General features: G+C 51.5%; 50 protein-coding genes, 1 tRNA gene and 1 pseudogene (2 of these 52 cut by a window edge). 36 read left to right on the forward strand and 16 right to left on the reverse strand.

Features of this window, described 5'->3' with window-relative positions; all coding sequences use genetic code 11:
- Positions 1 to 800, forward strand: the 3' portion of a protein-coding gene (locus tag KB236_10450; protein UIF28934.1) for an ROK family protein. 112 nt of this gene lie to the left of the window's left edge; 800 of the gene's 912 nt are visible here — the last part of the coding sequence; its start codon lies off the left edge, out of view; the stop codon is at positions 798 to 800.
- Between the two features lie 62 nt (positions 801 to 862).
- Here KB236_10450 and KB236_10455 read toward each other — a convergent pair.
- Positions 863 to 1852, reverse strand: a pseudogene (locus KB236_10455) (IS30 family transposase).
- Between the two features lie 142 nt (positions 1853 to 1994).
- Here KB236_10455 and KB236_10460 point away from each other — a divergent pair.
- Positions 1995 to 2999, forward strand: a complete 1005-nt coding sequence (locus KB236_10460) for a zinc-dependent alcohol dehydrogenase family protein (protein ID UIF28935.1) — start codon at positions 1995 to 1997, stop codon at positions 2997 to 2999.
- 15 nt (positions 3000 to 3014) lie between these two features.
- On the forward strand, positions 3015 to 3788 hold the full coding sequence (locus tag KB236_10465) for a fructose permease (GenBank protein ID UIF28936.1): 774 nt from the start codon (positions 3015 to 3017) through the stop codon (positions 3786 to 3788).
- 157 nt (positions 3789 to 3945) lie between these two features.
- On the opposite strand, the gene KB236_10470 is transcribed toward KB236_10465, so the two are convergent.
- The gene (locus tag KB236_10470; protein UIF28937.1) at positions 3946 to 4935 is read right to left on the reverse strand and encodes a LacI family transcriptional regulator; all 990 of its coding nucleotides are present in this window, start codon (positions 4933 to 4935) and stop codon (positions 3946 to 3948) included.
- A gap of 242 nt (positions 4936 to 5177) precedes the next feature.
- Here KB236_10470 and KB236_10475 point away from each other — a divergent pair.
- Positions 5178 to 5249: transfer RNA gene (locus KB236_10475), tRNA-Gln, on the forward strand.
- A gap of 166 nt (positions 5250 to 5415) precedes the next feature.
- Positions 5416 to 6348: a pyrimidine-specific ribonucleoside hydrolase RihA gene (gene rihA / locus KB236_10480; GenBank protein ID UIF28938.1), complete on the forward strand. Its 933-nt coding sequence runs from the start codon at positions 5416 to 5418 to the stop codon at positions 6346 to 6348.
- A gap of 143 nt (positions 6349 to 6491) precedes the next feature.
- Here the strand turns inward: rihA and KB236_10485 are convergent, their stop codons facing one another.
- Positions 6492 to 7688, reverse strand: coding sequence for an ISL3 family transposase (locus KB236_10485; protein ID UIF28939.1), 1197 nt, complete (start codon positions 7686 to 7688; stop codon positions 6492 to 6494).
- 332 nt (positions 7689 to 8020) lie between these two features.
- Between KB236_10485 and KB236_10490 the strand changes: the two genes are divergently transcribed.
- Positions 8021 to 8638, forward strand: a complete 618-nt coding sequence (locus tag KB236_10490; GenBank protein ID UIF30352.1) for a DUF1275 domain-containing protein — start codon at positions 8021 to 8023, stop codon at positions 8636 to 8638.
- A gap of 43 nt (positions 8639 to 8681) precedes the next feature.
- On the opposite strand, the gene KB236_10495 is transcribed toward KB236_10490, so the two are convergent.
- Entirely contained in the window at positions 8682 to 10382 is a 1701-nt protein-coding gene (locus KB236_10495) for an aryl-sulfate sulfotransferase (GenBank protein UIF30353.1), read from the reverse strand.
- A 985-nt stretch (positions 10383 to 11367) separates the two neighbouring features.
- Between KB236_10495 and KB236_10500 the strand changes: the two genes are divergently transcribed.
- From KB236_10500 to KB236_10515, 4 genes are all read left to right on the forward strand, one after another.
- Positions 11368 to 12543, forward strand: a complete 1176-nt coding sequence (locus KB236_10500; GenBank protein ID UIF30354.1) for an acyltransferase — start codon at positions 11368 to 11370, stop codon at positions 12541 to 12543.
- Positions 12479 to 13996 carry an AMP-binding protein gene (locus KB236_10505; protein ID UIF28940.1) on the forward strand — a complete coding sequence of 506 codons (1518 nt, stop codon included), beginning with the start codon at positions 12479 to 12481 and terminating at the stop codon, positions 13994 to 13996. The genes KB236_10500 and KB236_10505 overlap by 65 nt, the downstream gene beginning before the upstream one ends.
- Positions 13993 to 14976, forward strand: a complete 984-nt coding sequence (locus KB236_10510; protein ID UIF28941.1) for an aliphatic sulfonate ABC transporter substrate-binding protein — start codon at positions 13993 to 13995, stop codon at positions 14974 to 14976. The genes KB236_10505 and KB236_10510 overlap by 4 nt, the downstream gene beginning before the upstream one ends.
- A gap of 239 nt (positions 14977 to 15215) precedes the next feature.
- Positions 15216 to 15947 (forward strand): MerR family transcriptional regulator, encoded by a 732-nt coding sequence (locus KB236_10515; protein ID UIF28942.1) that lies wholly within the window; start codon positions 15216 to 15218, stop codon positions 15945 to 15947.
- Positions 15948 to 16645: 698 nt separating this feature from the next.
- Here the strand turns inward: KB236_10515 and KB236_10520 are convergent.
- The 6 genes from KB236_10520 to KB236_10545 form a co-directional block, all read right to left on the reverse strand.
- The gene (locus tag KB236_10520; protein UIF28943.1) at positions 16646 to 17368 is read right to left on the reverse strand and encodes an ABC transporter ATP-binding protein; all 723 of its coding nucleotides are present in this window, start codon (positions 17366 to 17368) and stop codon (positions 16646 to 16648) included.
- The gene (locus tag KB236_10525) at positions 17361 to 18188 is read right to left on the reverse strand and encodes an ABC transporter permease subunit (protein UIF28944.1); all 828 of its coding nucleotides are present in this window, start codon (positions 18186 to 18188) and stop codon (positions 17361 to 17363) included. Before KB236_10525 ends, KB236_10520 begins: the two co-directional genes overlap by 8 nt.
- 321 nt (positions 18189 to 18509) lie before the next feature.
- Entirely contained in the window at positions 18510 to 19547 is a 1038-nt protein-coding gene (locus KB236_10530) for a C40 family peptidase (protein ID UIF28945.1), read from the reverse strand.
- A 73-nt stretch (positions 19548 to 19620) separates the two neighbouring features.
- On the reverse strand, positions 19621 to 20586 hold the full coding sequence (locus KB236_10535) for a C39 family peptidase (protein UIF30355.1): 966 nt from the start codon (positions 20584 to 20586) through the stop codon (positions 19621 to 19623).
- A gap of 120 nt (positions 20587 to 20706) precedes the next feature.
- Positions 20707 to 21210, reverse strand: a complete 504-nt coding sequence (locus KB236_10540; protein UIF28946.1) for a helix-turn-helix domain-containing protein — start codon at positions 21208 to 21210, stop codon at positions 20707 to 20709.
- A gap of 173 nt (positions 21211 to 21383) precedes the next feature.
- On the reverse strand, positions 21384 to 21941 hold the full coding sequence (locus tag KB236_10545) for a cysteine hydrolase (GenBank protein ID UIF28947.1): 558 nt from the start codon (positions 21939 to 21941) through the stop codon (positions 21384 to 21386).
- Between the two features lie 260 nt (positions 21942 to 22201).
- On the opposite strand from KB236_10545, the gene KB236_10550 reads away from it, so the two are divergent.
- The 4 genes from KB236_10550 to KB236_10565 all read left to right on the forward strand — a co-directional run bounded on the left by KB236_10550 (position 22202) and on the right by KB236_10565 (position 25243).
- The gene (locus KB236_10550; protein UIF28948.1) at positions 22202 to 22519 is read left to right on the forward strand and encodes a PadR family transcriptional regulator; all 318 of its coding nucleotides are present in this window, start codon (positions 22202 to 22204) and stop codon (positions 22517 to 22519) included.
- The gene (locus KB236_10555) at positions 22512 to 23147 is read left to right on the forward strand and encodes a DUF1700 domain-containing protein (GenBank protein ID UIF28949.1); all 636 of its coding nucleotides are present in this window, start codon (positions 22512 to 22514) and stop codon (positions 23145 to 23147) included. The genes KB236_10550 and KB236_10555 overlap by 8 nt, the downstream gene beginning before the upstream one ends.
- Positions 23144 to 24112 (forward strand): DUF4097 domain-containing protein, encoded by a 969-nt coding sequence (locus KB236_10560; protein UIF28950.1) that lies wholly within the window; start codon positions 23144 to 23146, stop codon positions 24110 to 24112. The genes KB236_10555 and KB236_10560 overlap by 4 nt, the downstream gene beginning before the upstream one ends.
- Before the next feature lie 132 nt (positions 24113 to 24244).
- Positions 24245 to 25243 carry a tRNA-dihydrouridine synthase family protein gene (locus KB236_10565; GenBank protein ID UIF28951.1) on the forward strand — a complete coding sequence of 333 codons (999 nt, stop codon included), beginning with the start codon at positions 24245 to 24247 and terminating at the stop codon, positions 25241 to 25243.
- 87 nt (positions 25244 to 25330) lie between these two features.
- On the opposite strand, the gene KB236_10570 is transcribed toward KB236_10565, so the two are convergent.
- Together KB236_10570 and KB236_10575 are read right to left on the reverse strand one after the other, a co-directional pair.
- On the reverse strand, positions 25331 to 25609 hold the full coding sequence (locus KB236_10570; protein ID UIF28952.1) for a hypothetical protein: 279 nt from the start codon (positions 25607 to 25609) through the stop codon (positions 25331 to 25333).
- A 202-nt stretch (positions 25610 to 25811) separates the two neighbouring features.
- Positions 25812 to 26048 (reverse strand): hypothetical protein, encoded by a 237-nt coding sequence (locus KB236_10575; protein UIF30356.1) that lies wholly within the window; start codon positions 26046 to 26048, stop codon positions 25812 to 25814.
- A 194-nt stretch (positions 26049 to 26242) separates the two neighbouring features.
- Here KB236_10575 and fabV point away from each other — a divergent pair, with 194 nt between their 5' ends.
- The 8 genes from fabV to KB236_10615 all read left to right on the forward strand — a co-directional run bounded on the left by fabV (position 26243) and on the right by KB236_10615 (position 36087).
- Positions 26243 to 27433 (forward strand): enoyl-[acyl-carrier-protein] reductase FabV, encoded by a 1191-nt coding sequence (fabV, locus tag KB236_10580; GenBank protein ID UIF28953.1) that lies wholly within the window; start codon positions 26243 to 26245, stop codon positions 27431 to 27433.
- Between the two features lie 319 nt (positions 27434 to 27752).
- Positions 27753 to 28196, forward strand: a complete 444-nt coding sequence (locus KB236_10585) for a flavodoxin domain-containing protein (GenBank protein ID UIF28954.1) — start codon at positions 27753 to 27755, stop codon at positions 28194 to 28196.
- A 28-nt stretch (positions 28197 to 28224) separates the two neighbouring features.
- Positions 28225 to 28743 (forward strand): GNAT family N-acetyltransferase, encoded by a 519-nt coding sequence (locus KB236_10590; protein ID UIF28955.1) that lies wholly within the window; start codon positions 28225 to 28227, stop codon positions 28741 to 28743.
- A gap of 352 nt (positions 28744 to 29095) precedes the next feature.
- Entirely contained in the window at positions 29096 to 30466 is a 1371-nt protein-coding gene (locus tag KB236_10595) for an amino acid permease (GenBank protein UIF28956.1), read from the forward strand.
- Between the two features lie 813 nt (positions 30467 to 31279).
- Complete coding sequence (locus tag KB236_10600) at positions 31280 to 31942, forward strand: hypothetical protein (protein UIF28957.1); 663 nt, start codon at positions 31280 to 31282, stop codon at positions 31940 to 31942.
- Between the two features lie 251 nt (positions 31943 to 32193).
- Positions 32194 to 32829, forward strand: coding sequence for a WxL domain-containing protein (locus KB236_10605; protein ID UIF28958.1), 636 nt, complete (start codon positions 32194 to 32196; stop codon positions 32827 to 32829).
- A gap of 51 nt (positions 32830 to 32880) precedes the next feature.
- The gene (locus KB236_10610) at positions 32881 to 33918 is read left to right on the forward strand and encodes a DUF916 and DUF3324 domain-containing protein (protein ID UIF28959.1); all 1038 of its coding nucleotides are present in this window, start codon (positions 32881 to 32883) and stop codon (positions 33916 to 33918) included.
- Between the two features lie 63 nt (positions 33919 to 33981).
- Positions 33982 to 36087 (forward strand): hypothetical protein, encoded by a 2106-nt coding sequence (locus tag KB236_10615; protein ID UIF30357.1) that lies wholly within the window; start codon positions 33982 to 33984, stop codon positions 36085 to 36087.
- 956 nt (positions 36088 to 37043) lie between these two features.
- On the opposite strand, the gene KB236_10620 is transcribed toward KB236_10615, so the two are convergent.
- Positions 37044 to 38279, reverse strand: coding sequence for an ArgE/DapE family deacylase (locus KB236_10620; protein ID UIF28960.1), 1236 nt, complete (start codon positions 38277 to 38279; stop codon positions 37044 to 37046).
- Between the two features lie 132 nt (positions 38280 to 38411).
- Complete coding sequence (locus KB236_10625) at positions 38412 to 39221, reverse strand: MerR family transcriptional regulator (GenBank protein ID UIF28961.1); 810 nt, start codon at positions 39219 to 39221, stop codon at positions 38412 to 38414.
- Positions 39222 to 39318: 97 nt separating this feature from the next.
- Between KB236_10625 and KB236_10630 the strand changes: the two genes are divergently transcribed.
- On the forward strand, positions 39319 to 40263 hold the full coding sequence (locus tag KB236_10630) for a zinc-binding dehydrogenase (protein ID UIF28962.1): 945 nt from the start codon (positions 39319 to 39321) through the stop codon (positions 40261 to 40263).
- 238 nt (positions 40264 to 40501) lie between these two features.
- Here KB236_10630 and KB236_10635 read toward each other — a convergent pair whose 3' ends face one another.
- Complete coding sequence (locus KB236_10635) at positions 40502 to 40921, reverse strand: Lrp/AsnC family transcriptional regulator (protein ID UIF28963.1); 420 nt, start codon at positions 40919 to 40921, stop codon at positions 40502 to 40504.
- 214 nt (positions 40922 to 41135) lie between these two features.
- Between KB236_10635 and KB236_10640 the strand changes: the two genes are divergently transcribed.
- From KB236_10640 to KB236_10655, 4 genes are all read left to right on the forward strand, one after another.
- A complete protein-coding gene (locus tag KB236_10640) occupies positions 41136 to 42068 on the forward strand; it encodes an ABC transporter ATP-binding protein (GenBank protein ID UIF28964.1) in 933 nt (310 codons plus the stop codon).
- 1 nt (position 42069) lies between these two features.
- Positions 42070 to 43590, forward strand: coding sequence for an ABC transporter permease/substrate-binding protein (locus KB236_10645; GenBank protein ID UIF28965.1), 1521 nt, complete (start codon positions 42070 to 42072; stop codon positions 43588 to 43590).
- Between the two features lie 383 nt (positions 43591 to 43973).
- Positions 43974 to 45098: a vitamin B12 independent methionine synthase gene (locus KB236_10650; protein ID UIF28966.1), complete on the forward strand. Its 1125-nt coding sequence runs from the start codon at positions 43974 to 43976 to the stop codon at positions 45096 to 45098.
- 355 nt (positions 45099 to 45453) lie between these two features.
- Entirely contained in the window at positions 45454 to 46140 is a 687-nt protein-coding gene (locus KB236_10655; GenBank protein UIF28967.1) for a glycerophosphodiester phosphodiesterase, read from the forward strand.
- Positions 46141 to 46247: 107 nt separating this feature from the next.
- Here the strand turns inward: KB236_10655 and KB236_10660 are convergent, their stop codons facing one another.
- Positions 46248 to 46802 carry an NAD(P)H-dependent oxidoreductase gene (locus KB236_10660; protein UIF28968.1) on the reverse strand — a complete coding sequence of 185 codons (555 nt, stop codon included), beginning with the start codon at positions 46800 to 46802 and terminating at the stop codon, positions 46248 to 46250.
- Positions 46803 to 46879: 77 nt separating this feature from the next.
- Between KB236_10660 and KB236_10665 the strand changes: the two genes are divergently transcribed.
- The 9 genes from KB236_10665 to KB236_10705 all read left to right on the forward strand — a co-directional run.
- The gene (locus tag KB236_10665; GenBank protein ID UIF28969.1) at positions 46880 to 47326 is read left to right on the forward strand and encodes a MarR family transcriptional regulator; all 447 of its coding nucleotides are present in this window, start codon (positions 46880 to 46882) and stop codon (positions 47324 to 47326) included.
- Positions 47327 to 47484: 158 nt separating this feature from the next.
- Positions 47485 to 48078, forward strand: a complete 594-nt coding sequence (locus KB236_10670; protein UIF28970.1) for a PepSY domain-containing protein — start codon at positions 47485 to 47487, stop codon at positions 48076 to 48078.
- Positions 48079 to 48491: 413 nt separating this feature from the next.
- Complete coding sequence (locus KB236_10675) at positions 48492 to 49340, forward strand: aldo/keto reductase (GenBank protein UIF28971.1); 849 nt, start codon at positions 48492 to 48494, stop codon at positions 49338 to 49340.
- 374 nt (positions 49341 to 49714) lie between these two features.
- Positions 49715 to 50617, forward strand: a complete 903-nt coding sequence (locus tag KB236_10680) for a phosphate/phosphite/phosphonate ABC transporter substrate-binding protein (protein ID UIF30358.1) — start codon at positions 49715 to 49717, stop codon at positions 50615 to 50617.
- A gap of 89 nt (positions 50618 to 50706) precedes the next feature.
- On the forward strand, positions 50707 to 51459 hold the full coding sequence (gene phnC, locus KB236_10685) for a phosphonate ABC transporter ATP-binding protein (protein UIF28972.1): 753 nt from the start codon (positions 50707 to 50709) through the stop codon (positions 51457 to 51459).
- A gap of 11 nt (positions 51460 to 51470) precedes the next feature.
- Positions 51471 to 52262, forward strand: coding sequence for a phosphonate ABC transporter, permease protein PhnE (gene phnE / locus KB236_10690; protein ID UIF28973.1), 792 nt, complete (start codon positions 51471 to 51473; stop codon positions 52260 to 52262).
- Between the two features lies 1 nt (position 52263).
- Entirely contained in the window at positions 52264 to 53076 is an 813-nt protein-coding gene (phnE, locus tag KB236_10695) for a phosphonate ABC transporter, permease protein PhnE (GenBank protein ID UIF28974.1), read from the forward strand.
- Positions 53076 to 54635: a bifunctional metallophosphatase/5'-nucleotidase gene (locus tag KB236_10700; protein ID UIF28975.1), complete on the forward strand. Its 1560-nt coding sequence runs from the start codon at positions 53076 to 53078 to the stop codon at positions 54633 to 54635. Before phnE (KB236_10695) ends, KB236_10700 begins: the two co-directional genes overlap by 1 nt.
- 293 nt (positions 54636 to 54928) lie before the next feature.
- Positions 54929 to 57671, forward strand: the 5' portion of a protein-coding gene (locus tag KB236_10705; GenBank protein UIF28976.1) for an HAD-IC family P-type ATPase. It continues 8 nt past the right edge of the window; only the first 2743 of its 2751 coding nucleotides appear in the window; the start codon lies at positions 54929 to 54931; its stop codon lies beyond the right edge, outside the window.

A 57671-nucleotide genomic window follows, 5' to 3' on the forward strand; every position in this document is an offset into this window, starting at 1 on the left:
CGTTAAGTAAAACCATCGCTTATTTCAAGAAATTTCCAGACGTGAAAGCCATCGCGATTTCGTCGTTTGGCCCGATTGAATTGCGGCACAATTCACCCAAGTACGGGTACATCACGGATACGCCTAAGAAAGGATGGGCCAACACGGACTTCGTGGGTCGGCTCAAACAAGATTTGGACGTGCCGATGTTTTGGACCACCGACGTGAATGGCTCGGCGTACGGCGAATACGTGATGTCGACACTGTTCAACGAAAAGATCAATTCGCTGGTCTACTTTACCATTGGGACCGGCGTCGGGGCTGGGGCCATCATCAATGGCGACTTTCTCGGTAGCCTGGGCCATCCCGAGATGGGCCACGTCCGATTAAAGCGCCATCCCGATGATCTGGACTTTCCGGGAATCTGCCCGTTTCACGGGGATTGCCTGGAAGGGCTGGTCAGTGGCCCGACGTTCGAGGCGCGTGTCGGCAAGCCCGGCAAAGACGTGCCGCTAACGGATCACGTCTGGGATATCATGGCTTACTACGTTGCGCAGGCTGCTCTCCAGGAAACGTTGATGCTCCGTCCGGACAAGATTGTCTTCGGTGGCGGCGTGGTCAGCGAAGGCTTCCTGGTGAAAGTCCGAGCCGAGTTTGCGAAGCTGCTCAATCACTACGTTGACGTTGGAAAGCTCACGGATTATATCGTGATGCCGGCCGTGAAGAATAACGGTTCGGCCACGCTGGGGGACTTTGCCCTCGCCTTAAACGAATACAAAAAATACCCCAATTGTCAAATCAAGTGCAACACAGGACAGTAAGGCGTAAGCATAACCGGATGCATGTTCTTGAAGACCTGTGTTTTGAAGACCTGGGCGGCGCTAGCATAGCCCAGGGATTTACGTAAGCGATGGTTAAGTGCGTTTTGAATGGCTTGGATCGTTGGTAGATCAAAGTTCTTGAGAGAGATGCCCTTCGGAATGTACTCACGGATGAGACCGTTGAGATTCTCATTAGACCCTCGTTCAGAGGGCGTATAAGGATGAGCGAAGTAAACTTTGGTTCCTTGGACCTGATCTAGCTCGGCAAATTCACTGCCATTGTCAAATGTGATTGACTGGAAGTTCTTAGGACCATAGGCCGTAATGACCCCTTGAAGTGCCTGGCGGCAAGTGTCAGCGTGGTAGTCAGGAATCTTAACGATGATTTCAAAACGACTGACACGCTCGGTTAATGTCATCAGTGCGGGCTCGCTAGCAACCCGCTTGCCCTTAACTAGGTCTCCTTCCCAGTCACCCACCAAGATGCGTTGGTCGACGATAGCTGGTCGCTCATCGATTGAGCTACCCAATATCTTCTTATTCTTTCGGGAGCGAGTTCGACGAGTGCTCTTTACTCGGCGACGAAGCTTGACTGGTAAATCAGCGTTACAGAGGTCGAGATAACCTAAATCAATGTACCGATAAACCGTGGGGGTCGATGGACACGGCTTGTCCGGATAAAGTTGATGGAATCGGTGGACGAAGCTATCGACACTATCGACTCTAATCTTGGTTTTGAGTGCTTGGACTAACAGCTTGAAGAAGAGCCAGCAACGCTTTAGTAAACCCTTAGAATGGCATTTAAGGCGGTCTTTTTCATAGACAGCCTGTCCTGCTTCAGCAAAATATTGATAGTATGGCAGATAGTCGGAGTTAAGCTGGCGAACCGTGCCACGCTTGATTTCGCGTGAGATAGTACTGGGATTTCGATGAAGATTACGAGCAATTTGGCGAACAGATTGGTGGTCCTTCAAGAACGCTTCAATTTGGCCACGCTCTTCGGCAGAGAGTTGTTGGTAAGTAATGGTAGTGGTATGATTTGACTGGGTCATGGAGATACCTCTTTCTTTTTGGTTTGGTCGCTTAAAAGTATAGGTCTCCATGGCCTATTTGTTTACCCTTAATGTCTTAAGGGGTGTTGCACTTCAATTTTAAATCGGGCAATACAAAAAATAGAAAGGGTGCGTTCGATTTATGAAAGCTTTAGTCTTAACTGGAACCAAACAGATGGAAATTCAGGATGTTGCGAAGCCAGAAGTTAAGCCGAATGAGGTCTTAGTGAATACGGCCTACGCGGGAATTTGCGGGACTGACCGAGCCTTGTATGCCGGGTTACCGGGTTCTGCAAATGCCGTGCCACCCATTGTCTTGGGCCATGAAAATTCGGGAATCGTCGCCGCGGTCGGTCGCGAGGTGACCAACGTAAAGGTGGGCGATCGCGTCACGGTCGATCCCAACATCTACTGTGGGCAATGCAAGTACTGCCGGACGGATCGGCCAGAACTCTGTGACAACCTGTCTGCCGTGGGGGTCACCCGTGACGGTGGCTTGGAGGAAGCCTTTACCGCCCCAGCTTCCGTTGTGTACCCGATTCCTGAAAGCGTTTCCTTAAAGGACGCGGCCACCACGGAACCTATCTCCTGCGCGGTTCACGGCATGAGCCTGATTGACGTCAAGCCTTATCAAAAGGCACTGGTCATCGGGGATGGCTTCATGGGTCAACTATTTGTTCAATTACTCCGGGCCTATGGCGTTCATCAAGTCGATTTCGCCGGGATTATTGACGAAAGATTAGCCTTTAACCAGGAAAAGTTTGGTGTTACCAACACCTACAATACGCAGCGTGATCAGATTCCGGCCGATTACGACGTGGTCATTGAAGCCGTGGGATTACCTGAAACACAGGAAGAAGCCGTTGAGGCCACGAAGAAGGGTGCTCAAGTCCTGATGTTTGGGGTCGGCAAGCCTAACCAGACCTTCTCAATGAACACGTACGAGGTCTACCAGAAGCAATTGAAGATTCAAGGCGCCTTCATCAATCCGTACGCCTTTGAAGATGCCATTGCCTTACTGGCCAGCGGCGAACTGGACGTAGATTCGCTGATCAGTCATGAAGTCAGTTTGGAACAAGTTGAAGACGTCTTAAATGGTAAGGTTAAGGGCGTCAGCAAGGCGGTTGTCAAAGTCGGCAATCAGTAAAGGTGAGGGATAAACATGAGAGCTGAAGCAGTCAGTCATTTTAACGGCAACGCACATACCACGGATTTAGACAATACGGGACGGACCCTGTCGATGGCCCAGTCCATCGGGTTCTTTGCCTTATCAATTGTCGTCAATTCGGCTGGCAACGTCTTAACGTTGGTCACCAGTGCGAAGATTCACCCATCCTTTCTGGGGGCGGCGTACTGGTCGGCGGCGGAGGCTAATTTCGGTACGGCCTTTCATTGGAACCTGTTCTGGGCCTTCCTGATTCTGGGGTTCTTGACGGCGGCGTTGAATGCCGCTCTGATCCATCACTGGGATTGGAAACGGATTGCCGGTAACATGGCGTTCATGGTGCCATTCTCTGCGTTGATTCAAGTGTTTGCGGATTTCTTTAATGGCAAATACGCGCTGTTCGCTGGTCTCCCCGAAGCGCACGGCGCTGGCATGGTGACGCTCTACGTGGCGTTAAACTTTCTGGGAGTGGCCTTGATTGGGACGGCTATCTCAATCTATCAGCGGGTCAATCTGGTCTTACACCCGGCCGATGATCTCATGCAAATCCTGCGTTTTCGCTACTTCAAGGGTAATGCCGCCAAGGCCATGTGGGCATCATATATTCCACCGACAATCATGGCGATTATCGCCCTGCTCATCACCCATTCGTTCGTCAACTTTGGTCTGGGCACGGTCTTCGCTTTTCTCGCGCAAGGCGGGATTACGGGGATTGCTGACAAGATGGTCTTTCCCCACTTACACCATCAGAAGGTGGACGTGGGTCAATGATTGGTCCGGTTTATATCGAAAAGCGCAAACAAAATCCTCGTCGAAAATGGCGAGGATTTTTGGGTGGTTTGAGAGGTCTTAGTATACAGGTTACATCGGCAAAAGCCTAGGAGAGATGGCTGGTAACAGTCATTGGTTAAGGTCATTTAGCACTTGGCTAAGGGGTAGCTGGGCGAGGAATGAGGGTCGCCGCGAGTCGACATTCCTGGGTGGGGAGTTGGTCATCGTCAATGCGGGCTAACAGGCGTTCGACGGCGATTCGTCCGAGGTCGCTAATCGGTTGCTTAGCCGTCACGATGGGTTGCGGGAGAAAGTCAAACCAGTCGTTGTCGTCGAAGGCCCCCAGCTGAAAGGCAGACAGGTCTAACTCGGGGAGCTTACGTAAGACGCCGGTCATGATGGTATTATCAGCGGCAAAGAGGGCATCACACTTTTGATTAACTAATAATTGACGAGCCATCTGTGGAACGTTGCTGCCGTCGGTTCGGGCAGTGGCTTCGATAGCTGTGTCCGGCGTTAGGTGAGCAGCAGCGAGGGCCTGATGATAGCCCCGGAGCCGTTCGGTCGCGGTGGTAGAGACGGCACTATTGATAATACCAATGCGTTGCGCACCGCGATTAATCAGGCAATTGATAATATCTTGGGTTCCCTGAACGTTGTCGACCAGGACACGATCATACCGTGAGACCACGTCGGCAGGGGGCATACGGTCCACGAAAACGGCGGGGGTGGTGCCCAGCATTTTAGGGTAGTCGGTTGAGGCCCCAGCACTGGTGATGATGAGGCCATCGACTTGCTTTTCCAGCATCAGGTTGATGGCCTTGGCTTCTTTTTCAAGGTGTTCATCCGTGTTGACGATCAGAACGTCATAGCCGGCTTGGCTGGCGGCGTCTTCGATGGCCCGGCTGAGTTGGGTGAAGAAACCGTTGAGAATGTCGGGGATGATCATCCCCAATGTGTGGCTCTTTTGAACGCGAATGCTCCGCGCTAAGCCGTTGGGACGGTAGCCGAGGTTACGGGCAATTGTCTGAATTTTTTCGCGCGTGTCACGCTTGACCTGCGGGCTGTCGTTGAGTGCCCGCGAAACGGTGGCTTCCGAGACGCCGGCTTGTTTAGCCACGTCTTTAATGGTGATGTTAGTTGACATGAAGTTCACTTCTTTATTATTAATAATTTAATTATTGATTAAATAAGATACTTATTAGTAGCTGAACGACCAGACAATCTGGGTGAAGACTACTCATAAGGTTATGTTTATCGTAGCGGTTACAATGGGGCCTCGTCAACCATTTCTATCGGACGAGTAAAAAATTATCAAAAAAAGGTTGCATTTACCTAGGGGAAGATGCTAAAATTATTATCTGTTGGGGTCAGTATTGACCAACTTATTGGGCTATAGCCAAGTGGTAAGGCAACGGGTTTTGATCCCGTGATGCGCTGGTTCGAACCCAGCTAGCCCAATTGAAGAGTTTAGATAGCCGTTATAGAAGCCTTGGAGGTGGATGTGGCGGTTTTTTTGTGATTAGGGTTGGTATTAGGTGGAAAAAACCTGGTTAGTTGCTATTGTAAGCGCAGTCATCGTAGCATAAAATAAGTATTAACTAAGACTGAATAGGAGCCCTACCTCATGAAAAAAATAATTATGGACTGTGATCCCGGTCACGATGACGCGCTGGCTATGATGCTGGCGTTGGCCAGTCCGGAGATTGACCTGTTAGCGGTCACTTCTTCTGCCGGGAATCAGACGCCGGAGAAGACCCTCAACAATGCTATGCGGCTACTGACGCTCATGCACCATCAAGAAATTCCCGTCGCTGGTGGGAACCGAACCCCCTTGATGAAGCCATTGGAAACGGCCGGCAACGTACACGGTAAATCCGGATTGGATGGTGCCGATCTTCCTGAGCCCGACTTTGCCGTTCAAGACATGACCGCTATCGAGCTGATTGCGCAGACTTTACGGGCAAGTACCGACCCGGTTACGCTCGTAGTCACTGGGCCAATGACCAACATCGCCCTGTTTTTGCGGGTTTACCCCGAGCTCAAGTCCAAGATTGACCGCATCGTCTTCATGGGTGGGGCCATGGGTCTGGGCAACTGGACGCCTTCCGTTGAATTTAACATCTACGTTGATCCCGAAGCCGCCAAAATTGTTCTCAACGCCGGTATTCCGCTGACCATGGCGCCGCTGAATGTCACCCACAAAGCACAGATCCTTAAGCCGGAGATTGCGGCCATTGGGGATATTAACAATCCCGTGGCCCACGCCTTCGAAGGTCTCCTGAACTTCTTTGAAGTCTACCACGAGAATCCCAAGTGGGGCTTCAAGGGTGCGCCACTCCACGATCCGTGCACGATCGCTTGGCTCCTTCATCCCGAAATGTTTAAGAGTGAACTGATGAACGTCGATGTTGAAACGCAGGGCGAATTAGTTCGCGGCGAGACGGTTTGCGATTACTACGAATTGACCGGGAAACCGAAGAACACCGACGTCCTATTAGACATTGACCGACCAGCATTTATTCAGCTCATCACGGATTCTTTAAAGACTTTTAACTAACTGGGTTAAGCTAGCCACAGCAGCAACGTTTCGCGTTGCCGCTGTGGTTTTTTGTCTGACTTAAACAAAACGCAAGCATTTTACGGCTCTTTGTCAACTGTTGTTGGTAATCGGCTGTCTGAGGTTGCCTAATCGTATTATGATTAGGCAGCCTTTTTAATTCCGAATACTAGATGAATCCTTAATCTAAAGCTACTAAAACAACCGAATCCGTAGCTGACTCGCTTGATTACTTTGATTTTATTATTGATACCTTCCATTGGTCCATTAGAATAATTGTATTTTAGCGCATTGTACACAGATTCTTGGTGTTCTCTCAACGTATTTAACGGTGTTTCAAGCTCTTCGGAGTAATCATTCTTCTTGTCTAGAATGGTTACTAGTTTGGACGTGTGACGATACTTGACGGCTCGCCGAACGGTCTGTAAAAGCTCATACGCTTGGCGTAATTCATCATTGAAGCTGAGAATGTAATCGACCGTACTATTCTCAGTATTAATTCCTGAGAGATGAGTGAAATTATGATAGACGTTGAAGTTCAGCTTTTCGTTAGGTTTTAAGAGTAGTTTCCAGTATCGTTTTAAGATCTTATGTTTGATATTTGAATTGGCATAGGACTTCATTATACGAACTCTCACACGATTGAAACCACGCATTATAGAACTCACGATGTGGAACCTATCGGTTACCACAATCGCGTTTGGAAAAACGGTTTCTGTCAATTGCGGATACGTGTAATTCATATCTGTCACAATGATTTTCACGCCTTCTCGCGCAGCCTTAGTATATCGATTGAAGTATTTTTCGAGATCATACAGGGTTCGTGATTCAAGGATATCGATAAATTCGTTTCGCATACCGTCCATAAAGACAAAGCTCATTGCACCTTTGGCATCTTTGGTAGACTTGACTTCATCCATATTAATAACTGCTGGCAACCAGCTGTAATTTGTCTTAATATCCGGTTGGTAGCTACGCATGATTCGTAAAACACTCGTACTCGAAATGTTTAATTCGTTTGCGATATGCCGCATTGAAACCGTCTCACTGAGCTTTACTAAACACGAGATCCGGCTGACGTTAGAGATGGTGTGGTTTCGCTGAACCAACGACGTTTCTGCCAGAAAGTATTGATGGCATTGCTTACACTTGAAATTACGTTTTTTAAGGTGAAGTTTAACGTCTCGTTCAACGGCTTGTGGGAGTTTAACCGTGGTCCAACGCCAACCGTATTTGATAATGCTCTTCTGGTTCAAAACGCCACATTTAGGACAAGCTTTTGGACGGTAGTCTAAAAGTGCCTGTACCTTGAGTGGTCCCTTTACTTCTAAGGGATTCATTATTTTCAGTTTTTTGATATTAGGGTCTTTTATCCCCAGAATAATTTTAGTATCATTGGACATAGGATATAGTCACTTTCTTTCTCTTGAAATGTGGTAGTGGATGGACATAGATCTGCGACTATATCCCTTTTTTGTACCCATTTTTACTCTATACAGTATACAAAAATATCCGCTGCCAGTAACCAATTAAGTTGATTACCAACAACAGATATTTTAGAACCCATTTTACGCTACACTAGCTGAACGCAGAACGTTCAGAGAGGGGAATTGTATTGAGACAGACAACTTATCCCGCCCATGAGCAGCTGTTCTTTGGGTGCGGTTTAACCATGCTGGCAGGGGCCTTGGACGCCTATTCCTATCTGGAACACGGCGCCGTCTTTGCTGGACTCCAAACGGGTAATCTCATCTTGCTGGGGGTTAGTCTGGGGCATTTTCAACTGAGTACCGTTGGTCGTTATCTAGCGTCGTTACTGGCGTTCGTAGTGGGGACGCTCGTCGTTCGGTGGCTCCAACGCATCTTGGAAAAGTCGCGGGCAAACGCACAACTGATTGTGTTAGGGTACATGCTGGTGTTACTCCTGGCGGTCTTAGGCCTTCACCACCTCCCCAGCTACGTGTTAGTGGCGTTGCTGTCACTGATTGCCGCGGCTGAACTACAAGAATTTCGACAGGTTAAAGGACGGCCGTTTACGCCCCTCATGACGGGGGATAGTCGCCATATTTTCACGGCAGTTGGCGCGGGTCTGCGCGACCGCAGTCGGGAGACCCGTGCGACGGCTAGCGATACCGGCATTCTCACGCTTAGCTTCATTGGCGGGGCACTATTGGTTGCCGCGGGAACGACCGTGATGGCCGACTATGCCATCCTGTTGCCTATTCTACTAGTGGTGACTTTACTGATATGGCTGTACCAGCAGACCCATCGGCGAAAATGGAAACACTAAAAAATGCGATCCCAATACGGGGTCGCATTTTAAATTACCCAAATTACTTCGTCGCATCGAAAACATACGCGGAACTGTAGAACGGTACGCGGTAGGCGCGATAAGCGTAAGCCTTGGATGAGGCGTTCTTCATCGTGGCGTTAAAGACTTGTTGCCCACTCTTTGTGACTTCGATGATGTTACTCTGTTGGCCACCAGCCTTGAAACCAAAGTCGATCAGGACGTTGCCGTTCGATTGCTTTTCGGCGTAACCAATTACACTGGTAAAGTTACCGGCACCCAGGGTCTTGCCATAAGACCAGGTCGAGGTGATGGTCATCTTCTTGGCGTTGACGTGGTATTCGACAGCTTGCGAATACTTGCCGGACGTCTTCTTGTTTCCGTTAGTGACGTCGATATTGTTGTCGTACAACAGGAAGTTTTCACTATTGGCGGCGTTTTGACCACCGTTATTTAGCAGGTAAAGGCCATGTTGACCACCCGTGGTAATCGTGCCCTTGGTTGGCGTCAGCACGTATTTCTGGTAAGCCTTAGGCCAGCTCGACTTCTTCTTGCCACTGTAGAGCCATTTGATATGGTCAGTCTTGTAGTCCAACTTCATAATCAGATCTTGATTCCGACTGGACAAGACGATCGAGTGGTCATTCTGGTCGTAATCCACGGCATTGTTGTGTAGCCAATCAATCTTGCCGTCAGTGCCCTTCTTGTACTTCGCCCACATGGACTTCGGCAGAATCTTCTTGAGGTCGATGACCTTGACGATCTTCCCGGTCTTGTGCGACACCTCAATTAGCGTATCTTCCTTGTACTTCGAGCCGTCCGAAACGGTCGCTAAGAAATTGTGATTAGGCAACTCGACCAGATCGTGGTGAATGACGGTCGTTTCCACGCCACCATCGGTACTGCTGGTTTTGTTGGCAAAGCCGTATTCTTGGTAAACGCGGCCGAGATAATCTGTCTCGATTAAGTCATTGTAAACATCGGAACTCTGATTCTTCTTGGACAGAATCATGATGTGGCCGTTGGACCACTGCTCAATGGTGTGTTGGGAATAGTTGGTGTCGTACCACCGCACGGCACCGTCCGCGTCAATCGCAAAGGGCTGTTTGGTCGTCCGGTTGATGACGGTCAACTTGTTTTTGCCAATGCTCATCTTGGACTTGTCCACGTTTTTCGTCGTGATGGTGGCGTTCTTAATGTACTTTGGTAGCGCGCCCGTCTTCATCTTCAACGTCTTGGTCTGCGTCTCACCGTTCTTGGTCGTCGCGGTAATCTTGACCGTGTTGTTGGTGTCCGCATATAGGCCAACGACGGGCACCTGATGACGCTTGGTATAGCCACCCTTGACCGTATTGGTGATGGACGTCTTATCCGACTTGCCAACCACGGTATACGTGATCTTTTCGGCGGTACTGGATTTAAACGTCACCAGTGCGGAGAGGGGCGATGTGCCGTAGGGATTGACCTTGACGTAAGGATTATCCAGCGTGTATTGACTGCTTTCGGCCGCGGCCTTGTACTTAGCGGTCGCGGACTTTTGTGCATCCTGACGGGTCGTAATGATTTTGGTATCCAGATTTTTCTTAATCTGGGCATCGGTCAACGCGACCTTGTTGTTCTTAATTTTATAGCTGGAACTGCTACTTTTGCTGGTTGAACAGCCGGCCAGACCGACCGTCAGTACGGCCAGGGAGGCGATTGCTAGAACCGCCATCCGGGGGTGTTTAAATTGCAAATGGGACATCTCCTTCATCAATTATGAAAAAAAGGGAGCACTAACCGCCAAGTTAGTTCCCACATATGTAACATCCCTAATATAGCACTGCTATAAAACAATCACGTTACCGGGGCGTGATACTTTTTTGAAAAAAATATGATCATCTTGTGAAGTTGACCGCTTGGTTTAGACGCGAAGCAGGGGGCCGTGACGATCGCCTTTCAACTTTTAGTCAAACATCTAAGGGTTGAAGGTTCGCAAACATGCTCCAATCCCTAGCTGACAAAGTTTATCGCCATTAAACTAGTCATCAATACCACCTGCGGCTGCCAGAGATTCCGACGCTGTGGGGATCGCCTGCGGCCTGAGAAGCGGTCCTCCGGCTCGGTTTGAAGCCTGACAAGAATCGCCAGTCTCCAAACACGTCCCGCGGTGTAAGCTGACTCAGAACGTCAGCTAACACCGCTGTCACGGCTACCTCCATCTCTGGCTGCCTCCGGTTACGATGGCTGACAACCACTAAACGCGCGGTGCCATCGCTGGCGTGGCCACGTTTGGCCAGCTTAATTGGGTATCCCTCACGTAGCCGTGAGTGCGTCAAATTTGGTCTCAGCCGTGGGATTTTCCAAGTGGGTTACTTGGAAAATGGCGTCTTTGAGACGCGGGCTGCCGGCTCAAAGCGAGGGACAAGACCGTCCTTTGGCTTGGCCCGTCCTCCCCACCGCGATCCAGACCAAATTTGGCGAACGGTAAGGCGGCCAGTGCGCGATTAGCCTATTATCATGGATGGTATCCATGTCATACTACAGATTCTAGCCGCTTTCTAGCTTTCAACTTTCAGTCAAACATAAGAAAATCACAAGAAATGTTTAATTTAGCGTAAGGACGTTGCCGCGAGGTGGATGCTATAACTAGACTATGTTGTTTGCAACATCACACGATTTATTGAAAACAGGGAGGTGAGACCGTGGCCGAACGGAAAAAACGGCGGTATTTACACGAGGTCGATCTTATGCGAGTCATCTTTATCGGTGGGGTTTTGCTCAACCACACCACGACCGCATTTGAATCGCGCCTAGTCGATACCTCGCATAGTCAATTGATTTTAGAAGCAACGCATTTAGCCTTACATTTTACGCGGATGGGGTTCATGTTCATGACCGGGCTAGTCTTGGTCCTGAACTACTATCATCGCGATCATCAGTGGCTCAGGTTTTGGCGGAAACGCTACCTAGGTTCTGGGATTCCGTATATTGCCTGGAATGCCATCATCATGGTCGTTGCGACCCTGATTGCCAGTGGGGGGATCGATTCGTCCCAATACTGGCCGCATCTGGGCAACGCGCTACTTTACGGGAATGAATACTACATGTACTACATTGTCGTGACGTTCCAACTGTACCTCTTGTTTCCACTGATCGTTTATCTTTTTAAACGGTTACCAGATAAACATCTGGTCGTCATGGGCATCAGCGCCGTGATTCAGTTCTTCTTGTTGGTTGGGATCAAGTATTGGTTGCCGCATGTGGACACCAGTCACTGGTGGTATTTATTCAAAGCCTATGGCACCAACGTGTTGGTTTATCAATTCTACTTCCTGGCAGGTGGAGCCGTCGCGATTCACTACGACACCTGCGTCGCCTGGGTGGAACGTCACCACCGGTTCATCGGCTGGTCGACGGCCATCTTGGCGCTGGGTACGATCTTCCTCTATTTTGGGGACAAAAATGTACTGAAGCTGAGTCGTAGCGGAATTTTCTCCGTTCATCAGCCGTACATCTTCATCTATGACGTCTGCATGTTGGCCTTTGTCTTCTGGCTAGGACTCCAGTACGCCAAGGCCCGTCAACACGGCCTGCCGCAGTGGATCGACCGTCTCATTCGGGCCTTCTCCACGGTGTCGTTTGGCGTCTACCTGACCCAAAGTCTACCGTTATTCGCCTTGGGAGGGATTCTTAGCCTCCTGAAGTTACCAGCTTGGGCGGTTTTAGCGCTCTTGCCCGTGGGCTACCTATTTGTGTTTGGTGGCGCCCTTGCTATTTCTTGGTTCTGTTACCGCGTGCCACCGTTTGGCGTCCTGATTGGGCGTCCACAGTGGCATCTCTTGAAAGGAGTACATTCCTATGTCAAAAATAACCTTAAAACTCACGCAACAACTGAAACAGGCGTCTCATCAGAACGTCATTAAGGACGAGGCCCGCGATCGGTGGTTTACCGGCGCCGAACTGGCCGCCGATGTCGACCAACTCGAGGATCAACTTCGCGGTCTGAAAGTGGGGCATGGCGATCTCGTTTACGTTTGCCTGCCTAACTCGGCCCTGTATCCCGTCTTGACGCAGGCTATCTGGGCTATCGGTGCGGTCATGCATCCGGTGGCGCCCAAGACGCCAGCCGCCGAAATGCAGGCCGAGCTAGCCGCCCACGCCTACGCGGCCATTATCGTTGGGCCGCAACTATTACCTGCCGCTCAAACCGACCGGAACACCACAGCGGCCACGCTCCAGTTGGCGACTGCCCCGACAGTAACGTTACTGCGAGACGTGGCGGTTACGGGCCATGCGGCCGCCACGCCAACCGAAGAAGATTTGGCAGTGATCCTGAATACCTCGGGCACCACGGGTAAGCCGAAGCGTGTGGGGTTGACGCATAAACTTCTCCGCAACGGCGCCCAACACGATATTGATAGTCACCGGATGACTTCCGCCGATACCACACTGATTGTCATGCCACTCTTCCACATTAACGCGCAGGTTATGTCGCTACTGTCCACGCGTCTCTCCGGTGGTCGGGTGGTGATTACCCCGAAGTTCAGTGCCAGCCATTTCTGGCCGCAAGTGCAGGACAACGCCGTGACGTGGGTATCCGTGGTGCCCACCATCATTAACATCTTGTTGTTAAATGCCCACTCGCGGGCCGCGTACGATCAGAGTCGCAGCCGGCTTCGTTTCGTGCGGTGCTCCTCATTCTCCTTACCGCTGGATAAATTAACCCAATTTCAAGACACGTACCATACCCAGATCATGGAAGGCTATGGCATGACTGAGACGGCCAGCCAGTGCACGCTGAACCCCTACGATGCGCCTAAGGTTGGCTCGGTCGGTAAGCCGGTAGGTACGGAGGTCGCCATTGTGGTCGATGGCCAATTCGTCCCGAACAGTCAGGAGACTGGTGAGATTGCCGTTCGTGGTGACCACGTCATTCACGACTACCTCGATCCCCATCCCGATTCCTTTCAGGATGGCTGGTTTCTGACTGGAGACCTGGGCTACTTTGACGCTGAAGGTTATCTCTTCGTGAGCGGCCGTAAGAAGGATATCATTAGTGTGGGTGGTGAAAAGGTTGCCCCGGCATACGTTGAAAATGAACTGAGTGAATTGCCCTTTATCAAGGAAGTCACGGTAATCGGTACGCCCGATGACCTGTATGGCGAGGCGGTGACGGCCGTTATTATTTCCCAACCCGGTGACCAGCGGGTGCAGCGCCAAGCGGTTCTCGACCAAGCGCAACGGACGCTGGCGCCGTATGAGCAACCGAAGCGAATTCTGTTCGTTCAGGACTATCCGCGAAATGCCACGGGTAAGGTGGTTCGACCGAAACTCCGTCAACAGTTGTTGGCCCAAGGGATTGGTGAGGGCGCATGAGTCAAACCAAACGGCGTTTTCTTAAATGGCTCGTGGGCCTCATCGTGATTCTGTGGGCGGGCGTAGCCTTCTACGGTTATCGGCAGACCGATGCCAGTAGTCAATCCAGCGGGCTCACAACCGTGACGGTAGGCTACCAGAAGGGCGATCCGGTCGATATAGCCCGGCAACGGGGTGAATTGGTGAAGGAGATGAAGGCCAAGGGTTATAAAGTTGTTTATAAACAGTTCCAAGATGGAACCTCGCTCCTCCAAGCCTTAAAGTCCGGCAGTATTGATTACGCCAGAACTGGCGACACCCCACCCGTGACCGCACAGGCAGCCGGGACGAAGTTAACTTACATTGGTGCGGGGTCCGCCAAACCCCAAGGATCCGGCATCGTGGTGAAGAAGGGTAGCGGTATTTCCTCGATTAAGGATCTGAAAGGCAAGAAGGTCGCCTACACCAAGGGGACCAGTTCACAGTATCTTCTGTTGCAAGCGCTAAAGAAGGCCGGTATGTCTTCTTCCGACGTGACGTGGGTCAACATGGACCAGTCCTCGGCCAGCGTCGCATTTGCCAAGGGTAAGGTGGCTGCTTGGGTCACTTGGGACCCGTATACCGCCCAAGCTCAGGTTAACCAGAATGCGAAACTGCTGACGAACGGCGTCGGTTTGAGCAACAACCGGGACTTCCTGATTTCGACACAGAGCTACGCCAAGGCGCATACCACAACGTCGAAGTACCTGGTAAAGTACCTCGGTGAGGACATGCAGTGGGCCAATACCCATAAATCGAAGCTGATTAAGATGATGAGTAAGTCGTTGAAGTTATCCTCAGCCGTCGTCAAGAAGATGGTCATGCGTCGAAGCTACACGTTTGGCAAGATGACCAAGACGATTACGCAAGAACAACAAAAAATTGCGGACGCCTTCTATCAGGCGGGGCTCCTGAAGACGGATGTGACGGTGGATAAGATCGTGACGTACTTGAAAGAATAACCCATTTAGCAAGCTTTCCGAGTCTGGGAGGCTTGCTTTTTTACGCACGGTAATCAGAAATACGCTACAATTGAGAAAATAACCCGGAAAATGAGGCGGTTCATGCTGATGGAGGCGTGTGTCAGGTAACGTCACTGGGAAGTAGGGTAATATTTCCCCGGAAATAATTAGAAAAAGCGGCTAACCGCTTGCTCGTCACGCGACGTCATCGGGTATAACGAAGGTAGGAGGTGACAACCATGTCAAAACTAACGACCGGGGAATTAGCCAAACAGGCAAACGTATCGGTACGCACGCTTCAGTACTATGATCAGCGGGGGCTTTTACGGCCGACCGAACTGAGTACGGGTGGCCGACGACTGTACACAACGACAGACTTGAAGCGATTGAAATTAATCCTGCTACTCAAGGGGATGGGGCTTTCGCTGACCGCTATTCAGGAAGTATTGGACAGCGACCAGTCGAACCACGTTCTCGCCTTGCTCCTGGACCAACAGAAACAGAAACTTCAGGATGAGCAGGCTGCGACCACCGAAAAATTACGAACGGTAAGGCAGGTGCGTGCCGGTTTGGCCGACTTTGCGATGGTCCCGATCCAATCAATCGAAGACATGGCGCGCATTATGGAAAATAAAAAAGGATTACGCAGGGTTCATTTGAACCTCGTGGGGTGGGGGCTCTTAATGGATGCAATTGAACTGGCTGCCCTGATTTACAGCATCGTCGTGGGCAACTGGTGGGTCTTCGCAGTAGCCATGGTGGTGGCCGTGATCTTTGCGACCGTGGCGGTTCGTCGTTATTTCAACGCGGTAGACTTCATCTGTCCGGCCTGTGGTAGCCAGTTTCGTCCTCGCTTCAAGCAGGCATTCTGGTCGGGACACACGCCGAAGACGCGGAAGCTAACCTGCCCGGTCTGTGGACAGACCAATTTCTGTGTGGAAGTATTGCGGCGCTCGGCAGCTAAGCGGTAGGAAATCGAGCAAAACATCGGCTAAATGGTCTGATCGTGCCCCGTCATTTATTACTAATGTAAAAAATGGCGATTTGGTTGCACAAATGGCCGAAATAATTGTCAAATTCGTTTTAATCATCTAATAGTTTGATGTGTTTATCGAAAGGCCCTGAAGAGAAATGCGTGTCGCTTGGCGTTTTTGGCTTGTAGGATCGAGCCATGACGGAGTGTGACGAGTGTTTCGACCTATGAATAATTTTGTATCTAAAGGTTGAAAATTCGTGGACACGCGGTGACACCGCTGGCGTGGCCACGTTCAGTCAGTTTAATTGGACACCCTTCATGTAGCTGTGAGTGAGTCAAATTTGGTCTCAGCCGTGGGATTTTCCAAGGGTTCTGCTTGGAAAATGGCGTCTTTGAGACGTGGGCTGACGGCTCAAAGCGAGGGAAAAGACCGTTCTTTGGCTTTTCCCGATCCTTCCCACAGCGATCCAGACCAAATTTGGCGAACGGTAAGGCGATTAGCGCGCGACTATCATAATTATGATGGATGTTATCCTTGTCACACTGCGGATCCTAGCTAATTTCTAGCTTTCAACCTTCATTTTTGTAGCCAATACCATGCAAAAGGCCCTAGTCGGCGGGGAAACCGACTAGAGCCTTTTGACGTTTAGAGGAGGAGTGGTGCTTTCAAAATAGTGAGGGGAGAGTTGGAGGCTAAGCTGTTTGCGGTTGGTCGTGGAGGATGGCGTCGAGGACGTCTTCGGCCACGGCCCCAACTTGCCGACCGTCTTGATGATCGGTGGGGCCCGCCATTTCAGCGTGATTAGTCGCGTGTTTCATCACGACGATTCGATCGGCCATCCGTGCGGCCTCGGTGACATCGTGAGTGACCAGAATCGTGGTGAGTTGTTGCTGGGCGCAGACCTTGAGGATGAGGTCCTGCATTTTCCGCCGGGTTAGGGCGTCTAAGGCTCCCAGCGGTTCATCGAGGAGTAGGACTTGGGGATGGGACATCAGTGCCCGCGCCAAGGCCACCCGTTGTTTTTGCCCACCGGACAGCTGATTGGGATAGTGGTTGGCGTAATCACCGAGTTCGACCAAGCCGAGGAGTTGCTTGGCGTCCGCTTGGGTCTGGGCGTCACGACTGTTAAACGAGAGATTTTCCAAGACGGTCATCCAGGGGAGGAGGCGATCTTCTTGGAACATGATGCGAATGACGGTGTGGTCACGGTCGTGCTGGTCAAAACGAACATCGCCGCCAGTCGGAGCTTCCAGACCAGCAATGAGGCGTAGCAGGGTACTTTTACCACCCCCGCTCATACCGACGAGCGCTAGAAACTCGCCACTACGAACGGTGAGATTGACATCGTGTAGTGCGGTGAGGGAGCCGTACTGCTTTTCTAGGGAACGAATTGAGATTTCCGGTGCATCAGTCATTGACAGCACTCCTTCCAGTCGTTTGCCAGTCTAAGAGTAGACTTTCCAGCCCCTTGGCCACGAGATCGGAGACCTTGCCGAGCAGAGCGTAGATGACGATACACAAGATCACGGTCTGCATATCGACAAAGTCCTCGGCATTAGTAGCCATGTAGCCAATCCCCGAACTGGCGGAGATGGTCTCGGCCACGATGAGTGTGGTCCACATGACCCCTAAGGCGTAGCGAATCCCCACGAGGATCTGGGGTAGCGCGGCGGGAAAGATAATCTTTCGAAAAAGCTGGCTATTCGATAGATTGTAGGACCGGCCCATTTCAATCAAATCGGGATCAACGGAACGAATGCCGTTGTAGGTGTTGATGTAGACCGGAAAGAGCGTCCCAATGGCGACCAGTGAGATTTTTGCGGATTCGCCAATCCCCAGCCAGAGAATGATGAGGGGAATCAAGGCCAGGTGAGGAATATTCCGAAACATCTGAATGGATGAATCGAAGAGTAGCCGGCAGGTCTTGGACATTCCGTTGGTAAAGCCGAGAATAAATCCTAGACCGCCCCCAATCAGTAAGCCCATCGTCGCGCGATAGAGGCTGATACTGAGATTCTTGGGCAACTCGCCGGATTGGGTTAGCGTAATCCCGTCTTGGAAGACCGCCCACGGTGAGGGGAGCACCGAGCTGGGTAGCCAACCGGCACTACTACTGAATTGCCAGCCGATAACCAGCACTACCGGAATGACGAAGGGAAGGAGTTGCCTGACGGGGGGTGACCACCGTAAGTTTCGCGGTGGCGTGGTCGGCGTGAGGGCAATAGATTTTTGCATGGCTTCAACCTCCTTGGGTAAAGGGTAAGTGGCGATTGATGCCAAACTAAGGGGAGCAATCAATCGGTGTCCAATGGCGGAGCGTCTATGTAAGCGATAAGGTACAGATGCCCACGGCCATTCAACAAGCCCTAGTTTACAAGTGATTGTGAGGAAAAACTATCGGGTTACGGTAAGTGTTTGGTAAGAAATTCTTAGAAAAAAGGGGGCCTGAGCGCGTTTCGACTAGCGAAAATTAGGGAACAGCGCCCAAGTCAGGCAATTGGCCAGCAAAAAAGCACTACTCAACGGTCTTGAGCAGTGCTTTCATCATCACAATATCTAATTAAATACCCGTGCAATTCCGGCAACATTAGACCGCTGACCGTTCTTGATGGGTTGAACCATAATCCGTGGTGGCCAGCTTTCGATGACCTTACCTTTGCCTAAGTAGATGGCCACGTGCCAGATGGTGTGTGTCCCTGGTTGGTAGTAGAAGACCAGGTCACCACGTTGCTTGTGGCTGTAAGCGACGTGTTTGAATTTCTTGCTGGCCCATAAGTTACGTGAGTTCCATTCGTTACCAGGGTAAGCGTGGTGAATAGCGCTGATTGGCTTAGGGTTAATCCCACCAGCGTAGAGTGCCTGCATCACCAGTCCGGAGCAGTCCGTACCATAACTTGGCTTAGATGAAGATCCTACGAGGTAAGGATTGCCCTTGTACTTGTAAGCTTGCTTAATCATGGCTTCGATGTGTGCAGAACGACCATTCCAAGCGTGGGCACCCAGTGGCGCTACGTAAGAATCGATGCTAGTCCAGCTAGACTTAGAGAAGCCCAACTTGACCCAGGTCTTTTCGTTCACGTTCCCCGTCACCTTTAAGTGGTGTTTACTTTGAAAACGCCGAACCGCGTAATAGGTGGCCGAATTGTACTTGTTATAGCCGTTGGCCGTTCCCAACCGCTTCATGATTTTCCAAGTCTTGATGCCTTCGTAACCCCGTTTAACCGTGTAGCCAACCTTACCGTAAGGCTTGATTTGCTTGTAGTTAACTTGGTAGTACTTCTTAGGGTTCTGGTAGCCCTTGGTCTTAGCGACAAAGGCTTTGTTAGCCGTGACGTACTTCCCCGTATTGGTCTTCAGTACAGGTGCATGTCCCTTGACGGTCACAACCTTGGAGATCTTTGCGTAGTGATTCTTATGAACCGTGGCAGCATGTTTAGTCTTAGCGGCATCTTTATAGTAAGCCACCGTCTTCTTGACCCGAATGATGCCCGGATTTGACGTGTAGTAACTGCTCTTAGCTTGGGCCGTGGTGGTTAATCCCACGCTAGCAAGGCCAGTCATAACCAATAAACCAATTAACCAATGTTTTTTCAAGATGTTCTCCCCTTTTCAAAATAATTAGATATCGAGTAGGCCGGTCATTGGTTAACTGGTCTGCTCTCAGTGGTTAATAACTTAATGCGCGATAGGCATCGTGCTTGCGGTGATTGTGCAGATTGGCCAGTGTCATACTGGTCTTTTTCTTGGTCCAAGGGTCGTTGTAGTAGGCCCGAGTGTTGCTGTAACCGGAAAGCGTAATGGCATGGTTGACGAAGCCATCAACGCCGGCAACCCAGATCACCACGGGGTGCCCCTTGTTGATTTGCTTCTTCATTTTTTTGAAAGAAGCACCGGTCATATTTTTAGCCGATCCCACGTGCTTTTTGACAATTGGCATGAGTCCTTTGGGATAGATCCACCAACCGGATTTAGAATAAGGACTGCCCACAAACCCCTTGTTGGGATTGGAACTGCGGGGCATTTCCTTGGCCAGTGACATCTTGCTAACCTTCGCCCCCGCGAACTTCAGCATCATGGTCGTTGCGGTCACCTCACAACCAGTTGGTAACTGTGGTCGTTGGGCAATGAGTGGGACACTCAGCCAGCGATAACTTTTGACCGTTCCGTTCCGATGAATCCAGCCCGTTTGGGTGTGGTTATACGTGAACTTGAGCCAAGTGCCGTCCGCCATCTTTTCTTCACGGGTGATGTGGACCTTCTTTTTGGCAAAATGCCGCCCGGTTGAGATAGCCTTCATATTGGCCGCAGAAGATTTGGCACCACCGGATTGATACACCTTGTAATTATGTTTTTTGTTGGCATTAATCTTGGTGTAATAGCTCACCTTTTTCAGACTCATGACCTGCCGATAGACCACTGGCTTGGGCTTCGGCTTAGAAACTGAGCTAGAGCTAGTGTTGGAGGATGAAGAGGATGAGCTTTCTGAATCAGTCGCTGTTGTCGTTGATTCTGAAGTCGTTGTGGAAGACGTGGTCGTTGCCGAGGACGTTGCCGCGTGAACGTTTGCTGGTTGGCCAACGCCCAGCAGAAGGCCGCAGCAAAGCGCGAAGAGCGCTCCAGAGAGTTGTTTCATCATTGAATTGCCACCTTAACTATGTATTCGTGTAGATAATCCGCCTAAATAAGGGATGAATCACACATTAATTATACACCTTAATCGTCTTAGCGTGAGACACTATTTTACTGAGATTATTCAGCGCAACTTAGCCAGCAAGCGTTTCACATCAACCTGTCGTCGGGCCGCGCGAGCAACGATGGCCGCGTGGTGCTGGCGAACTAGGTGTTTAAGCCAAGTCGGATAGGTCAGGTAGCGTAGCCTGACTTCATGATCAAACGACTGTAGTGCCAGATTATTTTCGATATTGTTCAGAGTGCTGAAACCCATGCCTAAGATGAAGGCCGCTTCGCGTAACGTCAGACCCAGTGCCTGTCGGGCAGCTTTAATCTCCGTAGGTTGGAGAAAATTAAAGCGCTCGCGGTAGGCTATCCAGTCCTGGCGCGTATTGTAGGTCGAGTCGTTCAGGGGGAGTCGGTAAACCGTGGGGTCATTGTGATCTTCAGTGGGGAGAACCCAGTAGTGATGCTGACTGGTCACCTGAGTCGCGGCAATGGTCACCGTTTCAGTAACGGCGATCACGTCGTAGCGAGTCGCGACGCTGGCTACAACGTACGTCACTTGGGCGAGTATCTCTGGCATCATGACGTCTCCTTTCAAAAACCACCGGGCACACTTATGCGGTGCGACCGGTGGTTGGAATAAATAGTCTGCAGATAAATGATTACTTTGAGTTTACATCAAGACTATTTAGTATCGTAATGTTTTATAGAAGGAGAGTTGCACGTCGATATGCAGGTAATACTTCCTTAGGTCTAAGGTACAATCGTTGCTCCCAGCGCCGTTTCGAAATGGTTCAACGCCCAATCGTGGCCAGCAGGGTTGAAGCTGGCCACGGCATCACGGTGAATAACCAACTGGTAGCCCAGATTGTAGGCGTCGACGGCCGTATGGAGGACGCAGATGTCCGTGCAGACCCCCGTCAGGTGAAGCGTCGTTACGTGGCGTTCGCGTAGTCGTAGATCGAGATCGGTCCCGGCAAAGGCGCTGTAACGAGTCTTGTCAAACAGCCAGACCTTAGGATTGGCCGCGTGCTGGTCGTACCAGCCCTTGACTGGTCCGAATAGTTCTCGTCCCCAGGTACCACGAACATTGTGGGGTGGGAAGAGTTTACTCTCGGGGTGATAGGGGTCGTGCGGCGTGTGCACGTCCGTTGGGAAGAGTACCCAGTCGCCAGCTTGCTGAAAGTTATCAGCGAGGGTGACGATGGTGGGGGCTAGAATCTGTCCGGGTTGCCCGCACGTCAACGCGCCATTGTCCGCCACGAAGTCGTTGGTATAGTCGATGATGAGTAGTGCTTCTTGTTTGGCCATCGTAATCCGCTCCTTACCTTGTTTGAGCTAGTATGCGGGGAGTTGGTGGGGATGTCAACGAAAGTGACTATTAAAACATTAATAATAAAGGTGGCTTTCATTAATAATTGTTTCGGCGAATCCGCATAGTTTAAGGTGGCCGGGAAAGTTGCTGATTTATAAAAGTGGTCGCGAAAAAAGATTGACAGTCGCGGCGGCGTTTCGTATACTATTGGTGAATTCATATTATATCGCATATAATATTGTGAGGAGGAAAGGATATGGCCATTCAGGTACCGACCGAACTCCTTGATGGCAGTGTGCTGGGCTTGTTGACCCAGCAAGATTACTACGGGTACACCTTGACCCAGGAAGTTCGGCAACTCTTGCCGATTTCGGAATCAACCCTGTATCCCGTGTTGCGTCGACTCAAGAAAAATGGGTGGTTGGAAACTTATGACGAGCCGTTTCAGGGACGGAATCGTCGCTATTATAAGCTGACCGCCAGTGGGCGCACACGACTAAAGGAGATTCAGGGGGATTGGCAGAACTTCAGTCAAGCCATTGCCCAACTATTGGAGGGAAACACGCATGAATGATTACATCAAGGAAGTGGAACGGCTGATCGGGCAGCTGACCACGGGTGAGCAACAGGACGTGGTGGAGTACTACCGCGAGTATTTATTGGATGCGGGCATCGAGACGTACCAGCAAGCTGTCGACGAACTGGGAACGCCTCGCTCACTGGCACGGAAGGTGTTGGCAGATTATTCCATCAGACTGAGTGAGCAGAGTCAACAAGCGTCAGGTCCGTCACGGACGGCGGCCCAAGCGGCGAAAGGCAACGTCAAAACCGTCTGGCTGATTATCTTGGCATTATTGTCAACGCCAGTCACCATTCCGATCCTTATTGTTGTGGTGGCCCTACTGTTTGCAATGGTGGCTGTGTTGGGAAGCCTGATTGTGGCGGCCTTTGCCATCTTTTTGAGCATCGTGGCACTGGGCGTGGTGGCCGTGGTAATCGGGTTATGGGTCATTTGGCAGACACCATGGACCGGGTTATTTTATCTGGGCATGGGCTTGCTGGCTCTTGGCGGTAGCCTTCTCGCCTGGTTAATCTTGAAATGGATTGGGAGTAAAGTGGTCTGGGCCTTATCGTGGGCGGCACAGGGGATTTATCGCCGCTTCATTCCACGTAGTCGGGCAGAACGGGGGCGGAAACTATGAAACGTAGTGTGAAGATTGGGTTAATCTTGATGATTCTGGGAGCCATCTTATTGGGGATTGGCTGGTTGAATCACGGGGATAAGTCCGTCGTTTGGGATAAACAGACGCGAAGCTTTAGGACGGTGCATCAGCTAAAGCGCAGTTATCGACCGGCCGATTATCGGCGAATCGTGGTGACTTCTAAGGCGCCCGTGACGATTAAGGCCGGAAATACCAGTCGGGTGACGGTCAGCTACATCGATGGTTATCGGGAGTTGCCACAAACGCGGGTGTCAAAGGGGGCCCTCATCATTGAGGGGGGTCGACCGGCAGATCGGTTGGATATCTCCATCTTTGGAATTTCCGATCATGCCACCACGAATGGCGGTGTGTTGGTGACGGTACCGCGTGGTAAACAATTAACGAATTTAGAGGTCAAGCAGGGGAGTGGGCACGTTTCTTTACGTGCCCTACGCGCTCAGCAAATGACGTTGAAAAGCAGTGACGATTTAAGCCTCATGGATTTACGAGTCAAACGCGCGGTAACGATTCGCTCCAGCGATGGGGACATCTGGGCCGATCAGATTCGGGCGAATAAGCTAGATATCAATACAGACGACGGCGATATTGGGATTTCGAACAGCCAATTAGCCGCGACGGCTAATCAATTTGTGACGGCTGATGGCGATATTCGGGTGTCCAACAGTCGGCTAGGGGGTGGCCGGGCCAGCTCTGGTGATGGTGACATTAATATAGAAGAAAATCACTTGGAGCAGACGTTTAAGGCCGATACTAATGATGGCGATATTCACGCTTACATCGGTAAGACGGCCGGTGCGCGGGTCAGTGCTCGGGACGCCGATGCGGGCGATATCACGGTTCAGGGGAAGGACCGGCAGAGTGGTTACTGGCTGCGGCGTACGGCTAAGGCTCAGTACCAGCTACACACGAATGATGGGAGCATTCGGGTGGCAAACCGGCCATAAATAGGGGAAATGAAGGGTGGTGCATAGTGCACAACCCTTTTTTGCTGGCTTCTCGCAGGAAACGTGGTAGAATGTAATGACTGCTTTAAACCGGAATAAACATCAAATACAAGTATTAGAGGAGATTTTATCGTGTCTGATTCATCAGCTTACTGGCAAACTATTGCGCAACACGCGCAGGCCGAAAACCGGCCTTTCTTCAGTCTGGCGCCCATGGAGGCGGTGACCAACGCCATCTTTCGGCGGGTCGTGGCTCGGGCTACGGCACCCGACGTCTTTTTCACCGAATTTACCAATGCGATTAGTGTCACCCACCCGAAAGCCAAGTTCACCGTTCAGGGCCGGCTCTACGTGGCGCCCGAAGAAGCGCATATGCCGGTGGCCCAACTGTGGGGTAACGATGGGGATGCCTTTGCGCGAGCGGCCGTCAACGTCAAGGAGCGCGGGTATGAAGCCATCGATATTAACATGGGGTGTCCAGATTCCACGGTCATCAAGAATCATGGTGGTAGCGACCTTATTCGGAATTTTGACAGCGCAGCCGCAGTGATTGCCGGGGCCAAGACGGCCGGGTTGCCGGTGAGCGTGAAGACGCGACTGGGGTACAGCCGGTTGGATGAATGGCGCGACTGGTTGACGTTTTTGTTCCAACAAGATATTCCCTTGTTAACCATTCATCTGCGGACAAAAAAAGAAATGAGTCGCGTGCCGGCTCACTATGAGTTGATCGATGACATCGTGAAGCTACGCGATGAGCTTGCCCCGGAGACGTTGCTCCAGCTAAATGGCGACATCGAGAATTATCAAGAAGGTGTCGCGCTGGCTCAGGCCCATCCTGGCGTGGATGGCATCATGATTGGTCGGGGTATCTTCACCAGTCCCTTTGCCTTCGAGCAGACGCCCCGCCATCACGACGTCAAGGAGCTACTGAGCCTGTTGAACTATCAGCTTGATCTCTATGATGACTTCGAGAAACGCTTCGACATGTCCCGCTTCGCCTCACTCAAGCGCTTCTTCAAAATTTACGTGCGTAGCGAATCCAATGCGGCCAGCCTGCGGAACGCCATGATGGAGACCCACACCACGGATGAGGTTCGGCAACTCTTGGCGGATTCTGAATTTACGAAATAATCCGGGTAGCGAATAATTTTACCGGAAATGACTAAAGGGCACTAACTCATCGCGAGTTAGTGCCCTTTGTTTAAGTGAAATGTTGACTTAGCGTGCCCGGTAGATACTGCTGGTGAAGCCGGTCGAGGCCGCAGCCTCATCATTAGCGGCTTGCACCAATTTCTTTTGCGTATCGGTCATCCGGTGGTTGTGCCAGTCACGAACGGCGGCATCCTTGGCGGTGGCTGATGGGTAAGTCTTACCGTTAAAGGTATAATCACCGGCGGCCTGAACGTTATTAGCACCGATGATGGTTGGAATGGCGATGGCCACGATGACCACCACAATTAAGGCCAGAATAGTTTTGGCACGTCTACTCTTGAACATATTTGAATTCTCCTTGGTTACTGATGTTTTGCGAGGTCCAATCAGCATGTCGTAGGTTAGCTATTAGAAGCTTAACTAGTCTGGGCACCCGCTGACAGCCGAATTATCGCCATCATAACGGCGGTATTACTTCCGGCCAGTGATGAGAAATACCGAAAAAACGCAGCGAAGCCACTCAGGCAGTCACTGCGTTCGATAAGTCTTAATAGTTAGGCGTTACGGATAATTGACCGGTAGCGGCCGCTGCTTCGTCGTTGGCAGCCTTGACCAGCTTCCGTTGTGCGGCGGAAAGCTTGTCATTCTGTCGTTGGGTAGCCGTTGTGGCTTGTTCGTCAGAAGCTTGGGCGTTGTTGGCACCTAAAGCGGCTGGAACAGCGATGGCCACGATGACCACGGCGATTAATGCGATCAGTGTCTTTGCGAGTTTGCTCTTAAACATCATGTAATTTCTCCCTTATCTATGCCGAATATGTGACGCAACTTATCCATCATACCGAAGTTGGTTTAGAGAAACAACTATTAATTTCGGCCCGTTAACTAGGCGTCTTGCGCCAAATACCGGTGGTGTGATGAAGGTATCGCTTCCAAAAGAAAAGTGATAAATTAGAGAAAAACAGAAAGTGCGGTGACGTCATGCAGTTGGCAGAAAAAATTACAGGAAATGTCTCTCGGTCGGTAAATCCCCATGGCTTGGAACGGCGGCTGGAACAACAAATCGAGGGGGTTCGGTCGCGCGGCCACTATGCGGGAGCAAAGTGCGCGTTGATTCTTGGCGGATCGGCCAGTTACGGGCTGGGTAGCCGGATCACCGCGGCGTTTGGGCAGGGCGCGACCACCATTTCCGTCGGCTATGCGCGGCCACCTCAGGATGATTTTCTCGGGGCAGCCGGTTGGTGGAATCAGGTTTACTTCAAGCAGGCCGCAGAACGCGCGGGACTGACGGCACAGAACTTCAATGCCAACGCCTTTTTAGCCAGTACGAAGCGGCTCGTGATTGACTACGTGCGCCAGGAGCTGACGACCCCCATTGACTTGTTGGTCTATTCCATCGCAGCGCCCAAGCGGGTGAATCCCGCCAATCCGGATGAGGTTTGGCGTTCCGTGATCAAGCCCATTGGCCGTTCCGTCACGGACTTTTCACTCGACTTGGAACGTGAAAAATTGCTGGAACAGACGGTGCTGCCGGCTACGCCCACCGAGATCGCCGCAACGACGCACGTGATGGGCGGTGAGGACTGGGAACTCTGGGTCAAGACGCTCCGGGAGGCGGGGGTGCTGGCGCCAGACTGCAAGACCGTCCTCTTTTCCTACGAGGGTCCGGCAGCCACAGCGGCCATTTATCACGACGGGACCTTGGGCCAGGCGAAACGCGCGGCCGAGACCAGTGCGCGACGGCTCAATCAGTGGCTGGCACCCAGTGGCGGTGAAGCCTTGATCAGCGTCAATCGGTCGGCTGTAACCAAGGCGTCCGCCGTGATTCCGGGATTTTCTCGCTACATGTTGGCGTTGTTGGCGGCGGAACAGGCACAGGGCATCCATGAAACCGTGCTGGAACACCAAGATCGGCTGTTTCGCGAAATGGTCTATGGGCCGCATCGCCAGGTGGATAATCAGGGGCGATTGCGGCCGGACGCCAGAGAGCTCGCGGCGACGACGCAACAGGCCGTGGCCCGGTTATTACCGACGATTACGCCAGCAACGTTTACGCCCACGATGCCGGGGTACCAAATCTATCGCCGTGAATTTCGACAATTAAGTGGATTTGCTGTCCCCGGGGTGGCGGCCGAATTTGACCCGTCGGAGCTAACCAAGCTGGATTATTAGAATCTGGCGTTAATGGTTTGGCTATTCGCCTTATTTATAGGGTGTGAAGTGGCTATAAGCCGTCAGTGATGCCTTTTGACGACTATACTTATGTAAGCGGGGTCAATTAAAAGTTCCTGAGAGTCACGTCTTTTTGCTAGGGAATCGGCGAAAAAAGGTCTATAATACTCAGCAGTCTATGGCGACCAGCAAGGCATAAAAGTTGTTGTCGCGAAAGAAGCTGGGCAGAACCTAACCGCGCGATGTGTCGTTAACCGTTGCGCATCTTGGTCGATGACCACTAATTAAACATTTAAAGCTTAAGGAGAACATGGAACTTATGACACCCAATATTCAGATTATTTTTGCCAGCATGTCTGGACGTAACCAGGCCATTGCTGGGCATTTACAGGCACAACTCGCCTCGCAAGCCCAAACGGTAGTGACTGAGATCTCACAAGCCGACGCCTTTGACTTGGCTCAGGCCGATGCCGTGATTGTAGTGAGCTACACCTACCATGATGGGGATTTACCCGATGAAGCGCAGGATTTCTTCGAGGACTTAAAGGAAGTCGATCTGGAACGGACAAAATTTGCCGTGGTAGGCTCGAGTTCTAAGAAGCACCTGCACTTTGGCCGCGCCGTGGATTACTTCACGATGCAGTTAAACTCAAGCAACGGGGAACAAGTCGCCGATTCCGTCAAGATCGATCAGGATCCGGATGACGCTGACTGGGCGCGTGTGGATCAACTGGCCCAACGCGTTTTAAAGAGTTTTGAGTAATCGGAAAATTTAACGAGGTGAAACGAGTATGTATTTACGCAAAGCAAAACCAGAAGAAATTGACTTAGTTTGTGACATTATTGAAGACGGCAAGAAGCAGTTGGCCGACGCTGGTATCGACCAATGGCAAAACAATTACCCCAACCGCGCCGTTATCGAAGGCGATATCGAGGATGGCCGCGCCGTCATCTATAATAGTGACGACCACGAAACGTTGGGCGTTGCGGCGGTGATTGAATCACCGGACCACGCCTACGATACCATGAAGGGGGACTGGCTGAAGGATACGTCCAAGTACGTCACGGTCCACCGGGTCGCCATCTTCTCCCATCATCAGGGGAACGGCTACGCGTCACAACTGTTCCGGGATCTCTTCACTTACATCGATGAACACCATCCGGAGGCCGAGAGCATTCGGATCGATACCCACCGGGACAATCTCAAGATGCAACATCTGATCGAAAAGTTCGGCTTCAAGAAGGTCGGCCAGATCGATGGGGTCTATCATCCGGATGATGTCTGCTTCGTCTACGAAAAGTTGATTTAAAGCGGTACTGGTCGATCGACCAGTGGAGAAGCCCGCGGTACAGTGAAAATAAATTTGGTAAGAAGCCGTTACCGGCCTGACGCTGGCGGCGGCTTCTTTTTTTATACATCGAATTTGAATAAACGCCGCCGTTGCGGCATAATTGTGTATGGAATTTACGGCTAACTTGGCAAAAGCGTAAAAAGAAGTTGCTTATTTAACTGGAACCAGGTAGCATATTCTCATACACTTTTAATCTGATGACGGTCAGCTAGCGCAATCATTGTGGGCGCGATGGGGTGGCTGTCGTCGAGTCGAAGTTGAACTTATTGATGAAATAATCCTTAAACAGGGATAGAAAGAAGGAATTAGATTGCAGAGAAGACTAAGCGCTCGCCAAATGCAGATGATTGCGTTAGGCGGTACGATCGGCGTTGGATTATTTATGGGGTCTGGTTCCACAATCAAGTGGACGGGACCTTCCGTCCTCATCGCCTATATTATTTCTGGTATTTTTCTCTACTTAATTATGCGTGCGCTGGGAGAAATGTTGTACGTTCACCCCACAACCGGTTCATTCTCCACGTTTGCTTCTGAATACATGCACCCCGTGTTCGGGTACCTTACCGCCTGGAGTAACATCTTCCAATTCATCGTGGTGGGGATGAGTGAAATGATTGCCCTAGGTGGTTATTTTCGCTTCTGGTGGCCGAACCTGCCGGACTGGATTCCCGGTTTGGTGGCGATTACCTTCCTGTGTATTGCCAACCTTATCTCGGTGAAAATGTTCGGGGAGCTGGAATTCTGGTTTGCGCTCATCAAGGTGGTTACCATCGTACTGATGATTATCGCCGGTTTGGGGGTCATCCTCTTTGGCTTTGGTAATCATGGGGTGGCCGTCGGGATCAGTAACCTCTGGACACACGGCGGCTTCTTCACCGGGGGCGTCAAGGGCTTCATCTTCGCCCTCGCGATTGTGCTGGCCTCCTATCAGGGAATCGAATTGATTGGGGTCACGGCCGGCGAAGCGGAGAATCCCCAACACACGCTGGTGACGGCGATTCGGTCGACCGTTGCGCGGATCTTGATTTTCTACGTGGGGGCAATCTTCGTAATTGTCAGCATCTACCCGTGGGACCAACTGAACCAGATTGGCTCACCGTTCGTCCAAACCTTTGCTAAGATTGGAATTACCGCCGCGGCCTCCATCATTAACTTCGTGGTAATTACGGCCGCACTGTCCGGCTCCAACTCGGGGATTTACAGTGCCAGTCGGATGGCCTTCACCTTGGCGGAAAAGAAGCAGTTGCCACGGAAGGTGACGCTGCTGAACCGGCATGGGGTGCCGGTCTACGCCGTGATTGCAATTTCCATTGGGATTGGCATCGGGGTCGTCTTAAACGTCGTCTTACCGATGTACTTCAAGGACGCCAGTCAAATCTTCGTTATGGTCTACAGCTCCAGTGTGTTACCCGGCATGGTGCCGTGGTTCGTGATTCTGATTAGTGAAATTGAATTTCGTAAGCAGAATCCACACGAGATGGCGGAGCATCCGTTCAAGATGCCGTTTGCACCTTGGTCAAACTATATTACACTGGTATTCCTTGCCATTACGCTACTCTTTATGTTCCTGAATCCCGAGACGCGGGTCTCCATTCTGGTAGGGGTCGTCTTCCTCGCAGTGATGACGCTCATTTACTTCAGGAAGTACCGTCCACGTGAAAAGGAAGAAAAGACGCTTTAATTGTGACAACAGCAGTCGGTTGAGTCTCTCTAAAAGAGGCTGAACCGACTGCTTTTTTGCTGGTATCTAAAGGTTGAAAGTTCGTGAGCTCCCGTCCCCAGCTGGCAAGGCCTATTACTATTAAACAAGCCATCAACACCACCTGCGGCAGCCAGAGATTCCGGCGCTGTGGGGACCGCCTGCGGCCTGAGGAACGGTCCTCCGGCTCGGTTTGAAGCCTAGCAAAATTCGCCAGTCTCCAAACACGTCCCGCGCTGTAAGCTGACTCAGGACATCAGCTAACACCGCCGTCACGGTTACCTCCATCTCTGGCTGCCTCCGATTACGCTGGTTGAAAGCCATTAAACACATGGTGACAGCGCTGGCGTGGCGACGTTTGGCCAACTTAATTGGATACCCTCATGTAGCCGTGAGTGAGTCAAATTTGGTCTCAGCCGTGGGATTTTCCAAGTGAATTTCTTGGAAAATGGCGTCTTTGAGACGCGAGCTTTCGGCTCAAAGCGAGGGACAAGACCGCTCTTTGGCTTGGCCCGTCCTCCCCACCGCGATCCAGACCAAATTTGGCGAACGGCAAGGCGGCCAATACGATCGGGGATAATGGTGAAGACTATTGGTACGTACCTTACAGGCCCTATGAACTAGTAGTCAGCAGATGAAGCAAACTTTTGGTGGCCAATCTGCTATAATGTAAGGAGCATTTTTCGAAGGATTAGCGGTTAGAAATGCGAGACTTTTAACCGAACAATCGACAGACTTAACAACTGCCTACCGAAAAGGTAGTTGGCGAGTGAATTAAACAAAGGAGGGACGTGCATGAGTCGTCCAGGAAACTATGGTAAATCGAGTCGTCTCAAGCAGTTACGGCAAATTCGGCGGCGTAAGCAACAGCAGGCGAGCCGGACCATTGGCTGGGATCAAATTGAGGACTTTCTACTCGGACGCTACCACTTGGTTCAAGGTAATAAGCTACCGCCGGTGGTGGATGCGACGATTCAGCGGTTCTTTAGTGAGTGGCTACAGACGGCGCTGGCTCAGGGTGAAACGCAGATTCAGTGGGACGTGACCGCCTTGACCACGACCACGCTTCGGCGGATTGGTAATCAAGTGCCGTGGCAGTTCTATGGCCTCTTAGCCGGTCAGGCCGAGCATTGGCAACGATTCTTGCGGCGTGAGGGTCCCGTTCTACCATTAGCTACCCCGCGACAGGTGATCAATCCCTTGAGTACCGCGGCTTGGCAGCAGGTTATTGCTGACCAATTGGCGGTGAACTTATTAACCGTTAGTGCGGTCCCGGTCACTGACCAACAGCGGACACAGCTCGCGGCTAGTTTCCTAGGGGATGGCCAGTTCCGCTGGTCGGCCGTTGCGGCGTTGTTCGCACCCCTGGGCTTTCAGATTACGCCTGGTACTGATCAACAAACGTCCCAGTGGCTGAATCATTTAATGGGCTTAACGGTGGGCGATTTTCATCACTAAATGACTAGATACGAAAGGTCAGCGAAAAGCTGGCCTTTTTATTTACCATCAGGTATCATCATCCAGTGAATCAAGCATGTGAGATTAAGCAGACACGATTTTGGCTAGACGGCTGGCGAACAAGGTGGCCAGCATGGAATTATTTTGTCTGTAACGTTGACGGGTGGCTTAGCCATTACCGGGGCCATCCATGTTTGCTAAAACGGGTAATCAGGAGGTATGGATTTAGCAAATATGAGGAGTTGAGTATCATGACTCGAAAGTTAAAGAGGGCTGCGTTAGTCAGTGGCGTCGCAGCCTTAGCACTGGGATTGGGGATCGCCCCCGTTTACGCGGCCACAACCGATGCCTCATCATCCAGCAGTGCAAGTAGTGCGGGGCCAACCTCGCAGACCACGACCACATCAGCTGATTTTGATATGAACCCTAATGCCGCAATTGAATTGGATTCAGCACCAAACATCGCCTTTGGGACTAACATTACACCTAACGGGAAGATCGATATGTCGTATTCCGCAACCAGCGTGGACAATCCAGTTGAAGTCGCCAACCCAGGCTTAGGCAGTGGGTGGAGCGTTCAAGTGAAGAATTCAGCCTTTACGGATACGACAGGCGACACCCTGAAAGGTGCGGTGCTGTCATTAGGCGAACCTGATGTTGCGGCGGCCAATGCCGACAACCCTTCAACAGCACCAACTGCGGCTGCAGTCAAGCTGGATGGGACGGGCAACAACGTTGAAGCCTTCAATGCCGCTGCTAAAGGTGGCTTAGGTGTTTGGAATTCCGAATACGGTGTCGCGGAGATTGTTCTGGCCGTACCAGCTGGGCAAATGCCGGGCACTTACACCTCAAACATGACCTGGCAGCTTAACGACACGCCGCAATAAGGCGTCCGGTGATGGGGAACATGGTAGTGTTGCGTGAGGGGGGCGTCAGTAATGAAACGAGGATGGCAAATCCTACTGACCGTGAGTTTGGCGTTAATGGCAATGATTTGGAGTCTGCCAACGGCGCGTGCCGCCAAGACGACGGCGAACAATGTTGGATATTCCGTGCGGCCGATTCTACCCGCCAATCAGATGAGCAAGCGAATCTCGTACTTTGACTTACGGGCTAAGCCGGGTCAAACGCAACGACTGCAGGTAGTGGTCGACAACACGAGTAATCGTTCACAGAAATTCCGAGTCAGTGTCAATCAGGCGGTCACGAATGACAACGGGGTCATTGATTATAGCCAACTAAAGCCGCAGCGGGATTCATCGCTTAAGGTCGGGATTACCGATATTTTCGGCAAACACGCCACCCAAACGATTACGATTCCAGCGAATGCGCAGAAACGGGTCACGGTGAGCTATACGCTACCGGCCAAGAAATTTCGGGGCATTATTTTAGGTGGCGTCTATGTGGCTCAGTTACAGCCCAAGAGCGCCCAATCGACCAGTAAGATTATGATCAGAAACATGTTTGCGTATGCCATTGGCGTGTCGATCCAAGAAGGGGCGACCGTTAAGCCGGATTTGAAATTAAATCAGGTGACGGCCACGCAAATCAACGCGCGAAACTTTGTAGCGGCCAATCTGCAAAACTTCCAACCTGGGCTTTTGCAGCATTTGACCGTCAACGCTCGCGTGACGCAGGTTGGCAATGACCAGACGGTGATTTCCCAGAAGCAAGCGCAGATGGGGATGGCACCGAACAGCAATTTTGATTTTGGCATTCCGTGGGGGAATCAGCAGCTAAAGGCGGGAACGTATACGCTGTATTTGACGGCCAAGTCCGGTGATCAACAGTGGCGGTTCGTCCGCAACTTTACGATCAACGCGCCGACGATCAAACGGCTAAACCGCCATGCGCTGACCCCAACGCGGCCCAATTACCTCCTGTATCTGGCATTGTTGCTCCTGATCGCGATTCTCTTGGCCATTATTGGCTACCTCATTTATCGTAACCGACACCCACAAGACGACTCGAAGTAAGGAAGTAAGGAGGAATTGACGTTGTTCAAACGGTGGTTGAGCGCCGGCTTGATTCTGCTGGCAATGGCCCTGATGAGTCATGACATCGTCGCCCATGCTGATAATGATTATACCCATGCGCTAGAAAATGCACCGCAGGGAATCCTATTGGATAAGGCGGATGCCACGATGACCTTGGGGACAGCTAGCATGAGCTCGACTGCTATTGTTGGGACAATGAATCCTGATACCCCCAATACGCAGGTCGCTTTGCTCACGCATGGTCCCAATCAATTTGGGTCAATTTGGTCGACGGATAATAATTACTTTAATTTGAAAAAGGATGAAACAGTCTCAATGTGGATGTACTTTGGTGATCAAGGGACCGCGGGCGGTGGCGGAATGGCCTTCGTTCTACAAAACGACGATCGCGGAACCGCTGCGATACCGCAGTTCGGCAAATCTGGTCCCTTAGCGGAAACGCTAGGCGTCTGGGGTGTCGACAATAATCCCCGACAAAAACAAAGTGAAGGCATAGCGAAGACGGCGATCCAAAACAGTTGGGCGCTGGAATTCGATACGGAGACCAACGCAAAATTTGGCGAACACGCCGCTGGTCAAGCCAATTCATTTGATCTTGGCTATCCAGGCAACCACATTGCATCGGCGTATCCGGGGTTAGCAACCACCTACCACCAGTACGTGGACCAGGGTTCCTGGCTGATGCTGACTCGGGACAATTACTACTATGGCCTTAAACACAACGGCGAGATTGCCAATACGCAAGATCCCGGTTTCTTATCAAACGGGCAGTGGCACCACGTCAGCGTTCACTGGAACGCTCTGGCGGAGAACATCACCTATACGATTAATGACAAGAATCCGCAGACGGGTAAGTCACAAATAGGTATCAGTCATACGGTACGACTGGATCCCAGAGTGCTTAATCCGGGGGATCGGTATCACGGCAAGGTGCGGTGGGGCATCACCAGCGCCGCCGGCAACAAGCGGAGTAACAACATGGTCATCTTCGAAGATATGCCGGGAACCATCAACGCGGAAACCAGCTCCACGCTGACGGATCTCACGTTGAAACGGGAGATCAAGCATCAGGGGGAAACGGTCGCACGTGACCGGGTTCGTCTGGACTACCACTTGGATTACCATGACGGGCGACAGCCGTGGTCGGACATTGTGGCCGACCTTAACCTTCCCAAGTTCATCGACTTCGCGGACGCGAAAATCACGTACAGTGGCGATCGTGCACCGCAAACGTTGGACATTAAGGACATGACGGCTAATCAGCTACGGGCCAAGTTAGGTCATGCGATGGATAGCGCCTACCCCTCCGCTACCATCAGCCTAACTGGGCGCGTGGCAGCCGTGCCCCAGACGACCGAGGTTGCCCGTGAAACGAGTACCTTCTCGTCTAACGCCTTGATTAGAACGGCTGAGACGCCGGCATTTACGATTAATCCGGGTGTCGACTTATCTTTAGCCGTTACCAGTGGGCAGACGGTAGACCTGAAGCCGCAAGCGGGAACCACGGTTAAGGGTAAGGTGACCGCAACACCAGCGACCACTAAGCCGGTCGTTAAGGTTCAACCGACGTTAAATGACTTGGCACTGCCCGCAGTTGCGGTGCGTGCCGATGGGACGTTTGAATTAGCGGTGGCGCACGACATGTTGCGGGCGGGGGCCAATACCCTGACGCTCCGAGCTGTGACAGCGGATGGCAGTAAATCCAATCTGGTGACGGTGACCATCACCGTCACGGGAGAATTGAAGTTTAGTTATATTTCGCCAAATGAGAGTTTTCAAACGAGTGAGCTGACTGGTCAAAGCCAGTTGGTTCACCGAGATAGTGATTGGCGATTGGTTGTTCAAGATACGCGTGGGAGTGGGTCACAGTGGACACTTATGGCGCAAGCCTCCCCCTTTGTAGCCAGCAATGGGCTTAAGCTAAATGGTGGCCCCGTCTACGTGACAGCGGATGGGATTACGCCGATTGGCGCGACGCCCACCCCGGTACTGACGCACACCACTAATGCGATGAATCTCGACGGTAAGTTCAACGTGGCCGCGCACTGGTCCCAGAAGACGGGTGTATTGCTCGGTGTGGGGCAGGGTACGGTTCCTGGAAATTATTCAGGACAAATCACCTGGACACTGGCGGATGCACCGGAGTAGGGTGTGTTGGCATGGACGCTACCCATGCGTTCGGCGATCAGCTATCGTTAATCAATTTGGATGATCAACTTAAATCATCCTACCAAGGAAGCAACTATTGGCATAAACGGCCAACAAAAATTCCAAGTTTCATCAAAGCCATGAGGTGGCGTCTGGGTTTGACCCGGGCGCCATTTTATTTGGTAAAATTTTGCGAAAAGCTGCAACAAATTCCACTGAATTTACATTAGTAGTAAGTAGGGGGAGGTTTTGGGGGAAATAACTGAAGGTTGAAAGCTTGCGAACACGCTCCAGTCCCAGTTGGCAGGGCTTATCGCCATTAAACTAGGTATCAACACCATCTGCGGCTGCCAGAGATTCCGGCGCTGTGGGGACCGTTTGCGGCCTGAGAAGCGGTCCTACGATTCGGTTTGAAGCCTAGCAAAAGTCGCCGGTCTCCAAACACATTTCGCGCTGTAAGCTGACTCGGAACGTCAGCTAACACCGCTGTCACGGCTGCCTCCGGTTACGAAAGATGAAAGCTACCAAGTAGGTGATTACATCGCTGTAATGGCAACGTTCGGCCGATTTAATTGGACACATCTCATGTAGCCGTGAGTGAGTCAAATTTGGTCTCAGCCGTGGGATTTTCCAAGTGTTTTGCTTGGAAAATGGCGTCTTTGAGACGCGGGCTGACGGCTCAAAGCGAGGGACAAGACCGCCCTTTGGCTTGGCTCGTCCTAACCACAGCGATCCAGACCAAATTTGGCGCACGGTAAGGCTGCCAGCACGCGACTATCATATTATAATAGACGTCATCCTTGTCATAATGAGGATTCTATCTATTTTCTAGCTGTCAACCTTCAGTAAATAAAATGACCGCGACAAAGAACGTCGCGGTCTGGATGTAACGGGCTAAAATCGTTTGAGGCAGTGAGTTGTGAGCTGGCTGCCTGGTCGTTCGCCAAATGAAACGGCTACTTCAACAGTTCAGTAATCATTTGTTCGTAAATCGTGATGAACCGGTGGTACATGTCCAGGTCGACGTACTCGTTGACTTGGTGTGCCGTGATGTTTCCCGGGCCGAAGATGACCACGTCAATGTTCGGATTGACGGCCAGGAAGGAGGAGGCATCGGTGCCACCAGGAACGCCGATCAGTGGGAGCTTTTGATCCAGGTTGGCTTCCCCCACCGTCTTGGCAATCTTGACCAGTGGCGCGTCTTCCATGGTGTGCATGGGCCGTAAGTCGCTGAGCACGTCTAACGAGAGGTTGGCGCCGGCAGCGTTTAAGTCGGCAATGATTTCCTTGATGGCGACCAGCATGTCGGCATTCGGCAACTCGGGGATGGTCCGAATCTTGACGGACAGGTCGGCGCTGGCTGGGACCGTGTTAATCTGTTCACCACCACGTACCATCGTCACGACGGGAGTTACGGGTCCCAATACCGGATTACGGTAGTTCTTGACGGAAGCGAAGTATTCCTCTTCCTTTTGGTAAAAGGCCATCAGGGGAGTAATCGCATTTTTGCCAATTTCTGGCATCGAGCTGTGGGCGGCGACCCCGTTAGAATGAACGGTGTAGGTTAGTGATCCCTTGTGAGCCAATTCGATGAAATGCTGCTCATTAGTGTGGTTGGCATCGGCCAATTTCTGAGCGCCGGCTTGGTCAATCTGGAGCATGTACTGAATTTGCTTTTGCATCAACAGTTGCTTAGCGGCACCGCTGGGTTCACCCACGATTAATGTCTGGAGATCCTGCGCGTAGCCGGCCTCGCCTAGTTGCTTAGCGCCGTATTGGCCGTATTCTTCACCCACTGTAGCCATCAGCCGCAGGGTACCGTGTAAGGGCACGTTTTGGTCTTTCAAATGAATCATGGCCCAGACGCCAGCCATTAACCCGGACTTCATGTCGGAAGTTCCCCGGCCAATCATCAGGTTGTCCTTGATGGTAGCGGAGAGCGCGTCAACTTTCCATTTGGCTGCATCACCCAACGCCACGATATCGGCGTGGCCGTCGAAGCCGACGACGGGGCCGTGACCGTCACCAATCTCGGCGACGAGACTGGCCCGTCCGGGGGCGTATTCGATTAATTTACTTTCAATATTGTGCTTGGCCAGTAACGCGGCAATGTAGTCGGTTACTTGCTTCTCAGCACCATTAACGGTATTCATTTTAACGATATCGCGCAGTGCTTGAACAACTTCATCCATGTTCTTCCACCTCATTTTAGAAATAACCACCTGTATGTAAACTGTCAGGGTGATAACTAACTTGATTACAGCACTTTTTGCGAAGGTGGTCAAGAAACTGGCGCAAGGAAGTGCCGATGAACTGGTGGCGGATTAGTGAAGCTGGTACTGTAGCCGAACCAGTGGCGAGGACCCCTTACTGGTGAAGCGTTCCCCCAGATTCATCTGCCATAGCTGGTCATTAATGCTGAGCTGATGTTGGTCAATGTAGTCGGCGAGAATCTTGAGGGCAATGCAGATACTCTTGGTATCATTGGTGGCGTCGATGGTGATGTAGTTGCCAGCTGGTTTCTCCAGGCGAGGCAAATCGGCCGTGGCCGTCTGTTCCGTAATCTCCTTAAGAATGCAAAATGAGGCTGTGGGATAGCGACTGGCCGAGCTTTCGGGCAACTGGGTGAGAAAGCCCGAATCCTGTTGGTTGACGAGCTGGAGTTTGCCCAGCTGATCGTAAAAGTCGGCGTAAATCGCCGCAATCTCGGCTTCCGTACAGCCCACGGACTGGCGGGACCGGCAGAAGCGTGTCGGCTGATGGTCGACGCTAATGAACGGTCGATTCTTGGTGACTGGCGTGCTAGCTTCGGGTTGATTGAACCGCGTATTGAGGGTGGCCCGTAGCAACATGAGGTCATCCACCTGTTTGTCGATGCGCGTAAGTAGGCGCTTCAAGTCGGTATTTAACGACGCGTGACTGTCGGCGGCATTCAGCGCTTTAATCGCCGCAATGGATAGGCCCAAACGCCGCAGTTCAAGGATAAAACTCACTGCATAGAGTTGGTCATAATCGTAGTAGCGGTAGCCGTTGGCCGCGACGGTCTTGGGTTTGAAAAGGTCCTGTTGGTCGTAAAAGATTAGCGTGCGGCGGGTGGTACCGGCAAGAGTCGCAAACTTTTGAATCGTTAACATGAAAAATCTCCTTTTCGGCACTTGACTGTAACGTGACGTTACACCTTACTATAAGGTCAGCGATTCAGAAAATCAAAAAAGAATGGAGCGAATCAGTATGCGGGCAATTGTCATTGATCAACCTGGAGATGCGAGTGTTATGAAAATGGTAGAACGGCCGATTCAAAAGGCTACGGCCCATCAATCGGTGATGCGGATTCATGCGTTTGGTGTGCACCGGTATGAGGTGTTGACGCGGGCCGGGGGCTCGCCATCGGTTCATTTTCCGCGGGTCATCGGGGTCGAAGCTGTCGGGGAGATTTATGAGCCATCGACGACGAGTGCGTTGCCGGTCGGACAAAAAGTGATCACGATGATGGGCGGTTTGGGTCGCGAGATAGACGGTAGTTATCAGGATTACGCGTTAGTTGACGATGACCACCTGTTTCCGGTTGACTTTGCTGGCGATTGGATCACGCTGGCACAGTATCCGGAGAATTTCTACACCGCCATCGGAGCGCTCAAGTCGTTGGCCTTAAAGGCTGGTCAATCCTTACTGGTACGCGGTGGCACGAGTGTCGTGGGCTTGGCCATTACGCAACTGGCGAAAGCCCTGGGTCTCACCGTAACGGCGACGACGCGGCGGCAAGAGATGTTAGCGGCGTTGAAACAACAGGGTGCCGATCATGCCGTCTTGGACACGGACAATCAGTTACAGACGGATGACACCTTTGATGGTGTGATTGACATGGTCGGGACGGTGACGTTGGCCGATTCAATCGCACACCTGAATCTGGGCGGCACCGTCTGTGTCATCGGTCTCTTAGCAGGGGAATGGGTGGCGAAGAACTTCGATCCATTCACGCTGGCTGGCAAATATCTGACCGTGTTCGACTCCACCAATGTTGATCAAAAATTGGTGGATGAGATGTTCCACCTGATCAAGCAGCACCACCTCACCGTACCGATTGCTCGGGTCTTCAAGCTCGACGATATTCAGGCGGCCCACGATTACGTGATGGCGAGCCGGGAGATGGGGCAAGTGATTATTGACAACGACTAAGCGGCAGGCCGCTGGTTAGCTTAGGCAGTAGAAAATGACACAACCAAGCCAATGGTCGTGCCATTTTCGTTTGTAGGGCTGTGGTTTAGGTGAACGTGGTGAGCGGCGTTATTGTTGTGGATGATGGCCTAACGATTTTAAAACAAGGGGATGGGGTTGGAACTAATCGTGGCCTAGATTTCGCGAACGGCAAGGCAGCCAGCACCATCAAACTGCAACGTCACCAACCACAATCGTGCTAAATCAGTTCATCGATCACGTCAAGCACCTTATAAGTCGCCACATCACCGAGGGCCAGGAGAAAGTCATTCAGGTCGCGCCGCGAATGAAACGCGCCTTCGATCAAGTATGGCATATCCCCAGAAACGCGGTAGTGGTGCCGGATGGCGTTACGATAAGTCTTAATCAACTGGCGGTATGCCGTACGCTGACTGGCGTTCTTGACGGCCGCACGGATGAAGATTTGTCGGTCGTAGCCGAGCTTTTCGGTATCGACCTCAATCGTATAATGCTTAATGACACCAGTGTCCTCCAACCGGTTGATCCGCGCGGTGACGGCTGGAGCGGTCAGGTGAACGCGTTGAGCGAGATGGTTGACCTTGATACGACAATTATGGGTGAGTTCCTTGAGAATTTGTAAGTCAGTTTGATCGAGCACGAGACAACACCTTACTTTATAAGTTTTTTAGGACGAAACGCTTTACTTTTAATCTTAACAGGTCCGTCAAAAAACGGTAGAGTATAACCTATTGCGATGGCGAAGTGCTGAGGCGTTTTTCTAGGTAATCTGACGAAGATTAGTATAATTAGACATTACAGGGTAACTGAGCAAGCAAGAATTGACGGTAACATCGATAGACATGGAGGTTGGCATGATACAGTTTAAAAATGTGAGCAAGCAGTATGACGGAAATTTGGCGTTGGATCGGCTGAATCTGACGATCCCCAGTCGGGACTTCTTTGTCTTGGTCGGGCCAAGTGGGAGTGGGAAGACCACCACGCTTAAAATGCTCAACCGGCTGATCGAACCAACCGACGGCAACATTTATTTTGACGATAAACGCATCATTGATTACGACTTGAAACAGTTACGGCTCCAAATGGGATACGTGCTTCAAAATATTGCGCTATTTCCTAATCTCAACATTCAAGAAAACATAGCTATTCAAGCCGAATCACTGGGTTGGCCGCGTAAGGAACGCATTGCGCGGGCACGGCAACTGTTGGCTCAAGTTGACCTTGATCCCGACCAGTACGCCACGCGGATGCCCAGCGAGCTTTCCGGTGGGGAACAGCAACGGGTGGGGATCATTCGGGCACTGGCGATTAAGCCTAAGGTGGTCCTGATGGATGAACCTTTCAGCGCGTTGGACCCCATCTCGCGTAAGCAGTTGCAAGACCTCGTGTTGCGGTTGCACCGGGAGTTGAAGATGACGTTCGTCTTCGTGACGCACGACATGCACGAGGCACTCCGGTTGGGTCAGCACATTGCCGTGATGCGATTGGGCCATATCCAGCAGATTGGGACGGGCGACGAGATCATGCAGCACCCGGCCAATGATTTCGTGCGCGGCTTTTTCCAGAATGAACACGCCCCGCAACCGGCGACGATTCAGCAATTATTAAATGAGGGTTATGGTCAGGCCACAACGACACCGGCCACGTTAGCCGCTACGGCACCGGTGAGTGAACTCGCGGCCGCGCTACAACAGGCACCAATGGTCGTGGTAGCCACGGACCACGGTGGCCGGTCGCTGGAGACGGCGGATCTCTTAGATTATTTAGCCACAAAGGAGGCGGACTAGCTTGCAAGCCATTTGGCATATTTTGACGACGCAGGGCGACGACATTGTCCGCGCCATTGGGCAGCATATTGGGTTGTCGCTGATCTCACTGCTGATTGCGGCGGTGATCGCGATTCCCCTAGCTATTATTTTGATGAATCATCAACGTTCCGCCAAGGTCATGCTCCAGATTACCAGTGTGCTTCAGACGATTCCCAGTCTGGCACTGTTGGGGATTCTGATTCCTATCGTGGGGATTGGGACGATTCCGTCGATCATCGCGTTGGTCATTTACGCGGTGATGCCGATCTTTCAGAACACGTATTCTGGCTTGACCACGATTGACCCGAACTTAGAAGAGGCGGCCACGGCCTTTGGACTGTCGCGGCGAATGAAACTATTTCGGATTGAGCTACCATTAGCGATGCCGATGATTATTTCTGGAATTCGGATTGCTACGGTCATGATTATTGGGACCGCCACGTTGGCCGCATTGATTGGGGCCGGTGGTTTGGGGACCTATATCCTGTTGGGAATTGAAACCAACAACAATGCTCTCCTGATTATCGGGGCGGTGCTGTCTGCCATCTTGGCGCTGGTCTTTGGTGCCGGGATCGACTGGTTGGGCAAGCTGTCCTTCAAGAAAGCTGGAATTGTGTTGGCGACATTGGTCGTCCTGATTGGGGGCTTTGCGGGGTATCGCAAGGTCGCCAATCCGCAAACGACTCTGACCGTTGCCGGAAAATTGGGTAGTGAGCCGGAAATCTTGATTAACATGTATAAAGATTTAATTCAGCACGACCACCCGAACATTAAGGTGACGACGAAGGCTAACTTTGGGGCCACATCCTTCCTGTTCAAGGCGTTGCAGTCGGGGTCGATCGACATTTACCCCGAATTCACCGGAACGGTGCTGGAGTCGCTGGTGACGGGAGAGAAGTCGGCCAGTCATGATCCGGCGAAGACTTATCAGGTCGCGAAGACGGCGTTGAAGACGCAACACCAGATGGCCTATTTGAAGCCGATGAAGTATCAAAACGGGTATGACTTGGCCGTGACCCAGCAGTTTGCCAAGAAGTACCACCTTAAAAATGTGTCGGACTTAGTCGCCGTTGAAGACAAGGTCCATGCAGGCTTTGATCCCGACTTCCACCAGTTGAAGGATGGCTATCCCGGACTGAGCAAGGCGTACGGCCTGAAGTTTGCGAGTGTGAAGACCATGGAGCCGTCCATTCGCTATAAGGCGATTGCCAATGGCAAGGTCAACTTGGTCGACGGCTACACCACGGATCCCGAGGTGCAGGAGTATCATTTGGTCGTCTTAAAGGATGACAAGCAGTTCTTCCCACCATATCAAGGCGCGCCCCTGATGACGGAGAAGTTGTTGACGCAACACCCGGAATTACGGGCGACATTGAACAAGTTAGCCGGTAAGGTCACGACGACGGACATGCAGAAGATGAATTACCGTGTCTCGGTCAAGCATGAGAAGGCAGTTGTGGTGGCGCGAGAATATTTGAAGAGTCACGGATTGTTAGATTAGGGCGAGGCTTTTGTGAAACTAACCTTGACAGGCCGATTCAGGAAGACTAAACTATCTTTAATTTCTAATCGATTTGTCATAAAAGGCTAGGAGAAGAGTAGTGGCGTCGGCGTTGTTCAGTGAGCCCGGTAAGTGAGAACGGGTCAATGGCTAACCATGAAGATGAGCTCCCAATAGCTATCAGGCGGTTCACGCTGCCTGGTCGGTAGGAACCGTTAACTTTCCGGGTATCAACAGGTACCGTTGAGGCAAGTTCTGTGAGGAGCTTGTAAACTAGGGTGGTAAAACGACGCGTTCGTCCCTTGAACTAAGCAATTAGTTCAGGGACGGGCGCTTTTTTTATGGCCGATGACGAATCACTAAAATCTAGGAGGAATTTAACCATGACAACAACGACTTTGAAAGCTTATCCTTACCGTTATGATGTTGTAGGCAGTCTCTTACGGCCGGCTGATTTAAAAGCGGCCCGGGCAAAATTTGCGGCGGGTGAAATTTCCGCGGATGACTTGAAGACAGTGCAACGGGCCGAGACCAAGCGTGTGGTTCAAGAACAAGTTGATTTGGGATTGAAGGCCGTGACCGACGGCGAGTTTAACCGCAGCTGGTGGCATCTGGACTTTCTGTGGGGCCTGAACGGCGTGGGGCACTATGACTACAAGCAAAGTTATAAGTTCCATGGGAGCAAGACCCGGACCGATAACGCCGATTTGGTCGGTAAGATTGCCTTTAACCCAGACCATCCGTTCTTCGAAAGCTTCCAGTATCTTCAGAGTCTGGTGCCAGATGGTGTGGTTGTGAAGCAAACGATTCCATCACCGACCATGTTGTTCCGGGACAACCGGAGTGATAACTGGCCCCAATTCTATGAGACCTGGGACGCGTACTTAGATGATTTAGCCAAGGCTTACCATGAAACGATCGAACATTTCTACGATCTGGGTTGCCGGTACTTACAGTTGGACGATACGACGTGGGCATTCTTAATCAGTAAGCTGAATGAAACGGCTGCTGACGCCACCGCCCACCAAAAGTATGTGGGCTTGGCCGAAGATGCCGTTCGGGTCATCAATCAGTTATTAGCGGGGTTACCAGCGGACTTGACGGTCACGACCCATATTTGTCGGGGAAACTTTAAGTCGACCTACCTCTTCTCCGGCGGCTACGACGACGTTGCCGACTACCTGGGACAACTGCACTATGACGGCTTATTCTTGGAATACGACAGCGATCGGGCCGGTTCGTTTGCACCGCTGAAGAAGATTTGGAACGGCGATACCGGTAAGCGGCTGGTCCTTGGACTGGTGACGTCTAAGTTCCCTGAATTGGAAGATGAAGCCGACGTGAAGGCCCGGATTGCCGAGGCAGCTAAACAAGTTCCGCTGGCTAATCTGGCCTTGTCCACGCAGTGTGGCTTTGCGTCTACCGAAGAAGGCAATCAATTGACCGAGGACCAGCAGTGGGCCAAGCTCAAGCTGGTTAAACACATCGCCGACAGCGTTTGGGGTTAAACGGAACTGGTAGTTGACGCGGTGCCGGTGTGCGTGCTGGCCGCCTTACCGTTCGCGAACTCTAGGCTACGAAGTCGACTGATAGGTCAAATAGCGTTCGTGTTTGACCCAAAGGATGTTGCCTTACGCTACTTTTTCAGTTGGCCGCAAGCGGTAGGTTGTTTCAACCCCAATTGGTTAAATAAGGCGGTTCATTAGCGATAGTTTGCTGGTGAACCGCCTTTTGACGTGGGGCGACTGGGAAGTTTACACGAATTTTACCGAAAATCCAGCCGTTCTTTACAATCGTCGGGTAGACTGGAAAGTAACCTAGGGATAGTGGGTGAAGGACGACAATAAGGAGTGAGCTGTAACGATGACAACCACCGTATTTGGTCACCGGGGTTACCCGGCACGATTTCCGGAAAATTCGTTAGCCGGATTCCGGTATGCATTGGATCATGGCATTGAAGGCTTGGAGTTTGACGTTCATCTGACGGCGGATCAGGTCCCCGTTATCATGCACGATGAACGGATTGATCGTACCACCGATGGTAGCGGCTGCATCGACAGCTACACTTTCGACCAGCTACGTCATTTTCACTTAACCAACGGCGAGCCAGTTCCCTCGCTGGCAGAATTTTTAAAATTGGTAACGGATCGGGATGTGCAATTAAATCTGGAATTGAAGACGGATAAGATTCAGTACCCGGGAATTGAGGCCATTGTCATGCGGATGGTGCACGCCACCTCGTTGCGCCGACCGGTTATCTTCTCGTCCTTTCACTTACCCACTCTTAAGACGTGTCAGCAGATTGCGCCTAATGAAAGTTACTGCTGGCTGACTGATAAGCCGGTGGCGCAACCCGCAACCCTGGTGGCTAAAGAGCACTTGAGTGGCCTACATTTGAGTCACTTTCAGTCCGGCTTGCCGGTAGCGGAGCGTATCTGGACCGTGGATAATCCCACGGTGGCCGCTGATCTCATGCGCCAGCAGGTGGCCGGAATCTTTACCGATGATTTTGTGACGATGATGCAGGTTAAACAGCGAATGGCGAATTGAGTTCTCCAATAGTGGTCTTCGTAGTTGAGGCCGCGGGAGATGCGGTGGATAGCTCAAAAAACGACCACCTTTCCCCAACTGAGGAAGGGTGGTCGTTGTCAGAAAGGTTAGGCATTAAGTAAGTGACTGAATTCAGCCCCCATTTGTTGGGCATTGAACACGTAGGGTGCCAGTGCCTGATCGGTTTCAATGAAGTGGCCTTGGTCATTTAAGTCCGCACTACGCAAAGTAATCTGGAGATTATTGGTCAGCAACCGCATCTTTAAGCCGCGGACCACGAGATTCATGCCCTGCGCCGCTTGAAAGCCACCGTGCCCGCCGTAGGATACCAGACTGACTGGCTTGTGCGCCCATTCCTGATAGAGGTAGTCCAGCGCATTTTTAAGCGGTGCTGGGTAGCCCCAGTTGTACTGGGGGAAGAGCAAGACGAAACCGTCGTAACCCTGAATCAGCTGACTCCACTGTTGGGTATGCGCTTCGTGATAGATGCCGGAAGAGGGTTGTGCCACCTCATCAAGTAACGGTAGATTAATGGCGGCGAGGTCGATAAGGTCGATACTGAGATCGGGTTGCGCTAAGTTTCGTTGTAGCCAAGCGGCAATCTCCGGGCTGATTCGGGAAGGCCGGGTGGAGCCGAGAATGAGACCAATTTTATGGGTCATGTGTGAAAACTCCTTTGAGTGAAATTTATCCGTGCATTGTGCACACATCTTAGCATGATTCTGCTATAATAACAAGTATGGATAATGAAATCTTCGAAGCCCTATTTGAAATCGTGACCTTTTTCAATCAACCGCAACAGGACCGTCATTTACTTCAGCAAGCCGATGTGCCGTTGGAGCCGGCCGCACTTCCAATCGTCGTGCGTGTGGGGCGGCAGCCGGGTATCAGTATTGGTCAACTAGCCGATCAGATTGGTCGTAACCATTCTTCAATCAGTCGGCAGGTTGATAAGCTGATGACCGCCGGCTGGCTACAGGAGACGGAACGCGGCGATCAGCGTGTTCGGCAGGTAGAACTAACGCCGCAAGGACAGCGCGGTCTCATGCAGATTAAGGTTGCCCGCGAGACGGCCTTTCGCGAAAAGTTAACGGATTATTCGAACAATGATCGTGCCGAACTTGCCCGAGTACTCCAACAGCTAGCCGACACACTGACGGGAGACAAGGAGACGTATCACGAATAGGCATTTAGTCAAAAAGTCCGTAGCCAACGCTACGGACTTTTTGGGGTCAACGACTGTGGTGCCGACTAGCTGGTGAGCTAAGTAGTGGTGGCAGTTGATTATTTTTGCTAAAGTTAAGTTGAGAAAACAAACCTAGCCAATTTTATGGAGGGCGTATAATGAAAAAACTGGGTATCTTGTTAATCAGTCTGATAGCCTTGGCCGGTTGTAGTGCCGGTCAGGGGACCAAGGACAAGCAGGCACATTCGGAGCAGACGAGTTCTAGTCAAACCAGTCGCGCGGCATCGCCTAAGACGATCAAGGTTTCGGTCAACACGGCGATTAAGCAACTTCATCAGCAGTTTGGACAAGACGTTGCGCTAAGTGAATTGACTCTGGAACGAGAAAATGGGCAGTATCGCTATGAGGTCTCGGGCTTGGACAACAATCGTGAATATGAGATCGCCATCGACGCCCGGTCTGGCAAGGTGTTACATCATGAGCAAGAAAAGCTGGATCAAGACGAAGCCAACGGTGTTGCTCGTAACCGTGATGCCATTACCGTAAATCGACTGAAGGCTTTGACTGATATTTCTCAGGCTGCGGAGAAGCGAGCAGGTGGCGGCACTGCCGTTGAATGGTCGCTGGAACACGAGAATGATCAGGTTCAGTGGGAAGTTAAGGTCCACCAGGGCCAGCAAACCAGTGAAGTGTACGTCAATGCCTACACCGCCAAAGTGGTGACGTCCCAACAAGATGACGATGATGATTAGTCTAAAGTGGCTTGAGTAAGGGTGTTCCCGTATTTAGCCAGTTTATTTGTGAAAAAACGAAAAAAAATTAGCCGCATTGAATCGAACTGGGATTTAGTCTGATTCAATGGGGCTAATATTTGATTTAGACAATGAATTCTTAAGGCATTTTCCGGGTACCTTAACAATTATTACCAAAAAAGCTTTAGTTTGTCGTCTGGTTGTTAAGCAATTGTTTTACGACACCTTTATAATAACAAAGAAATCAAGGGTTTTGGGCGATTCTTTTGATTTGTAATATTACAAATTCATGGAACCGCAATTTTACTGAAATCTGTTTGAAATCCCGAACGTTTGAGAAGGCAAATTCAGCCGCAAATTAGCGGAGAAAGCGTATACTTATCATAATTACTGAATAAATTGGAGGGTCATATATGTCAGTTTTAACGGATACGTTTAGTTTGGCTAATGGCACGCAGATTCCACAAGTTGGGTTTGGCACATGGCAAATTCCTGGTGGCGATACGGCTTATCAGGCGGTCGCTGACGCGTTGAAGGCTGGTTACCGGCACATTGATACGGCAAAGGCTTATGCCAACGAATCCAGTGTAGGTAAGGCCATTCGCGATTCGGGGATTCCCCGTGAAGAGATTTTTGTGACCACGAAGCTGCCCGCAGAGATCAAGACTTATCAAGGGGCTCTGGATGCCTTTGACACGACGATGAAGAACTTAGACATTGGGTACGTCGACCTCTATCTGGTACACGCACCGTGGCCATGGTCCGAGATTGGTAAGGATTGTGACGCCGGTAACTTGGATGTTTGGCGGGCGATGGAAAAGATTTATGCCAGCGGTAAGGCGAAGGCAATCGGGGTTTCCAATTTTGACACGCATGACCTGCAGAACGTGTTGAACCACGCCAAGGTCGCGCCCATGGTTGATCAGATTCAGTACTACGTGGGTTACACGGAACCTAAAATTACCAAGTTTGCGCAGGACCACGACATGCTGGTCGAAGCCTACTCGCCATTGGCAACCGGGGATATGTTGGAAAACGCTGACGTTAAAGAGATGGCCAATAAGTATCACGTTTCGCCAGCCCAGTTGGCATTGCGTTTCGTGTTAGAGAACGGCGTCTTGCCCCTGCCTAAGGCGACGAGTCCGGCTCACATTACGGCGAACACACAACTTGATTTCTCCATCTCAGGAGCAGATATGGTGAAATTAAATGCATTAAGCGATACGGCCAAGAATCACGAACATAACGGGACGCAAGGCTAAATTAGTCAAGTAGTGTCTTTGTAAGTTAAAAAACCGATTTTAAGCGACGAGATTAGGACTTTTGTTCTGATCTCGTCTTTTTTGTGGGTCAATCGTACAGACGGCAATTAGTTGAGTACCTAACTAAATGTTGCGTCAGTCTAGTTTTATTGAACAATAAATATATCGTTCAGTTTTTACGGTTTACCTATTGAAAATAAGGCTGTTTATTATCATAAATATATTTATATCCGGCTTATTTTTCAGAAAAAGATTGTAAAAGTTCGGTTCTCTGCTAGAATTGGAGATGGTCAAAAGAGAGACTACTACATAACTGAGGAGTGAGCTAGATGCACCTGAGCAAGAAGGTAAAATGGCTTTTAGTTTTCACGGCATTGTTGGTTCTACCGGCGACGTTGGCCGCCTGTGGGAAGACCACCGCGTCCACGTCGGGATCGAAGGGGTACGCCCCGAAGAAGTTGACGGTGGAGTTCGTGCCATCGTCTAATGCCGGAACCATTGAGGCGAAGGCTAAGCCGCTGGAAGGCTTGTTGAAGAAGCAACTGGGGATTCCAGTGACGGTCAGTGTATCGACCGATTACAACACAATCGTGGAGGCCATGGGGTCCAAGAAGGTTGATGTGGGCTTCCTGCCACCTGACGCCTACGTCTTAGCACACAAGCAGTATCACGATAAGGTCTTGCTGCAAGCGCAACGCTTTGGCGTTAGTGAGCCTGGCGACAAGCCAACCGCTCAGTTAGTGGACTACTATCGTTCACAGATTTTGGTGCGCAAGGACAGCGGCATTAAGTCGATTAAGGACTTGAAAGGCAAGAAGATTGCCGTTCAGGATACCACGTCGACGGCTGGCTGGATTTATCCGGCAGTTGAAATGCTGGATAAGGGCGTCAACATCAACAAATCGGGGATTCAAACGGTCACGGTTAAGGGACATGATCAGGGGGTTCTGTCCGTCTACAACAAGAACACGGATGCGGCCTTTGTCTTCCAGGGCGCCCGGAACTTGGTGAAGAAGGACGAGAAGGACATCATGAGTAAGGTGGTGCCGATCTACACCACAGGAAAGATTCCTAACGATACCATTACGGTTCGTGGTGATATGACGGGTAAGTGGCAAAAGAAGATTGCGACGGCCTTTAAACAAATCGCCAAGACGAAGAAGGGGCACGCCATCATTTCCAGCGTTTACTCGCATGAAGGTTACACCGACTCTAAGGATAGTAATTTCAACATTATTCGGCAGTACGACAAGAAGGCTAAGGCCCTCGATAAGTAAAACTGAATGGACGTCACGAGAGGAGTAACAGAGGGATGCATTGAGAACAATGCCTTTGCTGCTCCTTTTTCAATAGGGGGAACCAACTAATGGAAGCAACACCGATGATTTCATTCAAGCATGTCAATAAAATTTATGATAATGGCACAGTGGGGTTAAAGGATATTAACTTCGATATTCCCCAAGGCGAATTCTTAGTGGTGGTAGGGCTCTCTGGTGCCGGGAAGAGTACGTTACTGCGGACGATTAACCGGATGCACGAGATTACCTCCGGCGAGATTCGGATCGAAGATGAACCGATTAATCAATATAAGGGACGTTCACTGCGCTTGCTTCGCCGTAAGATTGGGATGATCTTTCAAAATTTCAATCTGGTTAAGCGGTCGAGTGTCGCGAAGAATGTGCTTTCTGGCCGGGTGAGCTATTACCCAACCTGGAAGAGTATTTTGGGCCTCTTTAGTGCGGCCGATCAGCAGAAGGCCGTGCAGTCACTTCAACGGGTGAGTCTGGCTGAGAAGCTTTACGCGCGAGCCGATGAACTCTCTGGTGGCCAGCAACAACGTGTGGCGATTGCCCGGACGCTCATGCAGGACCCCAAGATTATCTTGGCTGATGAACCGATTGCCTCGCTCGATCCGCTGACGACCAAGACGGTCATGGATATCTTGAAACGGCTGAATCAAGAAGACGGTATCACCGTTATCGTGAATCTCCATTCCGTGGCTCTTGCCCGCGAATACGCGGACCGTATCGTGGGACTACGGGCCGGTGAAGTTGTGTATGACCAGCCGATTGCTCGCGTCACGGAAGCAGACCTGAATCGGGTCTATCAGGCAGGTTAGGGGGAGAGCAAATGACTACGCAAGTTCCACGACGTCCTTGGGTACAGCGCTGGCACGTGAAGCCAATCGGCTGGACCGTGCTCCTCATCATTTCACTCATCGCCTCGTCGCAAATGACGGGGGTCGATGCGGCCATGTTCTTCAATAATTTAGGCCAGTTTACCGATTTATTAGTTCGGATGTCCCGACCGGCCTGGGATTACCTGCCGGTGATTTTACAACCGTTGTATGAGACCGTTCAGATGGCGATTCTAGGAACCACGATTGGGGCGGCCTTCGCCGTGCCGTTTGCAGTCCTGGCCGCCAGCAACTTGGTTCACAATCGTTGGCTTCGTGGTTTCATTCGGTTGGTTTTGGATTTGGTGCGAACGCTACCAGATTTATTGTTGGCCGCAATCTTCGTGGCTATCTTCGGAATCGGTTCGACCGCGGGGGTGGTGACGCTAGCTATCTTTTCGTTTGGAATGGTGTCCAAGCTCTTCTATGAAGTGATTGAGACGATTGACATGGGACCTCTGGAAGCTCTGATCTCGGTCGGCGCTAATCCACTAACGATTATCTGGTATGCAGTCTTACCTCAAATTCTCAACCAATTTGTGAGCTATTTTTTATATACGTTAGAGATTAACGTACGGGCTTCCACAGTTTTGGGGTACTTGGGCGCCGGGGGAATCGGGGTCTTTCTCCAACGCTCGTTGAATGAATTCAATTATAGTCAAACGGCCGTCATCATCTTGGCTACCCTAATCGTGGTGCTGGTGATTGACGGTGTCAGCAATCATTTAAGGAGGGTCTTACTCTAGCATGCAAACGACAATTTCAAAAAAGCCGCTAACGCTGACGTTATGGCATCGGTGGCGGTGGTTACTGTGGCTAGTGGTTGTGGCGGTCGTTTATCTATGGGCGGTGACGGGCCTTCATTTTACGGGGTTACAGGAGTCGGCGGCGGCCGTGTCGCAGTCAATCGTCCACGGGTTAGTTCAGCCGGACTGGGCGTACGTGTACAATGGGAGCGGCGAAGACCTAGTTTCTTTAATTCTGCAAACGTTGGCCATCGCCTTTCTGGGAACGTTTATCTCGGCGTTAATCAGTGTGCCCTTTGCCTTTTGGGCGGCCCGTGGTAATCATGAATGGTTGCACGTTCGCTCTGGGAGTGGCAAGGTCGTCTTGACGCTGATCCGAACATTTCCCGAAATTGTGTTGGCAATTATGTTCATCAAAGCCGTGGGCCCGGGTTCCTACGCTGGCGTTCTGGCCGTCAGCATTCATTCGATTGGGATGCTTGGAAAGCTCTTCAGCGAGGCCATTGAGAATATGGACAGAGGAGCCGACGAGGCCATCACGAGTGCCGGTGGCAATGGCGCACAAGTCTTTATGTTGGCGACGTTGCCGACAATCATGCCGGAATTTATTTCCTATACACTCTACCGATTCGAGATCGCTGTGCGGTCGGCTTCAATCTTGGGGATGGTGGGTGCCGGTGGGATCGGGACACCCATGATCTTCGCGATTCAGACGCGCAATTGGCCCCGGGTGGGCATCATTCTCCTGGGGATCGTCCTGATGGTTCTGCTGATTGACTCACTCTCGGAACAGTTGCGAAAGAGGTTAATTTAATGGTAAAAATTCGGATTCTCTCAACCAGTGACGTTCACGGCTACGTCTATCCGACCAAGTACTTAAGCGTCACGGATCGGCAGCCACTGGGGCTGCTAAAGGTGGCGACCATCATCGACAGCTTTCGACAAAACGCCTTGCCGGATGAGATTGTTCTAGTCATTGAGAATGGTGACTGGATTCAGGGCTCGCCCTTTGCCACTTACTTGGCCAAGCACCCCGAGGTTCCGAGTGAACAGTTGACGCAGCTGACCACGACCCTGCATTACGATGCCGGAGTCCTGGGCAATCACGAGTTTAATTACGGCTTGGACTATCTACGCACGGCCGAAAGCGACCGTGACTACCCGTTGTTGGGCGCGAACATCACTGGTGGTGAGACGCAACATATTGTGGATGCACCGTACACCATCGTAACGCGTCAGGGCGTGAAGATTGCTATTCTGGGGCTGACCACCGCTTACGTCCCCACTTGGGAGACGGCGGATCACGTGGCTGGGCTTGAATTCGAATCCGTCGTTACGGCAGCTAAACGCTGGGTACCCCGCTTGCGGCAACAGGCCGATGTCGTGGTGGTGGCCTATCACGGTGGCTTCGAAGCCGATCCCACCACGGGAGAACCCACGGAACGCGCCACCAGTGAGAACGAGGGCTACCGATTACTGGCGGAGGTGCCGGGGATTGACGCGTTGATTACGGGTCACCAACACCGCCAATTAGCCGATATTTATTGCGGTGTGCCCACGACGCAACCTGGTGAAAAGGGCGAGGCTGTGGGGCTGATCGACCTGACGCTGGATAAAGCCAAGCGGATTGTTGAACACGATGCCCGCCTATTGACTACGGCGGCCGCCCCGCCGGCCGAATGGCTTGCCGCGTTGACCAAAGAAACGGAATCCCACGTCCAACGGTGGTTGGATCAGCCGATTGGTCAGTTGGCCGGAGCCAGTCTTACGGTCACGGACCCGCTGGCGGCACGGTTACACGGCCATCCGTACTTACAGCTGGTCAATGCCGTCGAAATGGCCGCCGGGCAAACGGACATTGCGGCCGCGAGTCTCTTCAACGATGACGTCCGGGGGCTGGGGTCCCAGCCGACGATTCGGCAATTGTTGAACAGTTATAGCTACCCGAACACGTTAGTCGTTGAGACGCTCACCGGTCAAAATATCCGCTTGGCCCTGGAGCGGTGTGCCAGCTTTTTCGAGTTGGCGACCGATGGTACGGTGCACGTCAGCCCCGCGTTTACCACGCCCAAGCTACAGCTTTATAATTATGATATTTATAGTGGCCTCGACTATACCTTTGACCTCCGGCAACCGGTCGGTCAGCGGGTGGTCCGGTTAGATTACCATGGACAGGCGGTTCAACCGAACCAGGAGTTAGCTGTTGCGGTGAACCAGTACCGTGGCAATGGGGGCGGCGACTACCCAATGTTTAGCCCGGCGAAGATTATTCGGGAAGTAAACGTCGATCTACCGGAACTGATTATGAATTATTTTGTGGAACATCCCGTCGTCACGGGCGTGCAACCCACGAATTTTAAGGTGCAATTTTAGATTGAATAGAGTAGCCGGTGAAGTCGTCGCTTGGACGCCAGACTTCGCCGGTTATTTGGCGTGGGTGCTGAAGTGACTAACACCTCGGGTGGTTGTGACCCCTAAAGTATAATCCTATATATTAAATTTACATTGCAATCAATTGAAAGAGATGCAATTTTCATGAAAACTTGTTAGAATGAATTAACCAAAAATATAGACTTGGAGGTGGACGCCTTGCACGACCGGAAAGTAGCATTGCCAATTCCTGACCGTTAAAATTTTTCATGTTTAGAAAGGATGAATTTATTTATATGGCACAAGACCCAGAAGCAACGATAACCTCAACTGAAATCGCAGAGAATACCGACCCTGGACCCAGCCAGCAGCCGCCCATATGGCAGCGAACGACTGAGTCCTTACTTGTAGATTATGGCACGGATAAGGATGATGGCCTGAGTACCGGCGAGGCGCAACAACGCCTGCGGACCAATGGACCTAACGAACTGACGGCGAAGAAGCAATCCAACTGGGTGCGCTTCTTGAAGCAGTTCAACAACAGTATCATCTATATCCTGGCGGGCGCCGCCTTGCTCACGTTTTTTATGCACCATTACTCCGATTCAATCGTTATCGGATTGGTGATCATCGCGAACGCCTTTATCGGTTACTTTCAGGAAAAATCCGCGGATAACGCTTTAGATCGGATCAAGGCCCTCTTAGTTAACGAGGCCGTGGTCATTCGTGATGGGCAGAAGATTACCTTACCGGCTCGCGAGCTGGTGGCCGGTGACATTGTCCAGCTGGAGGCGGGGGATACCGTTCCCGCCGATCTGCGACTGATCGATGCGGATAACTTAAAGATTCAGGAGTCCGCCTTGACCGGTGAAACCGACTCCGTGTTGAAGGGGGAAGATCCCCTAATGGCCGCCAATTTACCGTTAGCCGAACGGGCCAATCTGGCCTTCGCTTCGACGGCGGTGACGAATGGTTCCGGTCGGGGGATTGTGACGGTTACCGGTGCGGATACTGAGATTGGGCATATTCAGCAAAACGTGGCCGAAGTCAAACAACAACGGACACCGCTGATGAAGAACCTGAACAGCTTGGGATTAGGTCTATCCATTGCAATCTTGGTCGTGGCCGCGTTACTTTTCATTCTGGGAATGATTACCCACGTTTACAGTCTACCAACGCTGTTGATTGCCGTGATTACCATGGTCGTGGGGTCCATGCCGGAAGGGTTGCCCGCTAGTACCTCGGTCGTTTTGGCCATGGGAACCCAGGCGATGACCAAGCAAAACGTCATTGTGAAGACGTTACCGGCCGTGGAAACCTTAGGGGCCGTGGACATTGTCAATACCGACAAGACCGGGACGCTGACGAAAAATGAAATGACCGTGACGGATATTCTGACAGCCGCGGATACCTACACCGTTTCTGGGGTAGGGTATGATGCGACCGGACAGATTGAAAATGATGAGGGGCAAACCGTTCCGTGGCAACATGACCACGACCTCGAATGGCTGGTTCAAATTGCCGGGCAAACTTCCGATGCCGAGTTCCATGAAGAAGACGGCCAGTGGGTCTTGACCGGTGAACCAACCGATGGGGCGCTAACGGCGTTGTACCATAAATTGGTGGGGGCCGATCCGGACCCACAAGAGATTGACTCCCTACCTTTCGATTCAGCCATCCGGTACTCCGCGCGACTCGTGGATCACGCCGACCAACGTCTCTTGTTGGTGAAGGGGGCTCCACAGACGCTGATGCGGTTAATGGCCGAACAAGGTCAGCCGGTGGACCAAGCGGCTTGGCAGGAACGGCTTTCCCAGTTGACCCAGCAAGGTAAGCGGGTCGTGGCCCTAGGGTATCAACCCGTGGCTGCGGATATTGACGACGTGGCAGACGTGGTGATCGGCCAGGACTTCCATTTGGCCGGCATGGCCGGAATCATTGACCCACCACGTCCCGGCGTTGCCGACGCGGTGAAGCAGTTACGGTACGCCGGTATCAAGGTTAAGATGATTACGGGGGATGACCCCGAAACGGCGGCCGCAATTGCCCAGCAACTGAATCTCTCAGAGAAGGCCCGCGCCATTACCGGACCAGAGTTAGCTGAGCTGAGCGACGATGAACTGGCCGCCAAGATTGACCAGTACACGGTGTTTGCCCGGACAACTCCCGCGGATAAGCTGCGGATTGTGAAGGCCCAGCAACAACGTGGTCACGTGGTCTCGATGACCGGGGATGGCGTGAACGACGCGCCCGCTCTGAAACAGGCCGATATTGGGGTTGCCATGGGGATTCGGGGAACCGACGTTGCCAAGGACTCCGCCGATATGGTCTTGGCCGACGATGATTTCACGTCGATTCTGCGGGCCGTACGTGAAGGCCGGCACGTCTTCGATAACATCCGGAAGACCATTCGTTTCCTACTTCCTACGAGTTTTGCGGAAGGGTTAATCGTGGTCCTTAGTATCTTGATGGATCAACCGTTGCCGTTGTTTCCAACCCAATTGTTGTGGATCAATATGGTTTCCGCACTGACCATTCAGTTCGCGTTCATCTTTGAACCGGCCGAGAGTGGCATTATGAAACGGGGACCTCGGGATGTGACGCGTGGGATTCTGTCCAAGCTGGACGTCTTTGAAGTCACCTACGTGTCGCTTCTGATTTCCGGGTTGGGGATGTTTGCCTATGACGTTCTGACGAACCAGGGCCTGAACGCCGTTATCGGGAGTACCATGACCTTAAACGTGATTATCTTCGGGAAGGTCTTCTACCTCTTTAACCTGCAAAATGACCATCCGGTGCTGTCGAAATACTTCTTCAGAAACAAGATGAGTTTTGTAATTGTCGCGATTCTACTGGTCTTACAAGCCGGAATTATTTACTGGCCAGCCATGCAGAGCGTGTTCCACACGACCTCGGTTAACTTCTACTACGGTTGGTGGATTCCAATCGTCGCTGGTTTTGTCGTCCTCGTGGTGACCGAGATTGCCAAGGCTATTCGCCATCGCATCGACCATCAGACCGTCTCACGAGAACAGCGAA

Source organism: Levilactobacillus brevis (assembly GCA_021383565.1).
Lineage (GTDB): Bacteria > Bacillota > Bacilli > Lactobacillales > Lactobacillaceae > Levilactobacillus > Levilactobacillus brevis_B.

What these genes read in the sequence shown, in the direction of transcription:
- KB236_10555 (UIF28949.1), top strand. Translation starts at nt 22,512, where the DNA reads ATGAATGATTACATCAAGGAAGTGGAACGGCTGATCGGGCAGCTGACC.
- KB236_10700 (UIF28975.1), top strand. Translation starts at nt 53,076, where the DNA reads ATGGTAAAAATTCGGATTCTCTCAACCAGTGACGTTCACGGCTACGTC.
- KB236_10485 (UIF28939.1), bottom strand. Translation starts at nt 7,688, where the DNA reads ATGAATCCCTTAGAAGTAAAGGGACCACTCAAGGTACAGGCACTTTTA.
- KB236_10490 (UIF30352.1), top strand. Translation starts at nt 8,021, where the DNA reads ATGCTGGCAGGGGCCTTGGACGCCTATTCCTATCTGGAACACGGCGCC.
- KB236_10660 (UIF28968.1), bottom strand. Translation starts at nt 46,802, where the DNA reads ATGACCCATAAAATTGGTCTCATTCTCGGCTCCACCCGGCCTTCCCGA.
- KB236_10575 (UIF30356.1), bottom strand. Translation starts at nt 26,048, where the DNA reads ATGTTTAAGAGCAAACTCGCAAAGACACTGATCGCATTAATCGCCGTG.
- KB236_10495 (UIF30353.1), bottom strand. Translation starts at nt 10,382, where the DNA reads ATGTCCCATTTGCAATTTAAACACCCCCGGATGGCGGTTCTAGCAATC.
- phnE (UIF28973.1), top strand. Translation starts at nt 51,471, where the DNA reads ATGACTACGCAAGTTCCACGACGTCCTTGGGTACAGCGCTGGCACGTG.
- KB236_10535 (UIF30355.1), bottom strand. Translation starts at nt 20,586, where the DNA reads ATGAAACAACTCTCTGGAGCGCTCTTCGCGCTTTGCTGCGGCCTTCTG.
- KB236_10615 (UIF30357.1), top strand. Translation starts at nt 33,982, where the DNA reads ATGGCCCTGATGAGTCATGACATCGTCGCCCATGCTGATAATGATTAT.
- KB236_10570 (UIF28952.1), bottom strand. Translation starts at nt 25,609, where the DNA reads ATGTTCAAGAGTAGACGTGCCAAAACTATTCTGGCCTTAATTGTGGTG.
- KB236_10560 (UIF28950.1), top strand. Translation starts at nt 23,144, where the DNA reads ATGAAACGTAGTGTGAAGATTGGGTTAATCTTGATGATTCTGGGAGCC.
- KB236_10520 (UIF28943.1), bottom strand. Translation starts at nt 17,368, where the DNA reads ATGACTGATGCACCGGAAATCTCAATTCGTTCCCTAGAAAAGCAGTAC.
- KB236_10525 (UIF28944.1), bottom strand. Translation starts at nt 18,188, where the DNA reads ATGCAAAAATCTATTGCCCTCACGCCGACCACGCCACCGCGAAACTTA.
- KB236_10670 (UIF28970.1), top strand. Translation starts at nt 47,485, where the DNA reads ATGAAAAAACTGGGTATCTTGTTAATCAGTCTGATAGCCTTGGCCGGT.
- KB236_10540 (UIF28946.1), bottom strand. Translation starts at nt 21,210, where the DNA reads ATGCCAGAGATACTCGCCCAAGTGACGTACGTTGTAGCCAGCGTCGCG.
- phnC (UIF28972.1), top strand. Translation starts at nt 50,707, where the DNA reads ATGGAAGCAACACCGATGATTTCATTCAAGCATGTCAATAAAATTTAT.
- KB236_10505 (UIF28940.1), top strand. Translation starts at nt 12,479, where the DNA reads ATGTCAAAAATAACCTTAAAACTCACGCAACAACTGAAACAGGCGTCT.
- KB236_10605 (UIF28958.1), top strand. Translation starts at nt 32,194, where the DNA reads ATGACTCGAAAGTTAAAGAGGGCTGCGTTAGTCAGTGGCGTCGCAGCC.
- KB236_10590 (UIF28955.1), top strand. Translation starts at nt 28,225, where the DNA reads ATGTATTTACGCAAAGCAAAACCAGAAGAAATTGACTTAGTTTGTGAC.
- KB236_10585 (UIF28954.1), top strand. Translation starts at nt 27,753, where the DNA reads ATGACACCCAATATTCAGATTATTTTTGCCAGCATGTCTGGACGTAAC.
- KB236_10500 (UIF30354.1), top strand. Translation starts at nt 11,368, where the DNA reads ATGCGAGTCATCTTTATCGGTGGGGTTTTGCTCAACCACACCACGACC.
- KB236_10625 (UIF28961.1), bottom strand. Translation starts at nt 39,221, where the DNA reads ATGTTAACGATTCAAAAGTTTGCGACTCTTGCCGGTACCACCCGCCGC.
- phnE (UIF28974.1), top strand. Translation starts at nt 52,264, where the DNA reads ATGCAAACGACAATTTCAAAAAAGCCGCTAACGCTGACGTTATGGCAT.
- KB236_10650 (UIF28966.1), top strand. Translation starts at nt 43,974, where the DNA reads ATGACAACAACGACTTTGAAAGCTTATCCTTACCGTTATGATGTTGTA.
- KB236_10630 (UIF28962.1), top strand. Translation starts at nt 39,319, where the DNA reads ATGCGGGCAATTGTCATTGATCAACCTGGAGATGCGAGTGTTATGAAA.
- KB236_10675 (UIF28971.1), top strand. Translation starts at nt 48,492, where the DNA reads ATGTCAGTTTTAACGGATACGTTTAGTTTGGCTAATGGCACGCAGATT.
- KB236_10465 (UIF28936.1), top strand. Translation starts at nt 3,015, where the DNA reads ATGAGAGCTGAAGCAGTCAGTCATTTTAACGGCAACGCACATACCACG.
- KB236_10640 (UIF28964.1), top strand. Translation starts at nt 41,136, where the DNA reads ATGATACAGTTTAAAAATGTGAGCAAGCAGTATGACGGAAATTTGGCG.
- KB236_10515 (UIF28942.1), top strand. Translation starts at nt 15,216, where the DNA reads ATGTCAAAACTAACGACCGGGGAATTAGCCAAACAGGCAAACGTATCG.
- fabV (UIF28953.1), top strand. Translation starts at nt 26,243, where the DNA reads ATGCAGTTGGCAGAAAAAATTACAGGAAATGTCTCTCGGTCGGTAAAT.
- KB236_10545 (UIF28947.1), bottom strand. Translation starts at nt 21,941, where the DNA reads ATGGCCAAACAAGAAGCACTACTCATCATCGACTATACCAACGACTTC.
- KB236_10655 (UIF28967.1), top strand. Translation starts at nt 45,454, where the DNA reads ATGACAACCACCGTATTTGGTCACCGGGGTTACCCGGCACGATTTCCG.
- KB236_10620 (UIF28960.1), bottom strand. Translation starts at nt 38,279, where the DNA reads ATGGATGAAGTTGTTCAAGCACTGCGCGATATCGTTAAAATGAATACC.
- KB236_10470 (UIF28937.1), bottom strand. Translation starts at nt 4,935, where the DNA reads ATGTCAACTAACATCACCATTAAAGACGTGGCTAAACAAGCCGGCGTC.
- KB236_10610 (UIF28959.1), top strand. Translation starts at nt 32,881, where the DNA reads ATGAAACGAGGATGGCAAATCCTACTGACCGTGAGTTTGGCGTTAATG.
- KB236_10460 (UIF28935.1), top strand. Translation starts at nt 1,995, where the DNA reads ATGAAAGCTTTAGTCTTAACTGGAACCAAACAGATGGAAATTCAGGAT.
- KB236_10550 (UIF28948.1), top strand. Translation starts at nt 22,202, where the DNA reads ATGGCCATTCAGGTACCGACCGAACTCCTTGATGGCAGTGTGCTGGGC.
- KB236_10510 (UIF28941.1), top strand. Translation starts at nt 13,993, where the DNA reads ATGAGTCAAACCAAACGGCGTTTTCTTAAATGGCTCGTGGGCCTCATC.
- KB236_10600 (UIF28957.1), top strand. Translation starts at nt 31,280, where the DNA reads ATGAGTCGTCCAGGAAACTATGGTAAATCGAGTCGTCTCAAGCAGTTA.
- KB236_10665 (UIF28969.1), top strand. Translation starts at nt 46,880, where the DNA reads ATGGATAATGAAATCTTCGAAGCCCTATTTGAAATCGTGACCTTTTTC.
- rihA (UIF28938.1), top strand. Translation starts at nt 5,416, where the DNA reads ATGAAAAAAATAATTATGGACTGTGATCCCGGTCACGATGACGCGCTG.